Source organism: Collimonas silvisoli (assembly GCF_018305005.1).
GTDB classification, from domain to species: domain Bacteria; phylum Pseudomonadota; class Gammaproteobacteria; order Burkholderiales; family Burkholderiaceae_D; genus Collimonas; species Collimonas silvisoli.
In genome coordinates, this window is sequence record NZ_JAGQEG010000015.1 from 1 (window position 1) to 55,892 (window position 55,892).

Sequence of the window (55,892 nt, forward strand, 5' to 3'; positions counted from 1 at the left end):
CGATATTCAAGTTTGGCATCGGTACCGCTTCGCCCTGGATATCCTTATCGATGCCGGCCATGATTTTCAACAGGGTCGATTTGCCGGAACCGTTCAAGCCCAGCACGCCGATTTTGGCGCCGGGGAAGAACGACAGCGAGATGTCTTTCAGGATTTGACGTTTCGGCGGCACGATCTTGCCGACCTTGTTCATTGTGTAGACGTATTGGGCCATGAGGAGCAGTGATAATTAAGTGAATAAAGAAGCAATAAGCAGTTATCTGGACTGCCAAGAATAACCGATGTCCGCCAAGTTGACGAATCCTTAAGCCGCTGCGCCAGGGCGGGTTGTGAATGTGCGCCACAAACCTTCGGCCGAATACAGCGCCAAAGCGCACCAGATGACGATGAAGCCCGTCAGCCTGGCGCCGTCCAGTTGCTCGTTATACAGCCAGACGCCCAGCAACAGCTGCAGCGAAGGCGTGATGTATTGCAACACGCCGACCAGCGACAGCGGGATGCGGCGGGCGCCGGCGGCAAACATCAGCAGCGGGATCGAGGTGATAGGACCGGCAGCGACCAGCAGCCACCTGGTGGAGGCCGAGGCGCTGACGAAGGTATTCTGATCCTGCACCGTCGTATAAGCCAGGAAGGCCAGCGCCAGCGGCAGCACCAGCGCCGTCTCCAGCGCCAGGCCAGGCAGGGCGCCAAGGCTGGCGGTCTTGCGCAGCAAACCGTAGCTGCCGAAAGTCACTGCCAACGTCAGCGCAATCCAGGGTGGGTGGCCGGTCTGCCAGGTCAGCCACAGCACGGCGGCGGCGGCCAGCGCAATCGCCAGCCATTGCAGCAGGCGCGGCCGTTCGCGCAAGAACACGCAACCGAGCGCAACGCTAACCATCGGGTTGATGAAATAGCCGAGGCTGGCTTCGACGATGTGATTGTTGTTGACGGCCCAGATATAGGTGGTCCAGTTGGCGGTCAGCAGCAGCGCGCTGGCGACAAAACCGCCGATCACGCGCGGCTGCCGCAGCACCGGCCCGACCCAGGCCCATTGCTTGCGCACGGTCAGCACGATCACCAGAAACAGGAACGACCACAGCACTCGATGCATGACGATATCGACCGGCGGAATCTCGGCTTCCAGCGCCTTGAAGTAAATCGGAAACAAGCCCCACAGGACGTAGGCGGCGATTGCATAAAACATTCCTGCTTGCATGGTGTGGGTCTATATAAAGTGAAAGAGTGGCGTAAACGTGCGTTGTGTTTCTGGTATTTATTTCGGACGCACTTGCATAACATCCAGCATTTTACGCATAAGCGGCCAATCTGAGATTGAGGATAGGCATATGGCCGATGGCGGCGCCGGTGTTGCGGGCATCGTGCAAGGCAGCGATGCATTTCTCTTCATGCTGCTGCCAGCTGGCGCTGATGTTCCGGCCGCGCGATAAAGCGATGCACCAGCAAGGAGCCGACACCGCAAATCGCCATCACCGTCATCAGCGGCAAGGCCGTGCTGTCATGCCACAAGCTCATGCTGACGCCGGACAGGATGCCGAGCCCGAATTGCAAAGTCCCCATCAGCGCCGACGCCGTGCCGGCCTGCCGCCCTTGCTGCGACAACGCGATGGCCGACGCATTCGGGCTGATAAAACCGTAACTGGCGAGGAAGCCGAAGAAGCCGAGCAGCAAAATCGCCAGGCTGTTGACGCCGGCAGCGACCAGCAGCGCCACCAGCAAACTCAAGCCGGCCGGCAGCCACAGGGCGCGGCCGAGGATGGTATCGAGCGTGTGCTTGCCGACCAGGCGGGCGTTGACTTGCGAAGCGGCGATCAAACCGAAGGCGTTGGTGCCGAACACGAAACCGAAATGCTCAGGCTTGATGCCATGCAGTTCGATCAAGACAAAAGAAGAGCCGGTAATGTAGGCAAACATGCCGCCCTGGATCAAGCCGCCGACCACCGTGTAGGCGACGAACTGGCGGTCCAGCAACAGCCGTCCATACTGTTTCAGCGTGCGGCCCAGATGCAGCGGTTCGGCTTTATGGCGGTCGAGCGTTTCTTGCATCGAGTAATGGATCGCGATCAGGCACAACAGGCCAAACGCCGCCAGGCCGCCGAAAATCACGCGCCAGCCCCACAGCTTGAGCACCGTGCCGCCGATCAGCGGCGCCAGGATCGGCGCCAGGCCCATCACCAGCATCAACAGCGAAAACGCCTTGGCGGCGCCGGTAGTGCCGAGCCGGTCGCGGATTACCGCACGGCCGATGACCATGCCGGCGCAACCGCCCAGGCCTTGCACGAAGCGGAAAACAATCAGGGCCGAGACGTCTTGCGCAAACATGCAGGCGAGCGAGCCCAGCACATACAGCGTCATGCCGACATACAGCGGCGGCTTGCGGCCGAAGCGGTCGCTGATCGGCCCGTAGAACATCTGGCCGACCGCCAGCCCGACCAGAAAGCTGGCCAGCGTCAGTTGTACCAGATTGCTGCCGACCGCCAGCTGTCGGGCGATGGTGGGGAAGCTTGGCAGGTACATGTCGATCGAAAGCGGACCGATGGCGGTGAGGGCGCCGAGTAATAGTAGCCAGCCCGGTAGCAGTTTCTCCGGGCCTGGGGTGTCAGGTGTGTTTGTCATGGGGTACTCGGAATTGCACAATTTGCTTGTGCTTCAGTCGTTATTTACAGCGGGTGGAATGCGCCGGCGGGGAGGCCGGGCGGTGCGCTAGATATGGATCTAGTCCAGGCGACCTGGAACAGCTGCACATGTTACACGAACATCGTGATATTTGCCGGCGGCGGGTCGGTGACGGAAATGGTAGTTTTGCTTTCATGGGATCCTCTCGTGAGCGTACTGTCCCCCCTATTTGAGATGTCCACAAATCGGGGCTACCTCACACGTTAGGCTTCAGTCCTTCACAAACCCTCTGCTATATCACCGAACCTCATAATTTCAACTGATGGTGGAATGCATCTTTATCCTCGGCGTCGCCACCGATTCGGGATCGTATCGCGATGCGTCATTTCGCCGAACGCTCAAGAACTTGTAAACACCCACGTAGTAATGACCTCTTTGGTCGAAAAGCTGTCTCTTTTACGCATTTTTCCTTAAAACCTAACTCCGGCGTTTGTTTTACCTTAATTTGATAGTAAACTTCATTAAAGTATTAGAATTAATCCTAAATCAAGGTCTGGTGCGGAAATCTACGTAACCAATACACGCACTTAGTGAGCGAAGCGGCGAAACGATGGATTACGCGGAGTTCAAGCGACAATTGGGAAAAGCCGGCATATCCATCAAAGACTTTGCGTCTTTGTTGAAACTGCAACCGACGTCTATCAGCAACTACGCACGTGCTGGGAAAGTCTCAGACCATCTAGCCGTCATCGCTTGCCTGATGGGGGAAATGGCTGAGAACGGTTTGGATTACCGCCTTGTGATTGAGCAGCTCGCGTTAGAGCCGAATAGGCCTCGGGGCGGTCGACAAACGGCTTTTCATATGCAGCAACAGTTGTTTGATCTAACCAATGCGCCGATCGGCGAGAAGAAGTGACCGACGTGGCAAAAGATAATTACCCTGACGTGTTACATACATTGGACGGTGCTCCGGGCCGGCTGGTGCGCGTCAGGGCGCCTACGCTGGATCATGCGTCGCGATTCGCGTACGCGGATCTACGCTCTCCCCGGCTAGTGGCAACTGGCGTTACCATCGATGCCATCTGGGAAATCGACGGCGTACCGGTACTGTATATCGTGCAAGGCAGTTTGTTGGATGCCCCTTCCGCACCTGTCGATACTGTCGCCCGGCTTCTCGCTGCGAGAGGCCATGCTGCATGTGTGGCTTACGTCAATGGAGGCTTACTCACAATGCATCCTTGTGTTTTGCAGAATGCATCGCAATCAAGAGCCGAGGTTTCACTCCCTGACTTATCGACCGTTCTTAGTGAGCTGGCGCAAGGCATCGAGCGGCAATCGCTTGCGGGCGTATTTGCTGCCGCAAGGAATGTTGCCGTTGGATCGCGGTTGCTTGAGCTGTTTCGGCAGGTTGCCACGACTGTGCATCGCGAGCTTTCATTTGATTCCGAAGTCGCAAAGCGACGTACATGTCTGGCATTGATTGGACGAGCTATCTTTGCACGGTTTTTATTTGATCGTGGAATTCTGTCTTTTGCGACTGCACCGCAACTGTTTCAAAAGCAATCGACAGACGGTTTGCCAGCATGGTTCGAAGACGATCAACAGACCGCAGAGTTGTTTGTGTGGCTCGACGAAACATTCAACGGCGAATTTCTACCAATATTTCCCAATCAGGCACGTAATTGCTCTGCCAACCAGTACGCGACGCTGATAAAGGCTTTGGGAACGCTTGCAAAAAGCGAAATTCGAAAAATTATTCTGAACGTCGACGCGCGTAGTCAGGCGCAGTTGCCGTTTGCCGATCCGGTAATGTGCTTGGATTATTCCCATATCCCGGTCGGCTTGCTTAGTGAGATCTACGAAGATTTCACGCATGCCTTTGACGAGGAGGCGGCTGCGCGCGATAGTCGTCATTACACTCCCCGCGTTATTGCATCCTTGATGGTCAGCCAAGTGTTTGATGCGTTGCCGGTTCATGAGCGTACGACAGCTTCTGTGTTGGATCCGGCCGCGGGAGCCGGCGTGTTCCTGGTGCTCACCCTGCAACGAATTGTGCTCGAACTCTGGCGCAGTACGAACCAACAGCCTACGGCAGCACAAATTCGTCAAATCCTTTATGGTCAACTACGTGGGTTCGACAAGGATGGGGATGCGCTTATGCTCGCGACGCTGAGCTTGTACCTTGCGGCCGTCGAACTTACTGCGGACCCAACTCCGCCGAAAACCTTGCTGTTTCCAAAACCTCTGTTGGGATCAGTTTTAATCCACGTCGACACAGACGAACTTGGAAGTCTCGGCGCATCAATCGACGTAGATTGGAACAAGAAATTCGACGTCGTTATTGGCAATCCACCGTGGACGTCGCAGACTGGAGGAACTCAACTTTCCAGCGCAGTGCGTCATATCGCAAGTCGCGTCATGAGCTCAGACGACGAGGCCAGCAAAGAAGTGTATCAACTTCGTGACTATCATGCTGACATCCCATTCGTTTGGCGAGCGATGGAGTGGGCCAAGCCTGGCGCTTGGATAGCGTTTGTTTTGCACGGACGTTTTCTGTTTCAGACCTCGATCCAGGCTCGCCGTCAGCGGGAGCCACTCTTGAATCATCTAGATGTCACCGGGATTTTGAATGCTGCTGATTTCGCTGATGATAAGTTTATTTGGCCAGGAATTGGTCAGCCGTTCTGTGTGCTTTTCGCAAAAAACCAGAAACCATCGCAAGATGCGGCGTTCTGGATGCAGCAAATGTATCGTGATCCTGCACTGAATGCGTTATCGCGTCTCCGATTGGACCCGACCAATGTTTGTGCGTTTACTCGGGAAGAATGGGAGACGCAGCCTTGGATAATGAAAACCGCTTATCGCGGTAACCAGTACGACATCGGTATTATTCGCAAAATGAAATCTTCTTCCGGCCGCCGTCAGAAAATAGAATTGGGCGTGCACTGGACGGAAGTTCTTAAAGGTAAGAGCGGTGAAGGTTTTAAGGTCGGCAACAAGAAGCGCTCCGGTGAGGCATTGCGCGCTTTGAATGGGCGTCACTTGGCGGCGACCAAGATCCTACCAGCTTATATTGACCCGGAGCGCTTGGAACCGTTTGCGGTGGAGAAACTGGAAGCAGCGCGCGATTTTGATATTTACCGTCCGCCACTGGTTGTTGTGAAGGAAGCTGGTTTTTCTTTAAAAGAGCGAAAGCTTCGGGCTGCGCTGGCTTTTTCTTCGACCCCTATCGTGTATTCAGAATCGTATTTTGGATATAGCGCTTATGGTTGCAAAGACGCCACTATGCATCTCAATTATCTTTTCTTGTTATCCAACAGTCGGCTGCTTACCTACTATCTGTTGATGACGGATGAGAAACTTGGCGCTGAGCGCCGGGCGATTAATAAAGCGACATTTGAATCATTCCCCATCGTGCCACTCGCTGGCCTGACTGATGCGGAACGCCTGCAAATCGATGATTTCTCCGAGCGATTTCGAACAGGCGTGCCGGACGATGAATTGTGGTTTGCGTTAGACCGCTGGGTGGAAGCGCTTTACGGTTTTACAGAAATTGAATGTGATGCCATTACCGATACGCTGGCCACCAATATGCCTTATGGCGATGTGCGCGACTCTAGCGTTAGCGCGCCCACTCTGCGCGAGATCGATGGATTTCAGGAGGTTATAAGCCGAAGCATTAACATACTGTTGTCACAAGATGGCGTCGAACTAAAATTTGCACGATTAAATTCAGTTTCAAACAACGCTTGGCTATTTCTCCAGGCTAGCCCGGCCCAGCAAGTAGCCAATGCACCTACCAAAGATGGGGCGCTTGCCAAACTTGCTGCGGCACTTGGCGAGAACATCGGATCGTCGCATGCCTTTATCAAGGAGAGTGACGGGAGCTATCTGATCGGTGTTCTGTTTCAAAAACGGTTCCTCACGCGTACGAAAGCGCGTGTGGTTGCGCAATTTTTCATCGAACAATGGGATCGCGAGCATGACGCAGTTGTGCATTAGACCTGACCCAACTCCCCAGGAAATACCGCGACGAAGTATGGCAATCGTTGCGAAGGCGATCTTATTGGCTTGGGATACATTGAATACGCCGGGTTACAGACCTAGTCCGAACGCCCCTATTTTCACTAGTTTTTCGGATGAAAACGATGTCACCGATCAATTGGTCACAATACTGAACACGATGGCCGACAATGGCGATGCAGTATTGGGATTCAGCAACGAGTATTTTCAAACAATTGAAATTGGAAGTCGGCAGCCGAATGCGGCGCATACAAATTTTGGGAACCAGCCAGATTTTGTGATCCGACCGCAGAAGCGACCTTCCGGGGTCCCGAGTGCGACATATGGTGTCTACGTCGAATGTAAGACGATCGACGAAACCAAAGGCATCAACCTGTACATAACAAAAGGGATTAAGCGTTTCGTCGACGAACGCTACGCCTGGTCAATGAAGCACGGTCTGATGCTCGGATATGTGTTTACAGATGAGCGGTTGCCAGCGGCTCTTGATACCGGGTTCACCGCATTGCGCAAAAAGGAATATAAATTTCTGAAATCTGTATCGCCGACTGCACAAAGTGCTTTGTTTCCAGGATGTGAGGTCCACGAAACAACACACCCACGTACAAGTATATCGACGCCTATTCGGCTGGACCATATGTGGTTGCCACGTGATTTTTCTTATTAGCCTTTGAGTAAATGGTGTCTGATTGACTATGACTCCCTGTCTTTGTGTAAGGCGGGTATATGGCGACTGTTCTCGGAATTAGAACAAATGGAAGAGTAGACCATCCTACTTGAACGTCCGCAAGCAACAAAATCGGGATGTATTTTTTCGTCCTTCCTGCTTGCGGCATGCACTTACGTTTGTTGCAGATGACATGCAGATAGATAAGTGTTGATGTAGTGGTCATTTCGCATTAGCGCCTGCCAACAAAACCGGGACATCTGTTACCTACGTCTCCGGTCTATACACTTCGCTAAAGAAAGTAAGCAAAGGAAGGGGCGGAGCACTGCTACTACCAAAGCTGTCGCCTCCACAGGAGGTCCCCAAATGCGGAATTCACGTCAACAGCAACTTCAACAGCCTTGTTGTTAAGCCGTTGGTTTTTACGCCAATATTACGCTGCTAAGAAATCCAGCAAAGTCATGGCGATTACCTTGGTCGCTTTGCGTAGGTCATCTAACGCCAAATTTTCATCGGCTTGCTTGGCGTTGGATTCCATCAGGGTGCGGGGGCCGGCGCCGTATAGGACTACGGGGATGCCGTGTTCGCCGTAGAGACGGGCGTCGGTGTATAGCGCTGAGCCGTTGGCTGGGATGGCTTCGCCTAGGACTGTCTGGGCGTTTTTCTGTATGCTGGCCAGCAGCTTTTCATGGCCTGGCAATGGGCGCAGGGCGCGTGCCAGCAGCAGGCGTTTGATCTCGACGCGGATGCCTGGCAAGCCGGCTACTGCGGCTTCGATCATGGCGCGGACTTCGGCTTCGACAGTTGCCGGGTCTTCTTCCGGAATCATGCGGCGGTCCATCTTCAGCACGACTTTGCCCGGCACTACATTGGTGTTGGTGCCGCCGTCGATGCGGCCTACGATCATGGTCGGATGGGTAATGCCGGGAATTCCTGAACTGATTTTTTTCAGGTCTGGCAGCTTGGCGTAGATGGCTTGCAGGATTTTGATTGCGGCTTGCAGGGCGTCGTGACCGGTTTCCGGCATCGAGCCGTGAGTGGCTTTACCGTGCACTGTCACTTCAAACTGCAAACAGGCGTTGTGCGCGGTGACCACGTTGTAGCTGAAACCCGGGCCGATCACCAGATCCGGTTTGGTCAATTGGTTTTCCAGCAGCCAGGCCGGTCCTAGCAAGCCGCCGAATTCTTCGTCGTAGGTGAAGTGCAGTTCGAGCGCGCCTTTGAGCGGTACGCCGAGTGCTTCCAGCGCGCGCACGGCGAAAATATAGGTGGCGAAATCGCCTTTTGAAACCGTGGTGGCGCGGCCGTAGATGCGGCCGTTTTCGATCTCGCCGCCATACGGCTGGTTGGTCCAGCCTTCGCCTGGAGGCACTACGTCGCCATGCGCATTGAGCGCCAGCGTCGGGCCTGCTCCTGCGTACCGGCGGCGGACGATCAGGTTGGTGATGCTTTCCATGCCATAGTCTTTGACGGTGGCGGCCGGTACGGGATGTTTTTCTGCCTGCCAGCCCCATCCGGTCATCAGCTCGGCGACCGCATCGGCATGCGGCGCGTTGTTGCCGGGTGGGGTGTCGGTCGGGATGCGGACGATCTTTTGCAGGAAACCGACTTCTTCGTCAAAGTGGCTGTCGATCCAGTTGCTGAGCTGTTCGGATAACTTTGTGGTAGACATGATGGCCAATAGGGAGGTGTAAAAAGTAATTGATTTTACGACTTTGGCATGCAAGCGGGTAAGTCTGCCAGCATTCACCTCAAAGCGGCGGGCGGCTAACTTTCGATGTATTCCCGATAGTAGCGATTGCCCAGACTGGTCAGAATTTCATAGCCGATGGTGCCGGCCGAATGCGCCACTTCATCGACCGCACGGTGCGGGCCGATCAGCTCGACCAGAGCGCCGGCCTGCAGGCGCTGGGCAGCGATACCGGTGGCGTCGATGGTGATCGAATCCATCGAGATGGTGCCGACCATCGGCGCTGCATGGTCGTCGATGAACACCACGCCGCGATTGCTCATGCTGCGCAGCCAGCCGTCGGCGTAACCGACGCCGACGGTGGCGATCTGGCGTGGTTCGGTGGCGCTGTAACTGATGCCGTAACCGACATGGTCGCCGCGCTGTATGGTCCTGGTCTGCAGGATGCGTCCGTGCAGCGCAACCACCGGCTGCAGCGGATTGGCGGCGCCGGCCACCGGTGCGATGCCATATAGCGCCGCGCCGGGGCGGACCAGGTCGAACTGATAATCGGGACCGAGAAAAATACCGGAAGAATTGGCCAGGCTGGCGGCCACCTGCGGCAGGCGCTGCCGCAGCGTTTTGAAACGCGCCAACTGGCTGGCGTTCATCGGATGATTCTGGTGTTCGGCACAAGCCAGGTGACTCATCAGGAACAGCGGCGGGATGCTTTGCAGGAAGCGCGGATCAGCCAGCCAGGCCTCGGCTTCGGCCGCCGGCAATCCCATCCGCGACATGCCGCTATCGACCTGGATAATGGCCGGCAGCGGCCGTTGCAGCGACTCCGCCAGCATGTGCCAAGCCTGGATTTGTTGCAGGCTGTTGAGCACCGGGATCAAGCCGTGGGCGATGAATTCCTGCTCGGCGCCGACTGGCGGGCCATGCAGCACAAACACCTGCGCCGTTGCCGGCAGATGCGGACGCAGCGCAATGCCTTCATCCAGATGAGCGACAAAGAAATGCCGGCAGCCTTCCGCCGCCAGCGCCGGTCCGACCCGCTCTGCGCCGAGCCCATAGGCATCGGCCTTGACGGCTGCGCCGCAGATGGCCGATCCGGCTTGCTGGCGTAGAAAGCGATAGTTGCTGCGCAGGGCGTCGAGGTCGACTGTCAGGATGGCGCCGGCGTGTGCCGCTTGTGGATGCATGGTTTGTGTGGTTCAAAAAATGTGATGTCTGCCGCGGCCGGAACCGGCTCAGGCATAAGCCGGATGCGCCGCCTGCGCACCGTGCTTGCTGTAGCGTCCGACCGCCAGATCATCCGAAGCAATCGCCGGCCGCTTGCCGGAAATCAGGTCCGCGAGCAGTTGCGCCGAGCCGCAAGACATGGTCCAGCCTAGCGTGCCGTGGCCGGTATTCAAGAACAAGTTGCGGATATGGGTGGCGCCGACGATCGGCGTACCGTCCGGCGTCATCGGCCGCAAGCCGGTCCAGAAACTGGCGGCGGCGGTGTTGCCGGCGCCCGGGAACAGGTCGTTGACCACCATCTCCAGGGTGGCGCGGCGTTTCGGTTTGAGCGTCTTGTTGAAGCCGACGATCTCCGCCATGCCGCCGACCCGGATGCGGTCGTCGAAGCGGGTGATGGCGATCTTGTAGGTTTCGTCGAGGATGGTCGAGACCGGCGCCGCTTCGACATCGACAATCGGCACCGTGATCGAATAACCCTTCAGCGGGTACACAGGAATCTGCAGCAGCGAACCGAGGAAGCCGGTTGAATAAGCGCCCAGCGCCACCACGTAGCGATCGGCTTGCAGATGTTCCGGGCCGCACTGGACGCCGGCGATTTCGCCGTTGGCCAAGGTCAGCGCATCGATCTGCAGGTTGTAGCGGAAGCGCACGCCCAGATCCTCGGCCATCTTGGCCAGGCGAGTGGTGAACATCTGGCAGTCGCCGGTTTCATCGTTCGGCAGGCGCAAGGCGCCGCTCAATTTGTGCTTGACCGCTTCCAGCGCCGGTTCCGCCAGCGCCAGCTGGTCCGGCGTCAGCAATTCGAACGGCACGCCCGTCTCTTGCAGCACCTGGATATCCTTGGCGGCGTCGTCCAGCTGCTGCTGGCTGCGGAACACCTGCATGGTGCCGAGCTGGCGGCCTTCGTAAGCGATGCCGGTGTCGGCGCGCAAGACCTTGAAGCAGTCGCGGCTGTATTCGGCCAGGCGCACCATGCGTTCCTTGTTGACGGCGTAACGGGGGGCGCTGCAGTTGCGCAGCATCTGCCACATCCAGCGCAGCTGGAACAGGGTGCCGTCAGGGGTGATCGAGAGCGGTGCGTGTTTTTGCAACATCCACTTCAGCGCTTTGAGCGGGATGCCTGGAGCGGCCCAGGGCGACGCATAACCGGGGGAGATCTGGCCGGCGTTGGCAAAACTGGTGTCTTGCGCCGGCCCCGGCAGGCGGTCGATGACCGTCACCTCATGACCGGCACGCGCCAGATAATAGGCGCTGGTAACGCCGACTACACCGCTGCCAAGGATGAGCACTCGCATCTTTAATCCCCTAACGCCTGAATTGATTTTGATTTACAGTAATAAGCGCTATGCTAATAGCTATTTTCTAGCATTTGTTACTGTATAGATCGATATATTCAGGATTTAACACTAAAAACATCATCAAATTCGAGACATGAGAATCTACAAGGAATCGAGCCGCGCCCTGGACAAGCTAGACCGTCATATTTTGCGTTTGCTGCAACAGGACGGCCGCATGTCGATGAAGGATCTGGGCGAGCAAGTGGGTTTGTCGATCACGCCCTGCATCGAGCGCGTCAAACGGATGGAGCGCGACGGCGTCATCGACGGTTATTACGCCCGCATCAACCCGGCGGCGGTGGGCGCCAAGCTGCTGGTGTTCGTCGAGATTACGCTGAACCAGAAATCGGCGCATGCCTTCGAACAGTTCCGGCGCGAGGTGTTGCGGATTCCAGAAGTGCTCGAATGCCATCTGGTGTCCGGTGATTTCGATTACCTGATCAAAGCCCGCATCCGCGAGATGGCAGAGTATCGGAAACTGCTGGGCGACATGCTGCTGCAACTGCCGGGCGCGGCGCAGTCCAAGAGCTATGTTGTAATGGAGGAAATCAAGGAGACGCTGGCATTGTCGATGGATACTAAATAGCGGCGGCTGATGTGGCCGGGTTCAAGTTGCGGAGTTCAAGCTGATTTCGATGCGCTCCTTGCCCTTGCCGATGTTCTTGCGTTTCAGCTTGAGCGCGCCGACTTCTGCTGTCGAGCGCGGATGGGTGCCGCCGCAAGCCATTTTGGCGAATCCCGCGACTTCCCAATAGCGCCGTTGCGCCGCTTCGTCGCTGAAGGCGGTGACGATAGGCAGGTCGGCCTGCAGCAGTGCGGCCACTTCGGTTTCTATTCGCGGAAACAACGCCGCGATACTGCCTTCATAGGCAAAATCGATACGCGCTTTGTCGGCCGAAATATGGGAGCCGATACGTTCTATCCCGGGCCGCAGCCGGCACACCAGTTGCAGCACCATCTCGGCGGCAAAGTGCAGCCGCATCAGGCGATGGCGGCGTTCCCAGTCGATCGCGATCTCGACCTCGCTGCCCGCCTGAAGGCCATGTCCCGGAGCAAGCGTGTAGAGAATATCCAGCCCATCTTTTTCTGCGGACAGCACAGGATGGCCGCCCAATGTGCCGTAGTCGCTTTCCTGGCCGCCGGAAAAGGCAAAGAAAATAGTCTCCGCGAGACGGATACGGTCGTTGTCGACGGCGACGACCCGGGTGTTAAGCGTTGTGCGATAGGGATCTTGCCAGAAGAGCTTGTGTGTCATGGCCGGTCGACATGAATAGAAGGTTCGATAAGGATAAAGGATAGAGAATAATAAAGGGGCGAGTCCGTCACTCGCCCCTTTCTCTTTGTTAAACCTTAGAACTTGCCATCCCGGAAATCCTGGATCGCCTGCTCTACCTGTTCGCGAGTATTCATCACGAACGGTCCCCACTGCGCAATCGGCTCATTCAGCGGCCGCCCGGCAATCAGCAGGAAGCGGCTGTCGCCCTGCGCTTGCAGGCTGACGCCGGCGGCGTCGGCGGTGTTGCTCAAGATCGCCATGCGGCCTGCCGGTGCGCTACGGCTGTCTTCACCGATGTGCAGTTCGCCTTCGAATACATACAGGAAAGCGTTGTGGCTTGCCGGTATCGGCAAATCGAGCTGCTGGCCGGCTGCCAGCTGCACGTCCAGATACAGCGGCTCGGTGTGCTGCCGCTGCACCGCGCCGGCGGCGCCGAAAGCTGAACCGGCAATCACCTTCACCTTGACGCCCGGCTGCGGCGACACTTGCGGGATCTCGCCGGCTTGCAGGTCGCGATAGCTGGGGGCGATCATCTTGTCGCCCGAGGCCAGGTTGAGCCACAGCTGGAAGCCGCTCATCAAGCCGTCTTCCTGTTCCGGCAGCTCCGAATGCACCAGCCCGCTGCCGGCGGTCATCCACTGTACGCCGCCGGCTTGCAGCAAGCCTTCGTTGCCGGCATTGTCGCGATGGCGCATGCGCCCGGCCAGCATGTAGGTGACGGTTTCGAAACCACGGTGCGGATGATCGGGGAAGCCGGCGAGGTAGTCTTCCGGCTTGTCCGAATGGAAATTATCGAGCATCAGGAAAGGATCGAGACGGCGTTGCAGATCGTGCGTCAAGACCCGCACCAGGCTCACGCCCGCGCCGTCCTGGGTGGCGACGCCGGTGACCAGGCGTTCGAGTTGGCGATTGAAGTTCATAACGTTCTCCGTTCCTTCATAAAAATAGTTTGTCTTACCCTTGTTTTTTCGAATCTGTATCGACCGCCGCCAGCATCAGCAAGGCGCCGATGATCGAGATGTTTTTCAGGAAGTTGATCAGCTGGTTTTGCGCATTGGCTGGATCTGCTGCCCAGAAGCGGTGGGCGGTCAGGGTCGCGGCTACCGTGAACAGCGCCACGACGATGGCTATCGGACGTGTGTTCCAGCCGGCCATGATCGCCAGCCCGCCGCCGACTTCAACCAGGATGGTAGCCAGCACCGCGAAAGTCGCGAGCGGCACGCCGAGGCTGGTCATATAACCGACCGTGCCGGAAAAGGCGGCGATCTTCATTACGCCGGAAATGACGAAAAGCGAAGCCAGCAGGACCCGGCCGATGCGATACAGGTTTGGTGAAATTTGCATGATGTTTCCAATCTTTAGATAAGTTGTAATGCGAAATTGCAATGCGTGGGTTGTGGCGCAAGTAAGTAGTTGCTTTCACGTCGCCGCACTGACTGATTGTTGCATCCCGATTGCAGCGAACAAGGTCATCTTAGTCTTCTTGTTCCTGGCAGGATATTGATTATCTTGCGATAATCAATATCTAATTATTAGATATTGTTGAGCCGCCATGAATATCGAAAGACTGTCGCTGGATCAATTACGGGTATTTGCCCAAGTCGCCGATAGCGGCAGTTTTCTGGCCGCAGCACGGGCGCTGACGCGGGCTCAGTCGGCGGTCAGCTATGCGATCAGCACGCTGGAAGGCCAACTCGGCCTGCCCTTGTTCGATCGCAGCAGCTATCGGCCGCAACTGACCGCGGCTGGCATCGAGCTATTGCGCGACGCCCGCCAGGTACTGGATCAGGTTGATGCGCTGCAGGCGCGCGCCGCCGCCTATGCGCAAGGGCAGGAGCTGGAGATCACGCTGGCGCTGGACGTGTTTTTCCCGACCTCGGCGCTAGTGGTGTTGTTAGGCGATTTCCGCCAGGCGTTTCCCGGCGTCACGGTGCGTTTGGAGATCGAAGCGCTAGGCGCCGTCGCCGAGCGCGTGATCGACGGCGAAGCAATGCTCGGCGTGCTCGGCACCTTGCCGATCATTCCGTCTAATCTGCTGCATGTCAGCTTGCCGACGGTACTGCTGGTCGGCGTGGTGGCGCCAAGCCACGCGCTGGCGCAGATCAGCGGCCGTATTCCCAGCCATGTGCTGGAGCAGCAGGTGCAACTGGTGCTGAGCGACCGCAGCGCGCTCACCGCCAATCAGGATTTCTCGGTGCATTCTTCGCTGGCCTGGCGCATGAGCGATCTCGGCACCAAGCACGCGTTGCTGCGCGCCGGCTTGGGTTGGGGTTATATGCCGCAGCACGTGGTGGCCGACGATCTCGCGAGCGGCCGGCTGGTGCGTATCCTGACGGCCGGCCATCCGCCCCAAGGCGCGGCGCTGCCGATGCAATGCGTGTACCGGCCCGATCGCGAAGTCGGCCCGGCGCTCAGCTGGTGGCTGGATGCGCTGGCGAAGCTGACTAGCCTGGGTTAACCAACACAGCGCCCCGAAGAGCGCTGCCGGTTGCGCCCGAAGGCGCTGTCCGGCACAATACCGCCAGCTTCGGAGATGGCATTCCTCCCTGAACCGCTGCGCTTGACCTTGAATCCGCACGGGTTCAATCGATAAAGCAGCTGATGATGCCTGCAAGTTCCTGGATGGGATTTGCAGGCGTGCGCGATTAGATCGTCCTGCCATCCAGGTTTGAGTTCTTCAAATCTAGTATCCATATTTATGAAAAAAACAAAATATCCTGAACAGTTCCTGATGCTGGCATACCTCGCGCGCTGGCTGCTGCTGGCGTCCGCGGTTGGCGCCTTGGCCGGCCTGGCGTCGGCGATTCTGTTGCTGTCGCTGGAGTGGGCCACGGATACGCGCAATGCTCATCGCTGGCTGTTGTGGCTGCTGCCGCTGGCGGGGTTTGCGGTCGGGCTGATTTATCACTTGCTGGGTAAATCGGTCGAGGGCGGCAACAACCTGCTGATCGATGAAATCCACGATCCCCAGCGCATCGTGCCGAAACGCATGGCGCCATTGATTCTGGCCGGTACCGTGATTACCCATTTGTTCGGCGGTTCCGCCGGCCGCGAGGGTACTGCGGTGCAGATGGGCGGCGCCCTGGCCGATGTGATTACCCGCATCACCCGGCTCGGTCCGGACCAGCGCCGCATCCTGCTGATGGCAGGCATCAGCGCCGGTTTCGCTTCAGTGTTCGGAACGCCGCTGGCCGGCGCCGTCTTCGGGCTGGAAGTGCTGGCCATCGGCCGCCTGCGTTACGACGCCATCCTGCCTTGCTTCATCGCGGCCATCATCGGCGATCAGATCCCGGCTTTGCTCGGAGCGCAGCATACTCACTATGCGATTCCCTTCGTGCCGCATTTCAGCATCGGGATTTTTGCTGCGACGCTGGCGGCCGGCATCGTGTTCGGCGTGGTCGGTATGGTCTTCGCGCAAGCAACCCACGGCTTGTCGCGCCTGGTCAAGCGTCTCGTCAAGTTCCCGCCGCTGCGGCCGTTTGCCGGCGGCGTGGCGGTATTGCTGCTGGCCTTGTTGCCAGGTACGGACAAGTATCTGGGGCTGGGGATTCCAACCATCGTCGAGGCCTTCGAGAAACCGCTGCCGGCCTACGACTTCGCCGGCAAAATCGTCTTCACGGTAGTCACCCTGGCGTCCGGTTTCAAAGGCGGCGAGGTGACGCCGTTGTTCTACATCGGCGCCACGCTGGGCAACGCCCTGGCGCAGTTGCTGGCGTTGCCGATCCCGGTGCTGGCCGGGCTGGGGTTCGTGGCGGTATTCGCCGGCGCCGCCAATACGCCGCTGGCGTCGACCATCATGGCGATCGAATTATTCGGGCCGGAGATCGGCGTGCTGGCCGGGATCGCCTGCGTTGTCAGTTACCTGTTTTCCGGCCACACCGGGATTTATCATGCGCAACGGATAGGCCACGCCAAGCGCCTGACGATCCCCGAGGGCATGCGCTTGTCGGAGATCGCCGGTTTTCGCAAACGCGGCAATGAGGACGATAAGCTTGATAAAGCCGACGGTCGGATCGAATAGGGCGAACCGAAGTTAAGCTGTAATTCAGCCGAACTTGCGTACCGCATCCAGCGCCAGGCCGGCGCCGATGCTGCCGAACAGATCGCCTTCCACCGCCTTCGCCGATGGCACCAGGGCGGCGATCTTGTGGCGCAACAGTTGCACGCCGCTGGAGCCGCCGGTGAAAAATACCGTATCCACCTGCGCCGGCGTCACACCCGCATCGCGCAGCAGATTGCTGACGGTGTCTTCCACCGTCCCCACCAGATGCGCAATGCTGGCGTTGAATTGCTGCCGCGTCAGGCTCAAGGCCTGGTTTGGCGCGATGCGATCCAGGCTGAGTTGCACCGTCTCCGCATCGGACAAACCGATCTTGCCCTGTTCCACCTGCAAAGCCAGCCAATGCCCGGCGCGCTGTTCGACCAGATCCAGCAAGCGCCCGAATTTTTCGCGCTCGACGGTTTCACGCTGCACATCCTTCAACTGTTGCCAGGCCTTGCGCGTATAAATCTGGTTGATAGTGTGCCAGGTCGCCAGGTTGAAGTAATAGCTGGACGGCACCTCGCTATTGTTCACCAGGCGGCTGCCCAGCCCCAGCATCGGCATCACGCTCGACAGGCTCAGGTACTTATCGAAATCGGTGCCGCCGATATGGACCCCGCCGGTCGCCAGGATATCGTCGCGCCGCTCGCTGTCGGCAGCGCGCTGCGGCGACAAGCGCACCAGCGAAAAGTCGGAAGTGCCGCCGCCGATGTCGACGATCAGCACCAGTTCCTCGCGCTGTATGCTGGATTCGTAATCGAAGGCGGCGGCGATAGGTTCGTACTGGAAAGCGATGTGCTGGAAACCGACCGAGCGGGCGATTTCCGCCAGCGTATCTTCGGCACGCTGGTCGGCGGCCGGATTATCGTCGACAAAAAACACCGGACGACCCAGCACCACGCTCTGGAAATCCCTGCCGGCGGCGCGTTCGGCGCGGGTTTTCAGTTCAGCGATGAAGTGGGTCAGCAAGGCGCGGAACGGCAGCGCCCGGCCTCCAACTTCAGTCTGGGCGTCGATCAGGCTGGAGCCCAGCAAGCTCTTCAAGGAACGCATCAAACGCCCCTCGTAACCGGCCAGATAGCCGCTGAGCGCGGCGCGGCCGAAGCTGAAGGCGTCGTCCTCGGCGTTAAAGAAAACCACCGAAGGCAAGGTGACTTTACCGTCTTCCAGCGGCAGCAAGGCATTCTGTCCAGGCCTGCTCCAGCCAACTGTGGAATTAGACGTGCCGAAATCCACGCCGCAAGCGCTAGTCATACGCAGACCTCACAAATAAAAAAGGGGCCGGCAATGGTATACCAAATGTGGGCTGGTTCCACAGGTAGTACACGGATAACAACAGCAAACTTTGATGAATAACGGTGTTTGGCAATAAGGTTGCGGGATTGATGGTGCTTGGAAGCAATATCGTATGCAATCAGCGGTCAGGGTAGCGTTGCTTGCAAGCTAGCGGCGCGCAACGGACGCTACCGGTAGATAGCCGAGCCTGGTCAGATAACAGTCTCCAGATGCTCACGAAGTCTCACAATATCATCTCCAACGTCGGCTTGTTTCATGACGTCGTGAGAGGAAAATGACGGCAGGATTTCTGCGCCGCAAAATTTGTAGTTGGCGGTATTGTTTACGAATACGTCATCGACCGATTTTCCTTGAAACAGAACCTGCTCCGCATCGCCGAATGCTTCTTCGGGGGCGTTCCATGTCAAGGAAAGCATGTACTTCTTGCCATGCATCTTCCCGCCAGTCCCATACTGCTTGCTCGGGTCTTGCCGGGTGCGCCCGTCATCGACCAGCAAACTCTGTTGAACGAGGCCGGCTGTGAACACCTCGTCGACGTATTTCTTGTATATCCACGGCATCCCGAACCAGTAAACCGGTGATTGCAGAATGATGATGTCTGCCCTGACATGCTTTTGAACTTCGGCGTCGACATCGTAGCCTTGCTCAATGTCTGTTTGCATGACTTCATAGTCCCGCTTCTCCATTTCCTCCTTGATGATTCCGGCCATGGTCTTGTTCAGCTTGCCTGTGGAAATGCCTTGATAGAACTGGTGGGCGTTGATTATCAGTGCTTTTTTCATCGTTGATCCTATGTGATTGTCCGAATAAATGCGGCGTTGAATCGTTATTTACTGGCTGCCATTGTGAGCCCGGTGATGACAAACAGGTTTGCCGGATTTGATCTTGTTATTGCCTAATTCGATGATTTCGAAACGAATCCGGAAAGAAGGCAAGTCGATGATGCTAGACTAGGCCTTGATGATTACTCCTGTGAAGACGATATGAAGTCAGGACACAGCATGCCTTTGGCGAATGCAAACGATCTTGCTCAATTGGTGGGAGGCATTGCCCAAACCGATGGAGACTACACTACGCAAATTCCGGCACTGATGATTTATCGTCGTAGTACAGTTACCGACCCGATGCCATGCATCTATGGTCTGGGGTTGGGTATAACGGTACAAGGCGGCAAGCGGGTCACGCTTGGCGATGAGATTTTTGACTATGGGCCAGGACAATCGCTCGTCACGTCGGTTGACCTGCCGGTGTCGTCCTATGTGACGCGCGCCAATCGCGTCGAACCTTATCTGGGCATGCGTCTTGAATTGGATGCCCGTGTCATTGCCCAGGTGGCTGCCGAGATGGATTTTTCGGCGCCACTCAAGGCAGCGCCCTCGCGCGCGATGTCCGTCGTGACCTTGGATGACGGCCTGCTGGGGGCGCTGACCCGGCTGATCCGGCTCTTGGACGAACCGCACCTGATTCCACTCATTGCGCCGCTGATCCAGCAGGAAATAGTTGTCCGGTTGCTGAACGGGGAGCATGGGCCGACGCTGCGCCATCTCGTCACAAGCGGCGCTCCTAGTCAGCAGATTGCCAAGGTAATCGCTTGGTTGAAGCAGCACTTTACGGACGATGTACCCATCGATGATTTGGCTGTCAAAGCTCACATGAGTCCGTCTACCTTCCGCCAGCACTTTCGTGCGGTAGCGGGTATGAGCCCCTTGCAGTATTTAAAGCATCTACGCCTGCAGGACGCCCGGCAACTGATGCTTAACGAAGACCTGGATGCGAGCAGTGCCGCGATACGCGTGGGGTACGAGAGTGCGTCCCAGTTCAGCCGGGAATACACCCGCTTGTTTGGGGCGCCTCCGCTAAGGGACATCAAGCGGTTGCGGGAATCTGCCTGAGAAAAGGCGGACCACATGTTGGAAGAAATGTTGGGAGCCTTTGACTCAGAGCGGTCAAGGTAAAAACCAGAGAGATTCTGATCAACTTGCTTTTTGACGATAAAACATAGAAATAGGCAAGATAAAAGTCAAAACAGGCAAGCGCATTCCACCGGCAAAGCCGCATACTTTTAGCGTCCATGTCCAACGCCATCAAAATTGCCGGCGCCCTGCCTGCACGCCGGGTTTTGAATGTCTGGCCAGGGAAAATTCGCCGTGCCCCGTCGCACCCACACTATGGAGAACCGCAACCCATGAGCACGCTCAACGTCAACGGCCGTCAGCACACGGTCGACGCCGACCCCGGCACCCCCATCCTCTGGGCTCTGCGCGACACGCTGGGCATGACCGGCACCAAGTTCGGTTGCGGCGCTGCGCTGTGCGGCGCCTGTACCGTGCACCTGGACGGCCAGGCTACCCGGTCGTGCATTACACCTATCTCTGCCGCAGAAGGCAGGAAGATCACCACCATCGAGGCCATGACCGACGGCAGCGATCCGGTCGGCGCCGCCGTGCATGCGGCATGGGTCAAGCACGACGTGGCGCAGTGCGGCTACTGCCAGAGCGGCCAGATCATGAGCGCCACGGGCTTTCTCAAGTCGCTGCCCCGCGGCAAGCAGCCGACCGCCGCCGAGATCGACTCGGCCATGGCCGGCAACATCTGCCGCTGTGGCACCTATGCCCGTATCCACGCTGCGGTGACCGATGCCGCCAAAACCCTCGCCTGAAGGAGTTGCCGTGTTACCTAATGTTGACTACAGCGAAATGCCGCGTGCTCTGCAGCACCTGTTGACCCGAGGACAAGCCGACGATGCTGTCGCGCTGCCGCGCCGCCAGTTCCTCAAGCTGGCCGGCTCCGTCGGCTTGGCGATCGGCGCCTTTCCCCATCTGGCCATGGGACAAGCCGCCAATAACGGCCAGGCTGGGAAGGCCCTCAAACCGACCGAACAACCGTCGGCCTTTGTACAGATCGCCCCTAATGGCGAGGTCACGGTAGCCGTCAATCGGCTTGAGTTTGGCCAAGGCGTACAGACGGCGTTGCCGATGATCCTGGCCGAGGAGCTGGACGCCGACTGGAGCCTGGTCCGCAGCAGGCACGGCTCGAACGACCCTGCCTACGTCGACCCGCTCTTCGGCATTCATCTCACCGGCGGCTCTCATTCGATCAAGAACAGCTTCACGCAGTATCGCGAGCTCGGCGCGCGCGCCCGGGCCATGCTGTTGAGCGCCGCTGCGGCGCGCTGGAAGGTGGACGTGGCTAGCCTGCGCACGCAGGCCGGCTCGGTGCTGGGTCCTGGGGGGCGCAAACTGGGTTACGGCGAACTGGCGGAAGCCGCGATGGCCTTTCCCGTGCCCGAGAAAGTCGCGCTGAAGGACCCCAAGGATTTCCGCATCATCGGTCGTCCCACCACGCGCCTGGACGCGCGCGCCAAGAGCAGCGGCCGGCAGCAGTTCGGGATTGACGTCCGCCTGCCTGGTCAGTTGACGGCCGTGGTGGCGCGCCCGCCGATGTTCGGTGCGCGTCTGGCATCGGTGGACGATAGCGCCGCGCGCGCTGTGAAAGGCGTGAAGGCCGTGCTGCGCGTGCAGCTGGATCGCGGCGCCGAAGGCGTGGCCGTGATCGCCGATGGCTACTGGCCGGCCAAGCAGGGGCGCGATGCGCTGAAGCTGCAGTGGAATACCGCCGCCGTCGAGAAAGTAGACAGCGAACAGCAGTTGGCACAGTACCGCGCGCTTGCCGGTCAGCCCGGCCCGCGCCGGTTCGACGCCGACATCGCGCCTTTAGCAACGGCGCCCCGGCAACTGGAAGCCGAGTTTGTATTCCCCTACCTGGCCCACGCGGCCATGGAACCCCTGAACTGCACCGTTGCGCTCACCGACGGGCGCGCCGAGATATGGACCGGCTCCCAATGCCCCGGCCTGGATGGCGCCGCAGTCGCACGCGTGCTCGGCATCAAGCCAGAGCAGGTGGAGGTGCATGTGCAAATGGCGGGCGGCGGCTTCGGCCGGCGCTTCTCAAGCGGCAGCGACTTCGTGGTCGAAGCCTGCGAGATCGCCAAGGCGGCCCGCGCTGCCGGCTTGAACGTGCCGGTGCGCACGCTCTGGAGCCGCGAGGACGACATGCGCGGCGGTTACTACCGTCCGATGCACCTGCATCGCGCACGCATCGGTTTCGACGAGCGCGGCAAGGTGCTGGCCTGGGATCATGTCATCGTCGGCCAGTCCATCACCACGGGTTCTGTCTTCGAGCAGTTCCAAGTGAAGAACGGCATCGACGCCACGGCAACCGAAGGCATGCGCGAGCCTTATGCGCTACCGATGCGTCTGACGGTGCATCACCCCAAGCTCAACGTGCCGGTACTGTGGTGGCGCAGCGTAGGCTCCACTCACACCGCCTTCGTGATGGAAACCTTGATCGACGAGATCGCCCGCAGTACGCAACAGGACCCGGTGGCCTACCGGATGCAGCTCTTCGGCGACAAGAACGCGCGCCACCGGGCTGCCCTGCAATTGGCGGTGGAGCAGAGTGGATATGGCAAACAGCAATTGCCGGCCGGACGCGCCTGGGGCGTGGCGGTGCACGAATCCTTCGACTCCGTGGTGGCCTACGTGGTGGAGGCCTCGGTGCAGGACGGCCGGCCGGTGCTGCACCGCGTGACCGCCGGCGTGCACTGCAATCTCGCGGTCAATCCGCGCACCTTGGAAGCGCAAGTGCAAGGCGCGGCGGTCATGGGCATGTCGATGTGCCTGCCAGGCTCAGCCATCACGCTCAAGGACGGCGTTGTCGAGCAGAGTAACTTCGGTGACTTCACGGTGGCGCGCATTACCGACATGCCGGTGTTCGGCGTCCACATCGTACCCAGCGCCGAGCCGCCGACCGGCATGGGTGAGCCGGGCCTGCCGCCGCTGGCCCCGGCTTTCGCCAATGCCATTACGCGGCTGACCGGCAAGCCGCTGCGGCAGCTGCCGTTCAACCTGGCGTAAGCCGGCGCCATGGATGATCTCGACGCACTGGTCTTGCGCACCGCGCTGGACTGGCAGGTTGCGGGCCTGCCCGTAGTGCTCGTCACCGTCGCGCGGACCTGGGGTTCCTCGCCTCGGCCGCCTGGCTCGCTCATGGCTATCAACGGGCGGGGTGAGACGGCCGGCTCGGTGTCGGGCGGTTGCATTGAGGACGATCTCATCCTCAGTATCCGGAAAGGCGGGGCACAGGCCGTCTGCGCAAGCGGCCTGCCTACCGTGCTGCGCTACGGCATCTCAGCTGACGAGGCGCACCGTTTCGGCTTGCCTTGCGGGGGCACTGTGGAACTGGTGCTGGAACCGGTGTCTGCGCACAGCCGGTTAGACGAACTTCTGCTGGCCTGCGAGCAGCGGCGCAGCACCGAGCGGGTGCTGGACCTGCACACCGGCCGCGTGGAACTGCGCGAAGGCAGGCGTGATGGCGTGCCCCGGCTGGACGACCAGCAGCTGACCACCTACCTGGGGCCACAGGGCCGCCTCATCGTTATCGGGGCTGGAGACCTCTCGCGCTATCTGTGCCAGATGGCGCTGAGTCTAGGCTTCGAGGTCGTCGTCTGTGACCCGCGGGAGGAATACCGCGCAAGCTGGCAGTTGAATGGCGTGGTGGTCAGCCGCGAAATGCCAGACGACTTGGTCTTGCGGCTGCGGCCCGATGCGCGCACCGCCGTGGTAGCCCTGACGCACGATCCCAAACTGGACGACCTGGCCCTGATCGATGCACTGCAGTCCAAGGCTTTCTATGTCGGCGCCATCGGCTCACGCCGCAACAGCGAGCAACGCCGCGAACGGTTACGCACGCACTTCGACATCGCGGAGCCCGCGCTGCGGGGCCTGCATGGGCCGGCGGGCCTCTACATCGGCAGCAAGACACCCGCCGAGATCGCGCTGTCTATCATGGCCGAGGTTGTGGCCGTGAAGAACGGGATCCGCTTGCCTTCACCCATGCCAATGGTGGCTGGCAAGTCATTGTATGAAAATCTCGGGCACCGGGCGCCAGCCGCCACTAGCAGCTGCAATGTCTAGAGCATGTTATCGGCGGGAATAGCGCCGTTTAGTAACGGCGATCGCGCTTGAACAGTGTGGCGGCCAGGATCACGGCCAGCACCGCAGACCACAACAGCGACCATTGCGGGATCGACAGGCCCAGGATCGGATCGTAAGGGGTGGTGCAGAGTGCGTAAGCGTCAACCTTGAACACGGACGGCAGCAATGCGGCAGGCGGCAGCGCGTTCATTGGCGCTTCCAGCGCATCCCGGCCGCATGAGGCCGATGGATGAGCGATGACCCACAGATGCCAGGTGGCGGTGCCGGCGCCGCCCAGTCCCGCCAGGACGCCGATCCCTGCGCCAGCTTTTTGGGCGCCGGCCGGCAAGCCGGCGCAAATCAGGCAAATCAACGCGATCGCCGCGAATGCATAACGCTGTATCACGCACAGCGGACAAGGCTGCATGTCCTGGTAGTGCTGCAAATACAATGCACCAGCCAGGATGGCGAGGGCGATGAAGGCGACTGCAAGCAAAACGGATCTGGTTGTTTTCATTTTGAAGCTATGAAGTGAGTCGTAATTGTAAAATGGACAGCTCGCACGTGAAGTCAGCCATAGACCGACTCTGGCGCGAGAGTGCCTGAGCTGCGGAGTGAGCGATGTGTGTAAAGCATTTTTTCAAGCGCTAACCATGCTGCAAGGCTGTCTTATTTTTCCTTTGGGGATTCGCCATCCGATGCCGCCACCATCAGCAAAGCGCCGATAATTGAAATATTTTTCAAGAAGTGGTTAAGCTGATTCTGCAAGCCGGCAGGTTCTGCTTGCCAGAACCGATGGGCGGTCAAAGTTGCTATTACCGTGAACAGGGCCACGATCACAGCGACAGGACGGATATGCCAACCGCTGAGAATCGCCAGGCCCCCTCCAGCCTCAACCAGAATCGCGACCAGCACGGCGATAGTAGCGAACGGCACGCCGATGCGGTCCATATAGCCAACCACGCTAGAAAAGGCGGTGATCTTGAGCACGCCGGAAATGACGAACAGCGAGGCAAGAAGGGTGCGGCCAATGCGATACAGTACAGGTGAAGTTTGCATGATTTTTCAATATTTAATAGATTGTGATGTCAGTTGAGATTTACTTTGAAGCCACTACTGCATCAACTGACCTAGCGGATGATCTGATGCTGAACCGGATAGCTAAGGAAAACGTAGTTCAATATTGTGGTGGCACGCATAGTGCACCACCACATCCTTCTATTCGCGTGGCCTGCCTATAAGCTATCTGTTCAATGGCCAGCGTTTATGCGGAGCACATCCAGCTCTCGATTCGCAACAGTTGCATCAGCGTTCAATTCCGCTTTGACTGCGGCGCGAGTCGTGGCCGGCGCGGCAGGCTGCAGGACCGGGTTGGTCGAGGCAGGAGAGTTCAGACCGCCCTCATCACTTTCCTGCTTCAATTCAGCGATAACCTCTGCACGAGTCTTGTTCGATGCAAAAGAAACTTCTGGCGGATAACTTGCTTCAGCAAAAACGGCGCCTGTGGCAGCCACAAGAGTCGCAGTAATCATTATTTTTGGCATGTGCATTTTGCGCTTTCAGTAGAAATATGCGCCGGGATGGCGACGGTGGCGGCAGACTGTGAAACTTGTTTTCCAGCATGTCTTACCGCGTGATCGATACTATGCGCAAAGAAAATGAAGATAAATTAGCTAAAATGCGATCCTCCGTTCTGTATATGGAACGATAAAGACAGGATTTTTGATGAACAAATTAACCATCGACCTCAATGACCTGTATTTCTTTGTACAGGTTGTCGACAGCAAGGGCTTCACGGCGGCGGCAGACGCGCTGGGCATACCGAAATCCAGATTGAGCCGGCGTACTGCAGAACTGGAAAAATTGCTGGGAGTCAGATTGCTGCACCGGACCTCGCGCCGGATCGCGCTTACCGACGTTGGCGCCGAGTTCTACCGGCATTGTGTTGCGATGATCGTCGAAGCCCATGCCGCCGAAGATGTCGTGCAACGCACCTTGGTCGAACCGGTGGGGGTGATACGCTTTAGCGCTCCAGAAGGAATGGTGGATTTGATCCTGAGTGACCTTCTGCCGCGCTTCATGGCCATGTATCCAAAAGTCCAGGTCATGACGCAGATTACCAATCGCAACGTAGACCTGATCGAAGAGAGGATAGATGTAGCCTTGCGGATTAATGCACAGGCACTGGAGAATTCCAGTTTAGTTCAAACCAATCTGTGCCCAACCCCGTGGGGGCTATATGCAAGCCCTTCTTTTATAGAGCGTGCCGGGCAGTTGCAATGCCCGGCCGATCTGGCCCCGCTGGACGCGCTGGTATTTGGCATGGAGGAAGAAGCACCGGCATGGCGATTGCTGAACCACGCAGGTGAACAGCAAGCGGTTGCCTTAAAGGCACGCATGAGAAGCGACAACATCCGGCTTCTTAAAAAGGCAGCGCTTGCGAATATGGGAGTGATAGCATTGCCGCGCCACGTATGTTCGGAGGATCTGGCACAAGGTTCTCTGCAACGTGTGCTACCCGATTGGCAGCCTCCGGCGGGACAGGTGCGGCTGGTATTCCCGACCCGCCGCGGCCTCGTTCCTGCCGTGCGGGCGTATATAGAATTTCTGAAAGCGGAGTTGCCGGCCAGAGTTGCACTGCTATCTGGGAACAATTGACTAAGGGGAGAGGCGTTCATTTCATTCCGATTTGACCGGTCGGTTCGGCTCGAATTGCGACCTCCATGTTTGGCATGTCCTGTCACGGCCCCCAACCCCTCGGGTCGTCACCAGCGCGAAAAATGCTCCTCGGTCACCCCCACCAGATGTTCCACCGGCCGTGGCGCGGCATTGGGTTCCGGCTTGACCCAGCCGCTGAAACTGCCTATCGGCTGGATATAGCGAGTGGTGGCGATCAGCAGGTTCTTGTTTTCACGGCGCGCACCTTCCGGCATGAATTGCAGGTCGAGCAAACCATCGTCGGTATAGATATGCCAGGGCGCCAGCGGCGCAGCAGGGTCGTACTCGAAACGCACATGGCCAAGCGCATGCAACTGGCCGTCTAGCCACAACGCATTCTCTTGCTTGCCGAAATATCCGGCTTGCAGATTGAAGCCGATATCCAGGCCGTGGGCCGAGGCCCAGCGCCATTCGGTACTGCGCGCCAGCAAGCCATTCGAGTAATCGAAGCTGGCGACGCCTCCTGCCAAGTCATAGCGCTGCTCGCCCACCCGCACTTCGCCATTGAGCGGCATGCCCGGCGATTTCTGGGTGGCATGCACCGAGCCGTGCACAATCGGCCCGACTGCCAGCAGCAAGGGGGCTGCGTCGCTGGCGTCGAATTCAGCTTCAAGCTCGAATTGCTCGCATTGCAAGCTGAGCTGGTATTTGCCGTCATGCGGATTGCCGGCGGCCGGCGGCTGATAGTCGATCCGGTTGCCGAAACAATGGAAACGGCTGGCGCCGCTCACCCGATCGCTGACTTTAGCGCTCAGGCCGGGTATGCCGCCTTGCGAGAAGCCGGCAATCTGCTTGCCTTGCTGACGATCGAAGACATAAGCGAAAGCGGTGTTGGTCCAGCCGATGTCGACAATCGCGATGCCGCACAACAGCTGCGGCGTCGACAGCGCCACGTATTGCCAGCGCTTGTGATGCAAGCGCCGCCACAGGCTGTTGCGCGCATACGGCGCGGCCAGGGTCGACCAGTCGATAGCGCCAGTCTGGCCGGCATAACGCCCCATGCGCGGCTGGCCGTCGGCATCGATGATATTGGCGGGAGCCGCTGGCAGGCTCGGTGACAATGGGGAAGTCATGCGCGGTGATAAAGCATCAGTGAGCTTCAATCAGTGAGTCTCAAGCAGTTGTTTCAAGGTAGCCAGGTCGCGCAGCACCCAGTTTGCATCCGCCTCGAATTTTTCATCCGACATGTGAGCAAGACGGAACAGGGTGAAATGCAACTCACAGCCATCGCCGTTGGCGATCAGCCGCATCGGGACATAAATCTCCGCGCCGGTCGCCGGTAGCACCCAGTGATCCAGCACGCCATAGGGGTTGCTTGGGCTAAAGCGGATCTTGACCTGGCCGTCCGGCGTATCGGCGATCCACTCGCCGTTCACCTGCGCCAGGTTTTTTCCCAGGCCGCTGGCCCATTGTGCAAAATTTTCGGGGCGTGAGACGAACGCATAGGCATCCCGCAGATCGCGCTGAATCGTAATGCTGAGATGACGGGTGGGGCAGCTTGATGGCACGGGCGTCTCCTGGCGATGGGCTGGGAATGTCTGATCCGATTCCAGAAATGCATGTTACGGATCGCTTGGCTTTCTGTCTACTGTCTAAGTTACCTGCTCGTGATCGCGGCCGCTACCCTTTACAATGCCGGGTTGCTCATTGATTTATACCGTTAAGTGGCCGAGGGCAGAGTTTCACGGCAATTCTCGATATATTTCCATTTTTGCAATGTATTTTCGTAACTTGTTTTTGTAACTATTGCAGGCAACCCGATTGTTTTTCGAACCAGACCGACTTAATTTTTTCAGGCCGCTTGCCGGCAAACACCGTGGCGTGGTGGTGGCTTGCGTGCGGGCGCTGTATGAGCGGTTGCATGGCCCCAGCGCCGACTATGGCCAGAACCTGACGCGCGACGGCTTGCGCGATCTGTTGCTGCCGGTGGTGCAGCAAGCGTTGCAGGAAGCGCGCCAGATCATGCTGATGCAGGAAGAGGCGGCCGGCACTGAATTGGCCGACGACGATTTCATTCCGCCCGGCGCCGACGATCAGCAAAGCAGCAGCGCGCTGTTGCGGACCCTGCTCAGGGACGGCTGGCTGGAAACCTTCGGCGACCGCGCCGGCCTGGTCACCGCCTACCGCTTTACCCGTGCCGGCAAATTGTTTGCCGAAGCGTTCTGGGCCATCGACCGGCGCAGCGCGCGCACCCGGCAGCGCAATGTGCGCAGTTGCCGCAATGCGCTCAACGCCGCGCTGCGCAATGTCGACGCCTACGATCTGATCGATGCCTACGACTACGCCGAAAAAGTCATCAGCGATTTATCGGAAGGCGTCGATTATTTCCAGGAGCTGGTGCGGCGCTTGATGCTGGAAGCATCGCAAACGCCGTGGGACGGTTTCATGGAATTTCTGGACCGCTTCGAAAAGGAATTCAAGAAGCAGTTGACCGCCGACAGCATTGAACGCCATCGGCAGGCGATCCGCGACGTGATCGCCCGTTTGCATAGCCTGGAGGAAGATAAGTCACGGGCGCTGGAAGAGCAGCTCAACGATATCGCCCGCTGGGCCAGCCAGGAACGGCAAGGGCCGTCGACGTTGGAGTGGATGCTGGACCGCATCGAAGAAATGGTGGAGGCGGCATGCACCACCAAACACCCGGAACTGATCAAGGCCATGAGCGTGTATATGCAGCGCGCCGCCAGCATCGTGCAGCAGGCGCTGATGCTGCGCGGCGGCCAGACCCGCCAGGCTTATAGCCTGGCCATCAGCAAGACCGCCAAGCTCAGCGGCGAAGCCCAGAATGCTTTTCTGGAGCGCATCGGCGCCGCCATCGCCCCGGCTGAAATCCGCCTGCTCGATCCGGCCGCTTTCAAGTTGCGCAGCGCCTCGCAACGGCGCAAGGCCTTGACCGTGACGGCGCAGCCGAAAGTGACGCGCGACGCCCGGCTGGCGGCCGCCATGTATCGCGCCGAAGCCGACGCCTTTGCCTTGTCCAACGACGACATCGTGCACCGGATCCGCGCCGAACTGCGCTTGCGCGACCGGCCGATCCGCCTGTCGACGCTGCCGGTGGCTACCACTACCGATGTCCTCAACAATATGCAAGTGGTGGAAGCCGTGCGCGGCGCGCGCGACGAACGGCTGACCGTGCAGAAATTGCCGAGCAAACTCTGGAACGAGTTTTATGCCGGCGACGATTATCAGATCGAGATGAAACATGACATTGAATGAAACACTGAACGAACAACTGGCCATCCACAATTTGTCGCTGGAGCGGTTTCGCGAAATCGTCGGACGCCTGTTTGCCGCCGGCATCGTGCTGCGCGAGGAAGACGGCGTCGAGCAACGCCTGTACGACGATGCGCGCCGCATCGAAACCTGTCTGGGCGAATACTTCCGGCTCGGCGGCTTTCGGCTTGAGCACAACCTGAAGGGCGAATTTTTCCGTCTATATGCGCCGGGCGCAGAAGTGCCCGGCATGCCGGAAGACGGGCTGGAACCGGTGCCGGGTTTGCGCGCCCGGCTGTCGCCGGATTTTGTGGCGGCGGCATTGGCGCTGCGCTTTCAGTATCAGCAAGGCTTGTCGGAAGGCGGCAACCGGCTGACTGATTCGGGCGAGGTATTGACGCGCTTTGAAGAATTGTCGGCCACCTTGCAGACCCAGTTGAAGCGCGCTCTGCCGCCGACCAGCATCGAGCGGCAGCGCTTGCTCAACGATCTGAAACGGCATCGCCTGATCCGGCTGGCCGCCAATTTTTCCATGGATGATGAAGACGCCTTGCTGGCGATCCGGCCGACCATTCTCTGCATCATCAGCGACGATATGCTGGAAGCTGCGCTGGAATCGGAACCGCAATCGGCGGAAGCCGGCGCTGACAGCGCAGCCGCAGCCGAAGTGGAGGCAGAACACGCCAGCCTGCAAGTCATGACGGAACAAGAAAGCATTGAAGGAAACATCGAATGAAGCTGGATAAACTGATCCTGGTGAACTGGGGCGCGCTGCGCTCGCAGGAATACCCGATGGGAAACATGACTTTGCTGACCGGCCCCACCGGCTCTGGCAAATCGACCATGCTGGACGCCTTGCAAACGGTGATGACGGCGGTATACCAGAATATTTTCAGCTATAACCCGGGGCAGGATGAAACCACCCAGGGCGCGCGCAACGGTAAAACCAAACGCACTTTGTGGTCTTACATCGTCGGCGCCGAGGATAATTTGTTTGCCCGTCCGAATGGCGCGCACGGCTATATCGCCGCAGTGTTCAAGCCGAGCGAGGGCGAGGAGGGGCGCGAGTTCACGGCGCTGGTGGCGGCTTCGGCCCGGGTCGATGGCGCCGGCGAACGGCGCCAGGCAGTATCGGAACGGCTGGCATTGCTGATCATCGACGGCGCCGCGCTGCAACTTGGCGATCTGACCTCGACCGAGATCGACGGCGGCATGGCGGTGGTTGCGGTCGAAAAGATCGAACATCACTTGTCTGGAAAATATCGCGGCATCACCAATTTCCGCGACAGCAAGCGCGAGTATCTGTGCCAGCTGTACGGTCGCTTCCGCGGTCAGAAAACAGTTGCCTTTGCCGAAGCCGAAAGCGCCGCCAGAGCCTGGAGCCAGTCGATAGCGCACAAACCTATCGGCAGTGTCGACGATCTGGTCAAGCATCAGATCCTGGAACTCGACACCACGCAACTGTCGCAGCGCATCGGCCAGATCAGCAAGCTGATGCGGCAGGTGAACGAATTGCGCAAGGAAGGCGAGCGCCTGAGCGACAACGTCAAGCGCCTGGAGCTACTTGGTAAAGCGGTCGGCGACACGGCGCGCGCGCATCAAGCGGCATGCCAGTCGCAGCTGCTGGTGTCGTCGCTGGCTTTGCGGGAAGACCAGCGCCAGCTGGAAGCGGCTACTTCCGCGATCGAGGGATTGCAGGCGCTGATCAGCGATGAAACCGAGAGCGCCGATAAGCTGGAGCAGGACCGTAGCGCCAAGAACCGCAGCCTGACGCAGATCCACGCGCAGATGATGGGCATTCCCGCGGCCGAACAAAAGACCCGGATTCAAAACCAGATCGAGCAAAACGACGGCAAGATCAGGGCCGTATTCAACTCTTTGCAGCAGAATGCGCTGCTGGCCCAGCAACTGGAAAGCGCGGCGCGCAGTGTGGCCGGCATGCAGATCCCGCCGCAGCAAAAAGAGATCGCCAACGCCGCCCGCCAGGTTGTGCTGGCGCTGTCGGCCGCTGGCACGCTCGATCTCACTACGCATCTGCGCAGCATCGCCGAACTGGCCAAGGCAGAACAAGTGGATGTGCTGAAATCGCTGATGCTGGTCAACGACTTTGAAGGTGTCGACGCTGCCTTGGGAAAATTGCACGGCGCGCTGGCCGGCACCGAACATAGTTTCGTCTCTGCCTTGCATACGCAGATTGCGCAATTGCGGGCCGCCGAGCACGACGCCTTGCGCCATGAAAAAGACGCCGCTTCGCGCAAAGCCAATCTGGCTGAAGGCGGCGCTGACTATCCACAGCATATCCGCCATGCGCTGAAGGAATTCCGTTCCGAGCTGGGGGCGGCGCGAGCCCAGGTCTTGTGCGATCTGGTGGAACCTCTGTCGGCGGAATGGCAGGCGGCGATCGAAGGTTATCTGGGCGGCGCCCGTTTCAACCTGGTGGTGGATCAGGAGTGGGAAAGCAAGGCTATCGCCTTCGTAAGGCAGAAAAAACTGCGGGCCAATGTGATCCAAGGCAGCTTCTGTCTGAAAAATCTGAAAGTGGAAAGAACGGCCAGCGATTCCATCGTGCATGAGCTCAGCACCGAGCATCCGATTGCGCATGCCTATCTGCACGATCAGTTCGGCCAGGTGGTCAAGGTGGCCGATACCGAAGCCTTGCGTCATACCTCGCGTGGTTTGACCAAGGACGGCAAGGGCAGCGGTTCGCGCACCATGTTCACCGCCGATACCGATCTGCTGGTATTCGGCCAGGAAGCAAAGCGCCTCGCCAAGCAGCGTGCCGAACAAGAGCATGCGCAAGCAGAACAAGAGTTGACGCAACTGCGCGCCCAGTTGCGCGAATTGCAGGGCGCGTTGGCCTTGATGGGGCAATTGCAATGCCCGTCGTTTGCCGCGATTGACGAACTGGAAAATCTGGTGCGCGAGCTGGATGCCGCACGCCAGGATCTGAGCCGGCTCGACCTGACCCAGGTCAGCAAGCTGGAAGATGAAGCCGAAGCATTGGGCGTCGAGATCGCTGCTTTGGAGGCGCGTAAGACCGCCTGCAGCAAAAACATCGGCGGCCATGAAAAAGCCATACAAGGCCATCAGGCCGTGATGACACGTTTGAGTTTTGGCCTGAGCGGCAAGCAAACGCGAGTCGATGGCGATACCGAAAAATTGCGCGACCTGTGCATCGTCAACGGCAGCCTGTCTTTCACCGCGCTGACAGACGAAGTCGCTGCGTGGGTGGGCGATGGCAGCTATTCGCAATCGCAGGCATCCAGCAATGTCGCCAGACAAACCGCGCTCAGCTGGCAGTTATACGGCGATGCGCGCAACGCGCTTGGCGAGTACCATGCCCATGCGCGTATCGACGAGCGTTTTGAAGTGGCTCAGGGCGAGGATTTGCGCGATGGCGATTTTACGCCGCTGTATGCGCTGATGGTGGGCTTGCAAGAGCGCACTCGCGGGCAATTGACGCGGCAGAAAGATATCGGCCTGATCAAGAACCTGGAGCAGTTGCGCACGGCCGAAGCGTCGTTCAACGATGTATTTACCAAGCAGTTCTGCTACGAGATCCGCAACGCAGTCGATACCGGCGTGCGGACCTTGAAAACACTGAATACCGAACTCGACAAGCTCAAGTTCGGCACCGATAAATTCCGCATCGACTGGTCGGAATGGATACCGGAATTCAAGGCTTATTACGATTTCTTTTGCGCTACCTCTGAGATGTCGGATACGCAGGAGGCCGGCAACCTGTTTGCCGATCCGGTGCTGAGCGCGGAGAATTGCCAGGTTCGCGGTCGCTTGGTGCAATTGCTGTTGTCGGACGACGAAGACAAGGCGGTCAAGGAGTTGCAGCGGGTTGCCGACTATCGCAACTACCGGCGCTACGAAATCTACAAGGAATCCGATACCGGTTCGCACGTCCGTTTATCGGAGTGGGGCACCGGCTCCGGCGGCCAGCTGGAGACGCCGGCCTACATCATTCACGCCGCAGTGGTCACCAACCGCCTCAAGCGTTTCGAGAAGGGCAACAGCCTGCATTTGCTGGTCAACGACGAATCGTTCGCCAAGATGGATGAAGGGCGCGCCCGCGATGTCTTGAAGTTCTTGCGCGATCATCTCGGCATGCAATTGATCTGCGCCATGCCGACCAAACACGCCGGTGCAATCAAACCGGAGTTCTCGCGCGAATGGAGTTTCAGCCGCACCGTCGCCGACGGCAACGGCGAAGTCGGTTTCGTCTCGGAATCGGACGAGCGCGAACTGCGCTCGGACAAGCTGCGCGAATTGTGGGAGTTGCGGCGTGTGCAGGTGCGCGAACAGGCGCAGATCAATTTTGAAGCGGCTGAGCAAGCGGCATGAATGCGCTCGCGAGCTCGCCTTGGATCTGCTTATGCATTGACTTTGGTTGGCCGCCGTTTGAAAAAATCCACCGCGTGCTGGCGTGTCTTGATGTTTGCCAGCGTGGTGGCAGGATCAAGGCCGAAGCGGCGCGCCGATCCGCTCACCAGGCTTTTCTGCAGATCATTCGGCGCGCTCGATAGCGCCGGTTGCACCATGGCCGCGCCTGGCGCCGTAATATCGGGCAGATCGGTGCGTGGCGTGTTCAGCGTCAATACCTGAGAGAGCGTCGGCGCCACCGCGATGCGCTCGCTCGGCAGCATGTCCGACGGCGCGATGCCGATCCAGTCGCGCAAGGTCGCGAGTATCGAGGTATGGTCGTAAGGGACCGTCGTATCGGAGCGGAATACCGTGCCCGCGGCGATGTAAGGCGAGACTACCACGGTCGGTACGCGCACCCCGAAACGGTCAAACAAAAAACCGTCGTCGCCGGGTGTGCTCGCTACATCCGGCGGCATGGCGTGGGCCGGCGGAAGTACATGATCGTAGCAGCCGCCGTGTTCATCGTAGGTGATGATGAGCAGGGTCTTGGCCCAGCCTGGGGAGCTGCTGACGGCGCTCCAGATTTCGTGGAGAAAGGCTTCGCCCGCCTGTACATCGTGCGGCGGGTGCTGGTCGTTCGGCTGCAGCAGGAAACACGGTTCGATGAAAGAGTAGCGCGGCAGGGTATCGCTGGCGCAGGCGTCGACGAATTCGGTAAAGCGGCCGAAGTGGCCGTTGAGCATCGGATCCCACAGTTTTGGAAACATGGTGCGCGTGAGCGATGGCGTCAACAGGGTATCGCTGTATACCGCCCAGCTGGCGCCGCATGCCTGGAGCACGTTGTAGATGGTCGGCACGTCCCAATCCAGCGGGTCGGGCGGGCTGCCGTTGTTGATGCGTCCGTTGGACGTGCCGGCGTGGACAAAAGCGCGATTCGGCCAGGTCTGGCTGGGTACCGAACAGAACCAGGCGTCCGATACCGCGTATTGTTGCGCCAGTGTCGCCAGCACCGGCAATTGGGTGCGGCTGTGGCATTGCATGATCTCGGTGGCGTCGGCGGTCGCTGTCGTCGCGTAGTTGAGAACGAAGCCTTGCATCGGCCAGCGCGGATTGGCGACAACCCCTTCCGGTCCGTACAGCTGATACGTCACGTTGTCGAAGGTTTCCGCCGGATCGGGATCGGGTATGGTGGCGGAGCTGGTCACCGGTTTGACCTCGACCTGCTGCGGCGGATCGCCGCTGAAATAGCCTGAGTTCGCCGGATTCCAGAGGCCGGGCCGCAAACCGTCGTATTGCGCAGCGCTCCCCTTTGGCAAGACCACGGCTGGCATGGCGCCGTCTGGGTAGAGTCCGCCGAGCATATTGTCGAGCGAGCGGTTTTCCAGCATGACGACCACGATGTGTTCTATCTGGGGCAGGATCTGGGACATGTGCGCCTCCTTGTTTTGGAGTGTAGTCACGCAGTCCGGGAAGTCAAGAAGGCTCAGGTCCGCCATGCAGCATGGCGCTGTCGCCGGTGCTCTCGATCAAATCCTGGCGTGATCCCGGAGCCTGAAAAGCAAGATCACCTGTCAAAAGTGACAGCTCCTGGTTGGGTGTCGTAATACAAGACCTGCCCCTTTTGTTCTCATATAGCTTGTAGAGCAAAGGCCAAACAACTCCCCGCTTACCAGCTTTCTTCTGAACTCTGCGGCGAGTCGCTCACTGCATTCGCCCTGGATTCCGCAAGGCGCTTCGACAGTAGCAAGACGTGCTGCGGCGGTGCCGATTCGGTGTAGGCGATGGCCCGGTTGATCATGGTCATCCGCTTGAGTTCGATGGATTTGTTGAATCTGATTTGTTTGAATCTCTTGTTCGGATCAGCGTCTTGGGTATCGATATGGCGTGTAACGAGATGGCGTGTGGTTCTGTCCGTCAGCGTTTCGTTCCGCTTGTTCACCACTGCCTGAGCCTGCTCGGGATGAGCCTGCAGATACTGCTTGACGGAGCTGCCTGCATGGCTGTGTTTCATCATGCCGGCATCGACCAGCGGCGCAGCATCCAGAACCAGCAGGGTGCCCAGCTCCTCCGTTCGCCTGGACTGCGATACCTGCGATCCTGGCTCTGCCCCGGTGCGCAGGGTGTCGTGGAATGCAGTGAAGGTCTCTTTTCGCGAATGCATCTTGAGTGCGAGCGATATGGAAAATATCCGGCAGCCGAAAGACGATTTCTGCAAATCCAGCGGAATGAAAGCGCACTTTGTCCGTTCGCCGAATTCTTCGTTGAAAAAGGTGGCGTAGTCCTCGTAATCGCTCTCGTTTTTCTCCTTCCGCAATGGGTCCGTCACGATGACGCTGGCGCCGGATGCATCCTTGCGGATGTCGGCCGCTCTGGTATGGGCGCCGTCATCGATGATGGCGCGGTATCGACCAGGCGGCGCGGATGCCATGAATTTGCCCACGTTGATCGACCCAGCCGGCGGGGATTGGTGTTCGGCGGTATCGGTGTGTAGCGAGACCAAGTTCAAGCCGCGATTGCGCCAGTTTTCCGAGGCGACCAATAGCGGCGCGATGGTCCGGTCAAGGTCCGTGATGACGAAGTCGGCCGCGACGGGATCGATGTTTTTTTCGTCCAGGTGCTTGAGCTTGGCGAGCGCATCTTTCAGCACGTCTTTCACTTCCGTGCGTGCTTGCCGAACTGCAGGCGGCTCGGCGGGGGCGGGTTGCGCTTGAACATTGGCCGTTCTGGCGGGGCCGGCGTTGCTGCGCCGGACTATTTCGCCAGCCGGCGTCGGGCGATTTCCGCCTTGGAGCGGCGCAACGGGTGTGTTGTTATCCCAGGATCGATTCAATAGGGGATGCTCAACCCCCATTCTTTGCATTGCCGCCCGGTTGTCGATCAGCACTTCATGTGCGGAGGTCGTGGTCGATGTCGCTCTGCCTGGCGAATCCGCCCGTTGTTTGCGTGACGGCGGCATGCCGAGTGGGTTTTCTGTCGCCGGGCGACGGCGTTTGGGCGTTGCAGGCGCGGCGACTTCCAGCGTCGATTGCGCAGCAGCGCTTGCGGCGATGCCATTGGATGGGGGGTGATCGCCGATGCGCATTTTTGCCTCCTGTATTTGCTGGCCTGCCAGCCACTCTCGCCATGCAAGCGTCTCGTTTCTATCGCCAAACCGCGCCGCTAGTCCGATGAGTCTACGGGTAGGCGCAGCGGCCCTTGCGATGCAAACGAAGGAGGGGAGCGGAATGCGAAGCAGGCAGCGGAGCGGCTGGGATGGCTCGGCTTTCATCTGCGGAGGGGGGGCCTGCGCTAAGGGCGGGTGTTGCTCTCGTCTGGCCGCCCTGCAGCCGATTCAGAATATTTTGAGCCATGCTGCATTATGAAAAAATATCAGCCTTAATGCTGGCGCTATGATAACTATATTTAATAATTTTTCCATCCATTCAAGTCGTGCGCCAACAAGGACTGGGTATGCGGGGTCAGCTGCCTATCCCACAGGGTTTGCAAGGCCGGCAGCGCCTCGGGTTGCAGCGCAGTTATTTGTGGCGTCATGTCAGTAATAATAGTTATCGCTCATGCCAGTTAAATTTCAGTCGGCAAAGAAACCCCGCCTGACTCCTGCGGTTTCCCATTTGCCGGCTGTTATGCGCTACATTATCCGGATTATTTGCGCTGTGTCTTTGACAACCGTGTAGCAATTGCCTAAGCAATTAAATGAAAGGAATCCCTTGTTTGCTCACATGCCTGTATTGAAAATGCTGCGCCGGACTGCTTGCGCTTTGCTGGCTGGCGCGGCCTTGATGTCGACTGCCGCTGCAGCGCCGGCTGCAAACCGTGATTGCCTGACTGAGTGCAAACCGCGCATCGGTATCGTTTCGGCGTTCGGTGCCGAGGCCGATATCTTGTTGGAGCAGACGCAGAAAAAACGCGACTGGAAAATCAACGGCAACCGGTTTACTACTGGTGAACTGCGCGGCAATCCGGTGGTGATTGTGCTCAGCGGCGTCAGCGTGGTGAACGCCACCATGGTGACGCAGCTGATGATGAATCATTTCCATGTCGAGCGTTTGCTGATGAGCGGGATTGCCGGCGGCATCAATCCGGCTAATCATGTCGGCGACGTGATCGTGGCGGAGAGTTGGGCCATGCCGATGGAAGTCTACTGGAACGGCGATGGCAGTTTGCCGTCGCCTTGCGGTGCGGCTGGCGATGTCAGCTGCCTGGGCGTCAAACTGGCGACGGCTAACGGCAAGCCGCGCCCGGATTTCAAATTCGATACAGCCAGCGGTGCGGTCAGTAGCGGCCTGTTCATGCGCGACAATTTCGTGATGAATGCGAGCAATGCGCCGCAAGGGGAATTCCGTTTCGAGTTCCAAGCCGATCCGGAGATGCTGGCGCTGGCCCGTACTTTGAAACCGGCATTGGCGAAGTGCGGGCCGAAGAATCCATCTTTGTGTGTCAGCGTCCAGCCTGAGTTGCGGGTTGGCGGCCGTGGCGTTTCCGTCGGCGCTTTCATGGCCAATCCAGGTTACAGGGCTTATCTCTACGATAATTTGCAGGCGCAGGTGCTGGATATGGAGACGGGTGCTTTTGCCCAGGTAGCGTACGCCAATCGCGTGCCTTTCATCGCGTTCCGCAGCTTGTCCGATCTGGCTGGAGGCAATGATTTCAAGGATGTCGGCGCCTTTTTTTGCAGCGGCCTGGCGGAGACTAATGAGGCGAGCGTGACGCTGGCTTTTCTGGAAGCGTGGAGCCGTCGCAAGCAGCGCTGACCTGCGCTGGCCCACGCTTCCAGTAAGCCAAGCGCAATTACTTTAAGGAAGCCAGTTTCTGCTCCAGAGCCTTGGCGTCGAGCGCGCTGCCGGTTCGGCTGCCGTCAACGAAATACACGGTGGGCGTGCCGACGATGCGCAGCTTCCTGCCCAATGCCAGCACCTTGTCATTCGGCGTCGGGCAGGTCGGCGCGGCTGCTGCTGCGGGTTTGCCGTTCGTCATCCAGTCGCTCCAGGCTTTGCTGCGATCTGCCGCGCACCAGATATCGCGCGACTTCACCACCGAATCGTCAGACAGGATATTGAGCAGGAAAGTATAGACCGTGACGTTGTCGATTTCCTGCAGGGTCTTGTGCAGATTCTTGCAGTAAGGGCAGTTCGGATCTTCGAATATCGCCAGCACCCGCTTGCCATTGCCCTTGACCGTCTTGACCGCTGCATCGAGCGGCAGATCGGCGAAATTGATCACTGCCAGCTGATCCACTCTTTCTTTCGTCAAGTCCTTGTAGGTATGGGTGTCGATGACTTTGCCGACCACGATGTAGTCCGCATTTTCATCGGTATAGAAGATGTCGCCGTTGGTGCGCACTTCATACAATCCAGCATACGGCGTCTTGCTCACTGCATCGACCTTGATGCCGACGCCCATGCGCGGTTCGATCAGTTTCTTGACGCGGGCTTCTTGCGCGGTTTCGGCGCCGGCGGTGGCCGCCGCCAGGGTAAGCAGCAGGAGCAAGGTTTTTGTTAACCGGGTCATGGCGTTTCCATCGGTAAGAAAGGGGGCAGGGGGCAGGTTTCAGCGTCAGATTTTTTTCTTGGCGTCGATGCCAGACAGATCGACCCCCGGCACCTTCTTGTGTTGCGCATCGGCCGGCGCCGCGTAACGGGTCGCCAGTTTCCAGTCGCCGTCGACCTGTTTCCAGGTATCGACGACAAATATGTTCTTTGCCAACGGACTGGAGGCGGCAACATCCAGCGACCAGAGGAAGCTGACGACCATCACGGCGCCATACTCATGCACCGCCATCTGTTGTACCTGCGATGCAAACGGCGTCTGCTTCAGGGCGCTGGCGATAGATTCCGCGCGCGGCGTCGGCCGGCCGGGAGCGGCAGCGCTGCGCAGTTCGTAGTCGTCGGCAAGACGTTTGTCGATGACGCCGCTATTGCGCTGTTGAACGGCGTCATTCAATTCGTTTTCCAGCGTGCTGAAAATCTGCACCGTGCGGGTCACGGTCGGGATGTTTCTCTGGGCCGGGGCGGCCGCCTGCTGGGCGAAACACGATATTGGGTTTGCCAGCAGCAGCGCCAGCAGAAGGGGAATTTTTTTCATGGCATGGACTCGGGCGATTGAATAGGAAAGACCATCAACTGAAACCCCGCCGCAGAGCGCTCTGCGGCGGAATCCCATGTTACATCACGACCGCCTTGCTATCAGGGATAGTGCTGGGCGCAAGCCTGGCTCGGCAGCAGAGTCCAGTTTTGCTGGATCAGATACTTCATCGTACCGATAGTCTGGTTGTACGCGGCGCCGTTGGAGGCAGTTGACGTAGCACCGAAATTCCATGCGCATTTGTCGCCGTTTTCCATGCCGTTGGACAGCGCGTACCAGGCGTTGCCGTCCGGATCGGTGGCGGTTTCTTCAAGTTCATGCGAAACAATGCTGGCCATCGCATCCGCGCCGGGCGTGTTGTTCGGGCTTGGCGTATTGGCGCCGCACGAGCTTGCGCACTGGGTTTCAGGATTGCCGATGAAGGCGTATTTGATGTTTTGACCGTTGATCGTGGCGTTGGTATGCCAGCCGCAATACTGGGTGCAGAAACCCGAGGTTGCAGTGGTGTTCTTGTCGGTCAATACGAAATAGATGCCGTTCGCATCCAGCGGCAGCGCACCGGCGTTGATCTTGTTGGCAACGATGGTCTGGATGTTCGCATCGGACAATTTGGTGCCGAGCGAACCGGTGTCGGTGGTAGTACCGGCGTAGTTGACGACATTCTGCACATGGGTGCCGGCCTTATCGTAGTAAGTCGTATTGATGTTGAAATAAGGTGAACCGCCGATATTGGTGCCGAGGTTGGTCAACACGTTTTGCGAGGCCGTATCCCAAGTACCGTACCAGATGTAATAGACGTTTTTCGTTCCGGTCATCACCGGGCCGCCTTGATAGGTCAGGTTGGCGGTGCGCTGAGCTCTCAGGGTTGCAGCTTTTTGCGCATGGGTCTGCACGTCCAGATCCAGTTCGCCCCAGCCTTTGCCGGTCGGTTTGTAGACCGCGTCGCTGGAGCTCTTGACGGCACCTGCAAGCGCAACGCTGGCGTAGGTAAGGGACAACGCTAGTACAACTAATTTGCGATTCAATTTCATTGCATCTCTCCGTAGTGGATGTGAATTGACATAGCCGGGCGTCCGATCAGGAGCGTCCGGTTACCGCATCTGGAGCGGGATTGCGTCTCGCTTCAGAGTCGACGCACGGCCGGGCCGCCACCTGCCATGGCAGAACCATAGGTGCGTCTAAGACAACCCGGGCATTCGTGCAGAACGCCAGGATTGAAATTCGGTAAAGCGAAGGAAATGAGAAGCTAGAAACGAAGGGGCGGGGCGAGAGGTCTTGAGGCAGCTTGGCGGGCGTACGGCTGAAAACGAATGAGGCTGAGCATCATGTTATTCCTCCTGTTGTACTGCCATGTGCCGGCGCCGCATGGTGGTGCGCGCCGCATCATTTTTATTGTGGTCAGGGTTGACCATGGGAAAGGAGTGTACCCCTCGATTTTCCTCAGCGGCAATGTATTTAATTGTTACCAGGAAACAAAATTGTAACGAGATGCTACAGAGTGATACAGTTGTCCAGCCATTGCATGCGAATGATTCTTGTAAAAAATGACAGCCGCAGCTGTAATGCCGTTCAGTTAAGATGCGCATAACTTCCGCGGCATCATTCCGGCGCATCACTACCCGCCGTACCCCGCATCGATCACCAGCTCGCTACCGCTGACAAAGCGGCTCGCATCCGACACCAGATACAAGATCCCCGCCGCCACGTCCGTGGCCGAACCTTTGCCCGCCAACATCCGCAATTCGGCGATGTCGGTCAGCGCCTGCGTCAAATCGCCCTGCTTGCGCTTGGCCGCCGCCAATGCAGGCGGCCGCACGACACCGGGATAAATCGAATTGATGCGAATGTTATGCGCAGCGTAGCGGATCGCATTCATATTCGCCACCCGCACCGCTGCCGTCGCCACGTGGTCGGCGGCTTCCTGCCGTTCACCATCCATGCTGCACAGCGACAGCACATTGACGATGGCGCCGCCGCCGGCCCGCTCCATTGCGGGGATCACGTGTTTGCTGCACAAGATGCTGCCATTCACATTGGCCTGCATCGCTTTTTCCCATTGCTTTATCGAGAGCCCCTGCGCCGACGGATTGTCGGCATCGATGCCGGCGCTGTTGATCAGGATATCGATGCGGCCGAAATGCGCCTCGACCGCTGCCATCACTCGCTGCACCGCGTTGCTGTTGCTGACGTCGAGTTGCCAAAACCTGGCCTTGTCCTGTTTGCTGCTGAGCAGCCTGGTGATGATGCGCCCCTCCGACTCGCGCTCATCCAGAATCGCCAAACGCGCACCGGCTGCAGACAGCGCGCAGGCGATTTGCAGGGCGATGCCGCTTGCAGCACCGGTGATCACCGCCACCTTGTTTTTGAGGGGAAAGTAAGCGTTGAGTGGATTCATGTCCGCTCAACCATGTCGAGGTTTCCGGCCTGTGCCGCTAGCGTGCCGATCAGGTCGACGAAGACCCTCTGTTCCAACACGCCGGCGGCGCACACCATCTCACCGGCGCGGATCACCAACGCCATTGGCGCGATGGAGTTGTCGATCACCTGCGCCCGGGTCTCTGCCGAGAGAGGCTGATCGCACAACACATCCAGGCGATCGGCAATGATGTCGGCGAGATCCTGCGGATCTGGTAAGGCAAACAGAGGCATTTCGTGCTCCTTATCGCTTTGTGTGTTCAGGCCACGGCGGAAGCCACCAGTAGTACGGTTGCAGTTAAAGCAGTGCTTATTTTCATTGGTGCTTCTTATTGGATAGCTGGCTTTGCGAACTTATCGAGATCAAATTTGGTGAGTCACGTGAAATGTCGTCAATGAAAACGACTTTATTGTAACGTATAACATCACAACGAGACTTTAAACATACTACTAAAGAAATCGATGTGAGTGAACCATTACGTATGTACGTAAAAGGTCACATATGGACGAAAAGCAACGAAAGCAACTAACGAAGGCCGTGGGACGGGCAATTGCCGTAAAGCGCGGCGAAGTGGGTTTATCTCAAGAAAAAGTTGCTGAGATACTAGGAATTAGCCGAGAAGCCGTTTCGAGATTGGAAACGGGTGTGGCTGTGCCGTCAGTTGTTCGGTTAGCTGAGCTGGCGGAAATTTTCGACTGCGGGATAGAAGAATTATTAACTGATGCGTCAAACCGAAAATTGGATCAGGCCCGGAAAATCTTTGAACTGATTGGTGACGTGTCCGATGAGCATAGAGAGATGCTTATGAATGTATTCAAGCAATTGACCCAAAGCCTTGTGGGGAAAAATAGTCATAAAGGGAAGGAAACGGATTGATATCAAATATCAATCCAAGTCATTGCTTGAAAGAGATTCCCAGAACCGTTCAAGGAAAACTGCCATCGTTGCTGCAACGACTTCGCCAGCGCTTGGTATCACTGCTCAATGAAGAACGGCCCGGCCGAAAATTCGGCCGGGCCGTGAAGGCTTTACCTCAACGTTATACCGTCAGAGTTCTGAAAAGAGACCTTAACTGAACGGCATGACAGCCGCAGCTGTCATTTTTTTCATCTGAATTTTCACCTGAACCGGATCAGGATCGCCGCATTTATTTAAACAGCAAGCGGATCGAATCCCAGGCGCGGCCGAAGATGGTGGCCTGGTTCACGCCTTCCAGCGCCACCACCGGGAATTCGGCGATGGTCTTGCCATCGGCGTTCACCTTGACCGTGCCGACCTTGGCGTTTTGCTGGATCGGCGCGATCAGCGGGTCGGTGCGCTCCAGCACCGGCTTGATCTTGTCGGCGATACCCTTCGGCACCGTTACGTAGACGTCATGCGTGAAGCCGATCTTGATCTGGCTCTTGGCGCCTTTCCAGACTTGCGGCGTATCCACTGCCTGGCCCTTGGCGTAGAGCTTGACGGCATCGAAATTCTGGAAACCCCAGTTCAACAGTTTTTGCGCTTCCTGGGTACGGGTGCCATCGGAGTTGGTGCCGATTACCACGGCCAGCAAACGGCGATCGCCGCCGGCGTTCGGACGCTTGGCGCTGGCGATGATGGAGTAGCCGGCGCTGCTGGTGTGGCCGGTCTTCATGCCGTCGACGGTCGGGTCCAGCCACAGCAGGCGGTTGCGGTTAGGCTGGGTGATTTTGTTGTAGGTGTATTTCTTGGTCGAATCGATCTTGTAGAACTCGGGGAAATCGACGATCACATGGGCTGCCAGTGTCGCCAGATCGCGCGCGGTGGAATACGTGTCGGCGCTTGGCAGGCCATGCGGATTGCCGAAGTGGGTCGATTTCATGCCCATCCGTTCTGCTTCGTGGTTCATCAGCGCGACGAAGGAGTCTTCGGTGCCTGCCACCGCTTCTGCCAACGCTACGGCAGCGTCGTTGCCCGATACCACCATCAAACCGTACAGCAGGTCGTTGATCGATACCGGCGTGGCTGGATCGATAAACATTTTCGAGCTGCTTGGGTCGACCTTCCAGGCGCGCACCGAGACGTTGACCATCTGGTCGAGGCTGATCTTCTTGTCCTTGAGCGCGTCAAAGACGACGTAGGCGGTCATGATCTTGGCCAGCGAAGCCGGTTCGACGCGCATGTCAGGATCTTGCGAGGCGACTACCTGGTTGCTGGTGGTATCCAGTAACAGCCATGATTTGGCAGCCACTGTCGGCGCCGGCAATGTCTGGGCAAAAGCAACAGATATGGAAAGGACAGTTGCAGCGAGCGCCGCGAGTATTTTTTTCATGGAGTATCGAGTAATGAAATCAGTAGCAATAAACCTGCGCCATCGACAACGATGAGCGTAGACGACGAGCAATTTTATTTGCGTAATGGGTTGAAAAATGCGTAAGCGGAGGCGGTTAGCGGACTGTAACAGCCGATTCGAAAGCGCCTGTCACGTACCCAGCGAGCATTTGCGCCTTGCCCTGCGCACCGGGTACGCGCCCTTCACTCTCGAATCGGCTGTTACAGTCCACTTGCAAACAACCGCATACAACCATGCCGACAGAATTATAGCGCTACCGCCTCTCCGACCGGCTTAAACACGCTGCAAGCACGCTTGCAATGTGCTCAAAGCGTGGTGTTCTAGCGGCGCCACATTTCGACCATGAGATTCTTGATATGTTGCAGCCGGCGATGAAAAAAATGATCGGCGCCGGGAATCACGATCACTGGAATGTCTTGCGGGCGCGCCCATTCGAACACGGCGGTGAGCGGAATCGTCTCGTCCAGCTCGCCGTGAATCAGGATGCTGTTGGCCGGCACGGTCGGCATCGGCCACTTGCCGGCGGCGGTGCCGACCAGCACCAGCCGTTCGGCCGCTGTCCCAGTCTCAGTCAGGCGCTGCTGCAATTGCGCCTGCACGAAAGTGCCGAACGAGAATCCGCTCAGCGCCAGCGGCAGATCGGGATATTGCTGGCGCATGTGGGCCAGCAACAGCGCCATGTCGTCGGTCTCGCCGCGGCCTTCGTCGTGGACCCCGGCGGATTTGCCGACGCCGCGGAAATTCATGCGTACCGTCGCATAACCCAGCGCCAGGAAGCCGCGTGCCAGCGTATGCACTACCTTGTTGTCCATGGTGCCGCCGAACAGCGGATGTGGATGGGCCACCAGCGCCAGACCGCGCGGTACGGCAAATGTTTCAGGGTCAGGCAGGTCTAGTGCACATTCGAGCTGGCCGACAGCGCCGGCGATGAAGAAGGGGAGCGTTTGGGCGTTCATTGAATTAATTCGGGGGTGATGAAGATTGAATGCGTATTGCCAGTGCAATGGTTTTGCTTAGATTTTCAGGCGTTCGACAATTTTCCCGCCGACTATATGGACATCGATGATTTCGTCGATATCTTGCGTGTCGACGTAGGTGTACCAGACGCCTTCCGGATAAATCACCAGCGCCGGCCCTTGTTCGCAGCGTTCCATGCAGCCGGCCTTGTTGATCCGCACCTTGCCTTCGCCGGCCAGGCCGAGTTGCTTGACGCGGCGCTTGGCGTGTTCCTGCGCGGCCTGCGCGCCGGCGTTGGCGCAGCAGACCCGTTCGCCCGGCTCGCGCTGGTTCAGGCAAAAAAATACATGGTGTTCGTAATACGGTTTGTCGCTCATTGCAATATTCTTGGATGGTTGGCTATAGCAGGGATCATACACCGGCGGCATGTTCGTTTCAGGAGGCGGCCTGCCTTGATGCTATCTTGACTCGCGCAACGCCAGCTTGCGGCGCCGCTGGTGCATTGGATGGAACAGGAACCAGAGTGTACAAAACGGCCACAGCAAGGCCAGGAACTGGGCGACGCCGTTAAAGTTGAGGAACTTCCCCTGTGACCAGGTTTGCAGGGTTTCGGTGTAATAGGGATTGTCCGGCATGATATTCACCAGCAATAAAGCCATGATCAAGGTCAGCCCGGCCAGGCGGCGTTGCGCCAGTTGCGGCGCGTAAGCCAGGCCGCCCAGCATGAGGCCGCCGATCAGCAAACCGCCGAACGAGCCCGGAGTCAGCCAGACGAAGGCATTGTCCGGCGCGAACAATAGCGCTGTCGCCAGGGTCTTGGCCATCAGCGTGGCAAACACCAGCAGCAAGGTCAGCGGCAGTTTCGGCGCCTGCTGGCGCAGCAGGATCAGGAAGGTCAGCGCGGCGCCGGTCAGGCCGCAGGCGGTAATGATGGTTTCGGTCAGCCAGTATTGGTCGGCGCTGAATTGAATATCGTTGGTCAGCCAGCCTTGCAGATCGACCGGCTGTTCCAGCAGGTCGGACAACCAGGTGGATAGCATGGAGGTGAACTGGCCAAAGCCGAACAGGTGGCTGAGCGGATAAATTTGCGCCAGCGGCCATAACGCCACTACCACCATGCCCTGGCTGGCTTCACGGTTGAACCAGCGCTCGCGCAGCTGCAGCAGACGGCTGTCGGGGCCAAAGCGCGGCCGCAGGATGGCGCCCAGCACCGCGCCGAGCAGGGCGCCGGCGCTATTCGTCATCAGATCGAGGTTGGAGGCGACGCGTGTCGGCAGAAAGGTTTGTACCGCTTCCATGCAGCCGGAGATCAGAATCCCGGCCAGGGTCGCCAGCAATACCGCCCAATACGGCGACCAGCGGCGCCAGCGCGGCAACGACAGCACCATCAGCATGCCTAGCGGCAGGTAGCCGGCGACATTGGTCCAGACATCGAACACGGTCCAGTAGTGCGGCAGTGGTGCGCTCAGATAGGCAAAGGCGGTCAGGCCGAGATCGCGCCAGCCGGCAAACGGATACCAGCTGGCGTAGACGATCAGCAGCAGATAAATCAGCAGGCTGACGCGGGCAAACGACGGCGCGGCAGAGGATGTCGAGGTTGTCTTTTGCTCGGTCATTATTTTTTCGGCGCTACTGTCGCCAGCCAGCTCATCAGATCGTCAATCACACCATCGTTGGCGGCCACAAAGGCGCTGGCGGCGCCGGCGGCGTCGGCGCTGGGAGCCGTGGCCTGGCGGCTGAAACTCTTTTGCGCCAGCAGCACCCGGCCATTGAACAGCGAAGCCCGCACCTGCAGCGTGGCCAGGCTGTGCGAGGGTGTATCGAAGGTCTGCGTGAAGTCATCCATATCGATTCGCAGCAAGGGAATGTTGAGTGCCGCATCCGACATTGCCAGCACGGTGCCGCCGGCCTGGGCCAGGCGCGATTTCAGGCGTTGCTGGAACAGCTGCGCCGGCGGCATGGTCCAGCGGCTGCTGGCGTAGGGCCGCGGTTGCAGTTGGTTGGCGTAGGCCAGGCGGAAAAACATCATGTTGTTGTCCAGCCAGGCCGGCGAATTGACATCGGCCAGGCTGATGGCTGGCAAGGCGGCTGCAGCGGCAGCAGTGGCCGGCAACTGCCCCAGATCGTATTGGGTGGGCGCCTCGATCCTGCTGGCGCAGCCGGCAACCAGGGTAATCGCGACTAAAGCCGACAGGGTTCTCAAGATAGCAGTCATTGCATGCCTTTAATCAGTTGGGGATGGGGGCGCGATGCCGTGGCGCTCGCTCCGTCACGTTGTGTGCTTTATTTTCCGGGAGCGACAAATCCCGCTTCCCCAGGTCCCGGAGGCAGGGCTTTACTGCCAAACAGAATGCTTTGCGGCTGCTGGTTGAACTGGTCCAGGGTCTGGTTCAGGGTCCGCATCGACGACCGTGTTTCCGTCGCCAGGGTATTGAAACGCGGCAGCGTGTCGTATTCGACACCGTTGGCGACCGAGCCGATATTTTGCACCGCACCGGCCAGATTGGCGACAGCGCCGTCCGGTCCTTGCAGGCCGGCGGTCAAGGTATTCAGGTTCTTGCTGAGCACAGTCATGTTGTTGGAGAGCGTCGTGACCGAGGTCAGCGCCTGATTCAGCTCGCTGGTCAAGACCGGCAGCTGGCGCAAGGTCGGCTGCAACTGCTGCGGAATGGGCCGGTATTCGTCGACGGTCTTGCTGACATCGCTGAACGCTTTAATCATGGTTTTCTGATTCTCCGGATCCAGCAGGCCGTTGAGTTTTTCCACCATCTCGCTGGCCCGCGCCAACATTACCGCGCCCTTGCTCTGCAGGTTGTCGAACAAGCTGGGGCGCAACTCTACGCGCGCCAGATGCTGTTTGCTGCTGGCGAGCCTGAGCGGCTTGCTGCCATCGTCGTCCAGCTGGATATAGGCAATCCCGGTCACACCTTGATAACCGAGGGTAGCAAAGGTGGATTGCGTCATTGGCGTATCCGGATTGATCTTGATCCTGATCAGGATCTGCCCCGGCGATTTGGGATCGAAGCTGATCGTATCGACTTTGCCGGCGTCCAGGCCGCGATAGCGGACATCGGCTTGCGGATTGAGCCCCGGCACCGAGAGTTTGGTGGCGATCTCGTAAGGAATCCGTTCCACCCGGTCGCTGTTGAACCACATGACGCCGAGCAGCGCCGCAATCAGCAGGGCCACCGTGAACAGCCCGGCGATCAGGGCGTGCGCTTTATTTTCCATAAGACTTCCTATTTACGCTTTCCGGCAAGCGCTTGCATGTTATCCGCACGTCTCGTGCTCAAAACGGTTAGCAGTAAGAAAAAATGATGCAATAAAAGGATGGCGCACCTGCATTACACGCTCTGGCGTGTCGTAGGCGATCACATGTTTGTCCGCCAGCACCGCAATCTTGGTCGACAAAGCCAGCAGCGGTTCCAGATCGTGGGTGATCATCACCACGGTCAGACGCATGTCCTTGTGCAGCGAGCGGATCAGCCCGATAAAAGCGGCTGACGACGCCGGATCGAGCCCGGCCGTCGGTTCATCCAGAAACAGCAATTCCGGTTCCAGCGCCAGGGCCCGTGCCAGCGCCACCCGCTTGACCATGCCGCCCGACAGATCGGACGGCATTTTCAACGCATGTTCAGGGCCGATGCCGGCCATCTGCAGCTTGAGCAGCGCCGCATCCCTGATCAGCCGATCCGGCAAGGCGCGCAACTCGCGCATCGGCAATGCCACATTGTCGAGCACCGTCAAGGCCGAAAACAAGGCGCCTTGCTGAAACAGCATGCCCCAGCGATTTTGCAGCGTATACATTTGCTTGACATCGGCCTGGTTGATATCGGTGCCGAACACCGTTACCTTGCCTTTGGCGGGCCGGTTCAGGCCCAGTATCTGCCGCACCAAGGTAGTCTTGCCGGAGCCGGAGCCGCCCACCAGGCCGACGATCTCGCCGGCGTCGATCCGCAGATCCAGATCCTGATGGATCACCGCCGCGCCGAACTGGGTCCAGAGCTGGTCGATTTCGATGATCGGCGTTGGTTCGGCCATCAGAATCCCACGCCGCTGAAAATAATCGCAAATATCGCATCGGCGACGATGACGATAGTGATGGCGCTGACTACAGAGGTGGTGGTGCCATGCCCCAGGCTTTCGGTATTCGGTTCGATGCGCAGGCCGAAATAGCAAGCCACCATCGCAATCAAGCCGCCGAACACCGCGCCTTTGCCGAGGCCGATCAGATAATTGGGCAACGGCACCGCGTTCGGCAGCTGTTGCAGGAAATAGGTGGGCGATAAGCCCAGTTGCAATTGCGCTGCCGTCATCCCGCCCAAGAGCGCAATCGCATCGGTCCAGATCACCAGCAAAGGCATCGCCACCAGCAAGGCCAGCACGCGCGGCAAAATCAGCCGGAAGCCGTGCGGCAGGCCCATCACCAGCATCGCATCGAGTTCTTCCGTGACGCGCATCACGCCCAGCTGCGCGGTGATCGCCGAACCGGAGCGGCCGGCCACCAGGATCGCCGCCAACAGCGGGCCGAGTTCGCGGATGATGCTCATGCCAAGAATATTCACCAGGTAGACATCGCCGCCAAAGGTATGCAATTGCTGTGCCGACAAAAACGACAGCACCACGCCGATCAGGAAACCGACCAGCGCGGTAATCCCCAGAGCCTGGTAGCCGACATGGTAGATATTGGCGGAAATCTCTTTCCACGGCGCCCGCTGCGGTACTTGCAGCATGCGCAGGAAATCCAGCATCAGTTGCCCGAGCAGAGTGATAAAGCCGGCTAGGTGCGCCAGGATATCGACGCCCACGTCGTAGACCGCATTGAACAGGCGGCGGCGCGGCGGTTTGGGCGGCGACGCCAGGCTGCCGGCGTTAGCCAGGCGCTGAAAGAAATCGCGGTGCTGCGGCGCCAGGGTCAATTGCCGGGGCCGGGTTTTACCCCATGCATTCCATAAGAATTGGGCGCCGATATGATCCAGCGTGCCGATATCCGATAAATCCCAGCGCAATGCATCGCTTTGCCTGGCCAGGATTTTCAATTTGACTTGCAGCGCCTTGATCACTCCCGGTTGCGTCAAGGCATGCACCTGCCAGTCGCCGCGCGCAGCAACCAGGCTGCCATCTTTGAGATCGAGAACGGGAAGTGTGGAATCTGGATTCGGCATCGCATCAGTTTAAGGGAGAATTGCCGTTAGCACTATTGCAGTAATGACAAAAGCAGGCCAGGCGCGGCGATCGGATCAGCGAATCGGCGATTTCCAGAGGAATATGCCACAGGGATGGCTAGTTTCGCTGTTTTGTGTGTGTTTTCACAGGTAATCGCCTGCATCGCCAGCCGCATTCCGCCATAACTCCCGCTACAATGCGCGGCATGACTGCACAATCCACTGCACTTCCTGTTGCCCCAATTTCGCCCGCGAGCGCATTGTCCGCCGCCCGTATCGCCGCATTTGCCGGCCATCACGCCGAGCAATGCCAGATCGAAGTGGTGGCCGAGACCGGTTCTACCAATGCCGATCTGCTGGCGCGCGTCGCCGGCGGCGCGCAGCCGGTGCTGAACGCCCCGACCCTGCTGGTGGCGCAGACGCAAACCGCCGGCCGCGGGCGCGCTGGCCGTGCCTGGCTGACGGCGCCGTCGGCGGCGCTGACGTTTTCGCTGGCTTGGCCGTTTGCCGCACCGTTGCAGGCGCTGGTCGGCTTGCCGCTGGCGGTGGGTGTGACGATTGCCGAGACCCTGGCCGATTTCGGCGTCGACGTACAGTTGAAATGGCCGAACGACGTTTTGCAAAACGGCCGCAAGCTGGCCGGCGTCCTGATCGAAACCGCGCCCGCGCCCGATCAGCGGGGCCAGCAAGACCAGCGGGTTTGGGCGGTGATCGGCATCGGCATCAATCTCGCCATGCCGGAACAATTGCAAGAACAAATCGGCCGCCGTATCGCCAATCTGCCGGCACCGGCGGCGCAGGATCGCGAGCTGTTGCTGGGATCGTTACTGAGCGGGCTTGCGCAAAGCATGCGGCAATTCGAAAGTCAGGGCCTGGCGGCTTTTGTCGAGCGCTGGAACCGGCTGCATGCATTTGCCGGCCAGCAGGTGCTGATCCTGGACCAGGGCGAGACCCTGCACGAAGGCCGGGCGCTGGGCATCGACCGGATCGGGCGCTTGCTGTTGCAGACGGACGGCGGCAGCAGCCCGATCGCCATCATGGCCGGCGATATTTCATTGCGCCCGAAGGAAGGCTGACCCATGACCATGCTGTTGATCGATGTCGGCAATACCCGCATCAAATGGGCGCTTGCGGCGTTGCCGGAGCCGGGCGGCTTGCCGGGCGAGTGGCTGGAAAGCGGCTCGGCGGCGCTCAGCGCACTGGTGGCGCTGAGTGAGCGCTGGCGCAAGCTGACGGTGACGCGCATACTGATTTCCAATGTTGCTGGCGAGCATACACGGGGGCGCTTGCAGACGCTGCTGGAGACGGTTTTCGGCGCTGGCATGCGGCCGCACTGGTTTGTCTCGCTGCCGCAACTGGCCGGCCTGCGCAACGCCTATCGCGATCCGGCGCAACTGGGCTGCGACCGGTTTGCCGCGGCGCTGGGTGCGCAACAGTTGTTTCCGCAGCAGGCGCTGATCGTTGCTACTTGCGGCACCGCCACCACGATCGACGCGGTCAGCGCTGACGGCGTCTTCACTGGCGGCATGATCCTGCCGGGCTTGGGCTTGATGGCGACTTCGCTGGCGCGCAGCACCGCGCAATTGCCGCACATTACGGATCACGTGCAAGTGAACACGTTGTTTGCCGACAATACCGACGACGCTATCGTCAGCGGCTGCATCAACGCTCAGGTCGGCGCCATCGAGCGCGCGGTTGCGCTGCACCGGCAGCAATCCGGCGACACGCGCATACGTTGTATCGTGGCGGGCGGTTCGGCGGCGTTGATTGCGCCGTATCTGTCCATAGCGCATGAAACAGTTGATAATCTGGTGCTGATTGGTTTACAAACTGCAGCAGTAACTCTCTAAAGACATGTTGAAAATAATTTTCTGGCTGCTGTTACTGGCGAACGCCGCCCTGTTCGCCATGCAAAAAGGCTATCTCGGCGCGCTCTACAGCAACGGCCGCGAGCCGACCCGCATCGGCAAGCAGTTGCAGGCGGATAAAATCAAGATGACGCCAGCCGACGCTGCTCCTGTTCCTGCCGCTGCGGCTGCGGTGACCAGTGCCGCCCCGGCAGCCGCAGCCGCCGATCTGACGCCGGTGGCCTGTACCGAAGTCGGCAATTTCAATGCGGCCGAAGCGCGCCGGTTTTCGAGCCAGCTGGCGGAGCGCACGCCCGCCGTCAAATTTGTCCGCCGTGAAATCCAGGAAGTGGCCAGCCATATGGTGTACCTGCCGTCGCTGGGCAGCAAGGAAGCGGCCGACAAAAAGGCTGAGGAGGTGCGCCGGCTTGGGATCACTGATTTTTTCGTGATCCAGGATTCCAGCGCGCTGCGCTATGGCATTTCCCTGGGTATTTTCAAAACCGACGAAGCTGCACAAAAGCAAGTGGCCAGCCTGGCCAAGCGCGGCCTGAGCGGCGCCAAGGTCGGCACGCGCAGCGTCAGTTCCAGCAAGGTGGCGTTCCAGTTGCGCGATCTGGGTGGCGATGCGAAGCTTGCCTTCGATAAGATCAAGGCGGATTTTCCTAGCCAGGAAGTGCGCAGCTGTCCTTAGATTTTTAAACTGCCGGCTTTTGCTGCTGCGTGGCGCTGTTCCGTTCTTGTTGCAGCAGGCGTTGCAAACAAGCCGGGCAGTAGCATTGCGCCGCCGCCAGACTGGCGCCGGCCAGCGGCGGCAGCAGGCTGCACCAGCAGGGCTGATCGGCATGCTGGCCGGCGCCGCAAGAAAACTGCTGGTGGCAGGCGGGACATTGCGCCATGGTGCTTTTCCTTTGCGTGGTATTACGTAGTGGTCAGGGGCACCCGCGATCCTGATGGCGATTCAGGCAAATTCGCATGCTCAAAACGACGGGCTTGCGACGCCATGATAACGATCTTGCCGGCCTGTGCAACCAGCGCCACACTTGAGGCGCTTGTCACAGCTTGTCACACCTAAGCAATCACATTTCAATGTAAAATCGCGCTGATCCATCGCGCAGCGATTTTTAACTCCCCCCGAGTTGCAGTCTTTGCACCTTTTACTTTCTTCTGACAAGCTCAGAACCTCTCTTGTAGGACTGTTCATGGCCGATTTGACCAACGATCTTGCCAACGTTGCACCAGGAATCAAAGCTGAAATTCTGGCCGAGGCGTTACCGTACATCCGTCAATTCCACGGTAAAACCATTGTCGTCAAATACGGCGGCAATGCAATGACCGAAGAGCGCCTGAAGCACGGCTTCGCGCGCGACGTGATTTTGCTGAAACTGGTCGGCATGAACCCGGTGGTGGTGCACGGCGGCGGCCCGCAAATCGACAACGCGCTGAAGAAAATCGGCAAGCAGGGCACTTTCGTGCAAGGCATGCGTATCACCGACGAAGAAACCATGGAAGTGGTGGAGTGGGTGCTGGGCGGCGAAGTGCAGCAGGATATCGTGATGCTGATCAACCACTACGGCGGCCAGGCAGTCGGCCTGACCGGCAAGGATGGCGGCCTGATCCGCGCCCGCAAATATCGCATGCCGGACCGCGAAAAGCCGGGCGAATTCCTCGACATCGGTTTTGTCGGCGAAATCGAAGCCATCAATCCGGCGGTGGTCAAAGCCTTGCAGGATGACGCTTTCATTCCGATCATTTCGCCTATCGGCTTTGGCGCCGACGGCCAGGCTTACAACATCAATGCCGACGTCGTGGCTGGCAAGATCGCTGAGATCCTGCATGCGGAAAAACTGATCATGATGACTAATATTGCCGGTGTGCAAGACAAGCAGGGCAATCTGGTGACTGATTTGTCGGCGCGTGAGATCGATGAAATGTTCAAGGACGGCACCATCTCCGGCGGCATGCTGCCGAAGATTTCATCGGCGCTGGATGCAGCCAAGTCGGGCGTCAACACGGTCCACATCATCGATGGCCGGATCGAGCACTCGCTGCTGCTGGAAGTGTTGACCGAACAGGCGTTCGGCACCATGATCCGCTCGCACTAAGCTCCCGCGAGAGCCGGAAACAGAAAAGCGCGAGGCTTCAGCCCCGCGCTTTTTTTAATGCATTAGGCAGGGACTAACAAGGCCAGGTGCTCCGGCTCCAGATAGCACCATTCCCCCAGTTCCAGTTCCAGCGCGTCCAGCGTTAGGCCGCCGATAGCGGTGCGGCGCAAGGCGGTGCAATGGTTGCCGGCGGCGACCAGCATGCGCTTGACCTGATGGTATTTACCCTGTTCCAGCACGATCTCGATTTCATGTTCGCCCAGCTTGCGGCAGCTGACCGCCGCCAGGGTTTGCGGCTCATCATGCAATTTGACGCCAGCCAGCAGGCTTTGCACCAGTTCCTCGGTCACCGGTTCATGGGTGGTGGCAACATACAGCTTGGGCACATGGCGCTTGGGCGAAGACTGGGCGTGAATGAAGCTGCCGTCGTCCGACATCAGCAGCAAGCCGGTGGTGTCGTGATCGAGCCGTCCGACCGGCTGCACATCGCGCCAGCTGAATTGTTCCGGCAGGATGCTCAGCACACCGGGGTGATGGCTGGGTTTGCGCGAGCACTCGA

At 58.8% G+C, this 55,892-nt stretch carries 54 protein-coding genes and 1 riboswitch (1 of these 55 running past the window's edge); of the genes, 20 read left to right on the plus strand and 34 right to left on the minus strand.

Annotated features, from left to right (window positions below):
• The 3 genes from KHU33_RS05565 to KHU33_RS05575 all read right to left on the minus strand — a co-directional run.
• On the minus strand, positions 1 to 193 hold a 193-nt coding region (locus KHU33_RS05565; protein ID WP_407928248.1), incomplete at its 3' end, for an ATP-binding cassette domain-containing protein.
• Between the two features lie 111 nt (positions 194 to 304).
• Entirely contained in the window at positions 305 to 1,195 is an 891-nt protein-coding gene (gene rarD, locus KHU33_RS05570; protein ID WP_211461521.1) for an EamA family transporter RarD, read from the minus strand.
• Positions 1,196 to 1,383: 188 nt separating this feature from the next.
• Complete coding sequence (locus KHU33_RS05575) at positions 1,384 to 2,613, minus strand: Bcr/CflA family multidrug efflux MFS transporter (protein ID WP_211461522.1); 1,230 nt, start codon at positions 2,611 to 2,613, stop codon at positions 1,384 to 1,386.
• A 610-nt stretch (positions 2,614 to 3,223) separates the two neighbouring features.
• On the opposite strand from KHU33_RS05575, the gene KHU33_RS05580 reads away from it, so the two are divergent.
• From KHU33_RS05580 to KHU33_RS05590, 3 genes are read left to right on the plus strand one after another with little or no spacing between them, the layout of a single operon-like run.
• Positions 3,224 to 3,529 (plus strand): XRE family transcriptional regulator, encoded by a 306-nt coding sequence (locus KHU33_RS05580; RefSeq protein ID WP_211461523.1) that lies wholly within the window; start codon positions 3,224 to 3,226, stop codon positions 3,527 to 3,529.
• Entirely contained in the window at positions 3,526 to 6,615 is a 3,090-nt protein-coding gene (locus KHU33_RS05585) for an HsdM family class I SAM-dependent methyltransferase (RefSeq protein ID WP_211461524.1), read from the plus strand. Before KHU33_RS05580 ends, KHU33_RS05585 begins: the two co-directional genes overlap by 4 nt.
• A gap of 37 nt (positions 6,616 to 6,652) precedes the next feature.
• Positions 6,653 to 7,303, plus strand: a complete 651-nt coding sequence (locus KHU33_RS05590; protein ID WP_211461525.1) for a hypothetical protein — start codon at positions 6,653 to 6,655, stop codon at positions 7,301 to 7,303.
• Between the two features lie 433 nt (positions 7,304 to 7,736).
• Here KHU33_RS05590 and KHU33_RS05595 read toward each other — a convergent pair whose 3' ends face one another.
• The 3 genes from KHU33_RS05595 to KHU33_RS05605 all read right to left on the minus strand — a co-directional run bounded on the left by KHU33_RS05595 (position 7,737) and on the right by KHU33_RS05605 (position 11,512).
• Complete coding sequence (locus KHU33_RS05595) at positions 7,737 to 8,975, minus strand: ArgE/DapE family deacylase (RefSeq protein WP_211461526.1); 1,239 nt, start codon at positions 8,973 to 8,975, stop codon at positions 7,737 to 7,739.
• Positions 8,976 to 9,070: 95 nt separating this feature from the next.
• The gene (gene alr, locus KHU33_RS05600) at positions 9,071 to 10,177 is read right to left on the minus strand and encodes an alanine racemase (protein WP_211461527.1); all 1,107 of its coding nucleotides are present in this window, start codon (positions 10,175 to 10,177) and stop codon (positions 9,071 to 9,073) included.
• Between the two features lie 48 nt (positions 10,178 to 10,225).
• Positions 10,226 to 11,512 (minus strand): D-amino acid dehydrogenase, encoded by a 1,287-nt coding sequence (locus tag KHU33_RS05605; RefSeq protein ID WP_211461528.1) that lies wholly within the window; start codon positions 11,510 to 11,512, stop codon positions 10,226 to 10,228.
• A 136-nt stretch (positions 11,513 to 11,648) separates the two neighbouring features.
• On the opposite strand from KHU33_RS05605, the gene KHU33_RS05610 reads away from it, so the two are divergent.
• Positions 11,649 to 12,140: an Lrp/AsnC ligand binding domain-containing protein gene (locus KHU33_RS05610; protein ID WP_211461529.1), complete on the plus strand. Its 492-nt coding sequence runs from the start codon at positions 11,649 to 11,651 to the stop codon at positions 12,138 to 12,140.
• A 21-nt stretch (positions 12,141 to 12,161) separates the two neighbouring features.
• Here the strand turns inward: KHU33_RS05610 and KHU33_RS05615 are convergent, their stop codons facing one another.
• From KHU33_RS05615 to KHU33_RS05625, 3 genes are all read right to left on the minus strand, one after another.
• Positions 12,162 to 12,809 (minus strand): alanyl-tRNA editing protein, encoded by a 648-nt coding sequence (locus tag KHU33_RS05615; protein WP_211461530.1) that lies wholly within the window; start codon positions 12,807 to 12,809, stop codon positions 12,162 to 12,164.
• Positions 12,810 to 12,904: 95 nt separating this feature from the next.
• Complete coding sequence (locus KHU33_RS05620) at positions 12,905 to 13,750, minus strand: pirin family protein (protein WP_211461531.1); 846 nt, start codon at positions 13,748 to 13,750, stop codon at positions 12,905 to 12,907.
• A gap of 34 nt (positions 13,751 to 13,784) precedes the next feature.
• On the minus strand, positions 13,785 to 14,174 hold the full coding sequence (locus KHU33_RS05625; protein WP_211461532.1) for a DoxX family protein: 390 nt from the start codon (positions 14,172 to 14,174) through the stop codon (positions 13,785 to 13,787).
• A gap of 208 nt (positions 14,175 to 14,382) precedes the next feature.
• Here KHU33_RS05625 and KHU33_RS05630 point away from each other — a divergent pair, with 208 nt between their 5' ends.
• Together KHU33_RS05630 and KHU33_RS05635 are read left to right on the plus strand one after the other, a co-directional pair.
• Complete coding sequence (locus tag KHU33_RS05630) at positions 14,383 to 15,288, plus strand: LysR family transcriptional regulator (RefSeq protein WP_211461533.1); 906 nt, start codon at positions 14,383 to 14,385, stop codon at positions 15,286 to 15,288.
• A gap of 62 nt (positions 15,289 to 15,350) precedes the next feature.
• Positions 15,351 to 15,448: riboswitch (Fluoride riboswitch) on the plus strand.
• Positions 15,449 to 15,528: 80 nt separating this feature from the next.
• Positions 15,529 to 16,851 carry a voltage-gated chloride channel family protein gene (locus KHU33_RS05635; RefSeq protein WP_211461534.1) on the plus strand — a complete coding sequence of 441 codons (1,323 nt, stop codon included), beginning with the start codon at positions 15,529 to 15,531 and terminating at the stop codon, positions 16,849 to 16,851.
• 24 nt (positions 16,852 to 16,875) lie between these two features.
• Here KHU33_RS05635 and KHU33_RS05640 read toward each other — a convergent pair whose 3' ends face one another.
• Positions 16,876 to 18,126 (minus strand): Hsp70 family protein, encoded by a 1,251-nt coding sequence (locus KHU33_RS05640; protein ID WP_211461535.1) that lies wholly within the window; start codon positions 18,124 to 18,126, stop codon positions 16,876 to 16,878.
• Between the two features lie 233 nt (positions 18,127 to 18,359).
• On the minus strand, positions 18,360 to 18,950 hold the full coding sequence (locus KHU33_RS05645) for an NAD(P)H-dependent oxidoreductase (RefSeq protein ID WP_211461536.1): 591 nt from the start codon (positions 18,948 to 18,950) through the stop codon (positions 18,360 to 18,362).
• 201 nt (positions 18,951 to 19,151) lie between these two features.
• On the opposite strand from KHU33_RS05645, the gene KHU33_RS05650 reads away from it, so the two are divergent.
• The 4 genes from KHU33_RS05650 to KHU33_RS05665 all read left to right on the plus strand — a co-directional run bounded on the left by KHU33_RS05650 (position 19,152) and on the right by KHU33_RS05665 (position 24,143).
• Positions 19,152 to 20,060, plus strand: a complete 909-nt coding sequence (locus tag KHU33_RS05650; protein ID WP_230414071.1) for an AraC family transcriptional regulator — start codon at positions 19,152 to 19,154, stop codon at positions 20,058 to 20,060.
• Positions 20,061 to 20,353: 293 nt separating this feature from the next.
• On the plus strand, positions 20,354 to 20,827 hold the full coding sequence (locus KHU33_RS05655) for a (2Fe-2S)-binding protein (protein ID WP_211461537.1): 474 nt from the start codon (positions 20,354 to 20,356) through the stop codon (positions 20,825 to 20,827).
• Between the two features lie 37 nt (positions 20,828 to 20,864).
• Entirely contained in the window at positions 20,865 to 23,084 is a 2,220-nt protein-coding gene (locus tag KHU33_RS05660) for a xanthine dehydrogenase family protein molybdopterin-binding subunit (RefSeq protein WP_407928249.1), read from the plus strand.
• A 9-nt stretch (positions 23,085 to 23,093) separates the two neighbouring features.
• Positions 23,094 to 24,143: an XdhC family protein gene (locus KHU33_RS05665; RefSeq protein ID WP_211461539.1), complete on the plus strand. Its 1,050-nt coding sequence runs from the start codon at positions 23,094 to 23,096 to the stop codon at positions 24,141 to 24,143.
• Positions 24,144 to 24,171: 28 nt separating this feature from the next.
• Here KHU33_RS05665 and KHU33_RS05670 read toward each other — a convergent pair whose 3' ends face one another.
• The 3 genes from KHU33_RS05670 to KHU33_RS05680 form a co-directional block, all read right to left on the minus strand.
• The gene (locus KHU33_RS05670) at positions 24,172 to 24,660 is read right to left on the minus strand and encodes a disulfide bond formation protein B (protein WP_211461540.1); all 489 of its coding nucleotides are present in this window, start codon (positions 24,658 to 24,660) and stop codon (positions 24,172 to 24,174) included.
• Positions 24,661 to 24,812: 152 nt separating this feature from the next.
• Complete coding sequence (locus tag KHU33_RS05675; RefSeq protein ID WP_211461541.1) at positions 24,813 to 25,202, minus strand: DoxX family protein; 390 nt, start codon at positions 25,200 to 25,202, stop codon at positions 24,813 to 24,815.
• A gap of 191 nt (positions 25,203 to 25,393) precedes the next feature.
• Entirely contained in the window at positions 25,394 to 25,687 is a 294-nt protein-coding gene (locus tag KHU33_RS05680; RefSeq protein WP_230414073.1) for a DUF4148 domain-containing protein, read from the minus strand.
• A gap of 181 nt (positions 25,688 to 25,868) precedes the next feature.
• On the opposite strand from KHU33_RS05680, the gene KHU33_RS05685 reads away from it, so the two are divergent.
• Positions 25,869 to 26,801, plus strand: a complete 933-nt coding sequence (locus KHU33_RS05685) for a LysR substrate-binding domain-containing protein (RefSeq protein WP_211461543.1) — start codon at positions 25,869 to 25,871, stop codon at positions 26,799 to 26,801.
• 107 nt (positions 26,802 to 26,908) lie between these two features.
• On the opposite strand, the gene KHU33_RS05690 is transcribed toward KHU33_RS05685, so the two are convergent.
• Both KHU33_RS05690 and KHU33_RS05695 read right to left on the minus strand, forming a co-directional pair.
• Positions 26,909 to 27,934: a DUF2804 domain-containing protein gene (locus KHU33_RS05690; protein WP_211461544.1), complete on the minus strand. Its 1,026-nt coding sequence runs from the start codon at positions 27,932 to 27,934 to the stop codon at positions 26,909 to 26,911.
• Positions 27,935 to 27,964: 30 nt separating this feature from the next.
• A complete protein-coding gene (locus KHU33_RS05695) occupies positions 27,965 to 28,369 on the minus strand; it encodes an SRPBCC family protein (RefSeq protein ID WP_211461545.1) in 405 nt (134 codons plus the stop codon).
• Between the two features lie 253 nt (positions 28,370 to 28,622).
• Here KHU33_RS05695 and KHU33_RS05700 point away from each other — a divergent pair, with 253 nt between their 5' ends.
• The 3 genes from KHU33_RS05700 to KHU33_RS05710 are packed head-to-tail and all read left to right on the plus strand — an operon-like array spanning position 28,623 to position 34,427.
• Complete coding sequence (locus KHU33_RS05700; protein WP_211461546.1) at positions 28,623 to 30,077, plus strand: Wadjet anti-phage system protein JetA family protein; 1,455 nt, start codon at positions 28,623 to 28,625, stop codon at positions 30,075 to 30,077.
• Complete coding sequence (locus KHU33_RS05705; protein WP_211461547.1) at positions 30,064 to 30,810, plus strand: DUF4194 domain-containing protein; 747 nt, start codon at positions 30,064 to 30,066, stop codon at positions 30,808 to 30,810. The genes KHU33_RS05700 and KHU33_RS05705 overlap by 14 nt, the downstream gene beginning before the upstream one ends.
• Positions 30,807 to 34,427: an ATP-binding protein gene (locus KHU33_RS05710; protein ID WP_211461548.1), complete on the plus strand. Its 3,621-nt coding sequence runs from the start codon at positions 30,807 to 30,809 to the stop codon at positions 34,425 to 34,427. Before KHU33_RS05705 ends, KHU33_RS05710 begins: the two co-directional genes overlap by 4 nt.
• 29 nt (positions 34,428 to 34,456) lie before the next feature.
• On the opposite strand, the gene KHU33_RS05715 is transcribed toward KHU33_RS05710, so the two are convergent.
• The 3 genes from KHU33_RS05715 to KHU33_RS26660 all read right to left on the minus strand — a co-directional run bounded on the left by KHU33_RS05715 (position 34,457) and on the right by KHU33_RS26660 (position 37,979).
• Positions 34,457 to 35,878, minus strand: coding sequence for an alkaline phosphatase family protein (locus KHU33_RS05715; RefSeq protein WP_211461549.1), 1,422 nt, complete (start codon positions 35,876 to 35,878; stop codon positions 34,457 to 34,459).
• Positions 35,879 to 36,114: 236 nt separating this feature from the next.
• Entirely contained in the window at positions 36,115 to 37,530 is a 1,416-nt protein-coding gene (locus tag KHU33_RS05720; protein WP_211461550.1) for a YopJ family acetyltransferase, read from the minus strand.
• A gap of 320 nt (positions 37,531 to 37,850) precedes the next feature.
• A complete protein-coding gene (locus tag KHU33_RS26660) occupies positions 37,851 to 37,979 on the minus strand; it encodes a hypothetical protein (protein WP_268907112.1) in 129 nt (42 codons plus the stop codon).
• Positions 37,980 to 38,155: 176 nt separating this feature from the next.
• Here KHU33_RS26660 and KHU33_RS05725 point away from each other — a divergent pair, with 176 nt between their 5' ends.
• Positions 38,156 to 39,199: a 5'-methylthioadenosine/S-adenosylhomocysteine nucleosidase family protein gene (locus tag KHU33_RS05725; protein WP_230414074.1), complete on the plus strand. Its 1,044-nt coding sequence runs from the start codon at positions 38,156 to 38,158 to the stop codon at positions 39,197 to 39,199.
• Positions 39,200 to 39,236: 37 nt separating this feature from the next.
• On the opposite strand, the gene KHU33_RS05730 is transcribed toward KHU33_RS05725, so the two are convergent.
• The 5 genes from KHU33_RS05730 to KHU33_RS05750 form a co-directional block, all read right to left on the minus strand.
• Positions 39,237 to 39,956 carry a DsbC family protein gene (locus KHU33_RS05730; RefSeq protein WP_211461551.1) on the minus strand — a complete coding sequence of 240 codons (720 nt, stop codon included), beginning with the start codon at positions 39,954 to 39,956 and terminating at the stop codon, positions 39,237 to 39,239.
• Positions 39,957 to 40,001: 45 nt separating this feature from the next.
• Positions 40,002 to 40,529 (minus strand): nuclear transport factor 2 family protein, encoded by a 528-nt coding sequence (locus KHU33_RS05735; RefSeq protein ID WP_211461552.1) that lies wholly within the window; start codon positions 40,527 to 40,529, stop codon positions 40,002 to 40,004.
• A 101-nt stretch (positions 40,530 to 40,630) separates the two neighbouring features.
• Entirely contained in the window at positions 40,631 to 41,560 is a 930-nt protein-coding gene (locus tag KHU33_RS05740; protein ID WP_211461553.1) for a hypothetical protein, read from the minus strand.
• A 584-nt stretch (positions 41,561 to 42,144) separates the two neighbouring features.
• Positions 42,145 to 42,924, minus strand: a complete 780-nt coding sequence (locus tag KHU33_RS05745; RefSeq protein ID WP_211461554.1) for an SDR family NAD(P)-dependent oxidoreductase — start codon at positions 42,922 to 42,924, stop codon at positions 42,145 to 42,147.
• Positions 42,921 to 43,178: a hypothetical protein gene (locus KHU33_RS05750; RefSeq protein WP_211461555.1), complete on the minus strand. Its 258-nt coding sequence runs from the start codon at positions 43,176 to 43,178 to the stop codon at positions 42,921 to 42,923. The genes KHU33_RS05745 and KHU33_RS05750 overlap by 4 nt, the downstream gene beginning before the upstream one ends.
• A gap of 268 nt (positions 43,179 to 43,446) precedes the next feature.
• Here KHU33_RS05750 and KHU33_RS05755 point away from each other — a divergent pair, with 268 nt between their 5' ends.
• On the plus strand, positions 43,447 to 43,821 hold the full coding sequence (locus tag KHU33_RS05755) for a helix-turn-helix domain-containing protein (RefSeq protein ID WP_211461556.1): 375 nt from the start codon (positions 43,447 to 43,449) through the stop codon (positions 43,819 to 43,821).
• Positions 43,822 to 44,092: 271 nt separating this feature from the next.
• Here the strand turns inward: KHU33_RS05755 and KHU33_RS05760 are convergent, their stop codons facing one another.
• From KHU33_RS05760 to KHU33_RS05795, 8 genes are all read right to left on the minus strand, one after another.
• Complete coding sequence (locus tag KHU33_RS05760) at positions 44,093 to 45,238, minus strand: D-alanyl-D-alanine carboxypeptidase family protein (protein ID WP_211461557.1); 1,146 nt, start codon at positions 45,236 to 45,238, stop codon at positions 44,093 to 44,095.
• A 341-nt stretch (positions 45,239 to 45,579) separates the two neighbouring features.
• Positions 45,580 to 46,215, minus strand: coding sequence for an alpha/beta hydrolase (locus KHU33_RS05765; RefSeq protein ID WP_211461558.1), 636 nt, complete (start codon positions 46,213 to 46,215; stop codon positions 45,580 to 45,582).
• Positions 46,216 to 46,272: 57 nt separating this feature from the next.
• On the minus strand, positions 46,273 to 46,593 hold the full coding sequence (locus KHU33_RS05770; protein WP_211461559.1) for a (2Fe-2S) ferredoxin domain-containing protein: 321 nt from the start codon (positions 46,591 to 46,593) through the stop codon (positions 46,273 to 46,275).
• Between the two features lie 81 nt (positions 46,594 to 46,674).
• Positions 46,675 to 47,832 (minus strand): VanZ family protein, encoded by a 1,158-nt coding sequence (locus KHU33_RS05775; RefSeq protein WP_211461560.1) that lies wholly within the window; start codon positions 47,830 to 47,832, stop codon positions 46,675 to 46,677.
• Positions 47,832 to 48,431 (minus strand): ABC-type transport auxiliary lipoprotein family protein, encoded by a 600-nt coding sequence (locus tag KHU33_RS05780; RefSeq protein ID WP_211461561.1) that lies wholly within the window; start codon positions 48,429 to 48,431, stop codon positions 47,832 to 47,834. The genes KHU33_RS05775 and KHU33_RS05780 overlap by 1 nt, the downstream gene beginning before the upstream one ends.
• Before the next feature lie 68 nt (positions 48,432 to 48,499).
• A complete protein-coding gene (locus tag KHU33_RS05785) occupies positions 48,500 to 49,447 on the minus strand; it encodes an MlaD family protein (RefSeq protein WP_211461562.1) in 948 nt (315 codons plus the stop codon).
• A 39-nt stretch (positions 49,448 to 49,486) separates the two neighbouring features.
• The gene (locus KHU33_RS05790; RefSeq protein WP_211461563.1) at positions 49,487 to 50,257 is read right to left on the minus strand and encodes an ABC transporter ATP-binding protein; all 771 of its coding nucleotides are present in this window, start codon (positions 50,255 to 50,257) and stop codon (positions 49,487 to 49,489) included.
• Positions 50,257 to 51,381 carry an MlaE family ABC transporter permease gene (locus KHU33_RS05795; RefSeq protein WP_211461564.1) on the minus strand — a complete coding sequence of 375 codons (1,125 nt, stop codon included), beginning with the start codon at positions 51,379 to 51,381 and terminating at the stop codon, positions 50,257 to 50,259. Before KHU33_RS05795 ends, KHU33_RS05790 begins: the two co-directional genes overlap by 1 nt.
• A gap of 206 nt (positions 51,382 to 51,587) precedes the next feature.
• Between KHU33_RS05795 and KHU33_RS05800 the strand changes: the two genes are divergently transcribed.
• The 3 genes from KHU33_RS05800 to KHU33_RS05810 are packed head-to-tail and all read left to right on the plus strand — an operon-like array spanning position 51,588 to position 53,922.
• Positions 51,588 to 52,457: a biotin--[acetyl-CoA-carboxylase] ligase gene (locus KHU33_RS05800; RefSeq protein ID WP_211461565.1), complete on the plus strand. Its 870-nt coding sequence runs from the start codon at positions 51,588 to 51,590 to the stop codon at positions 52,455 to 52,457.
• A 3-nt stretch (positions 52,458 to 52,460) separates the two neighbouring features.
• Entirely contained in the window at positions 52,461 to 53,231 is a 771-nt protein-coding gene (locus tag KHU33_RS05805) for a type III pantothenate kinase (protein WP_211461566.1), read from the plus strand.
• A gap of 4 nt (positions 53,232 to 53,235) precedes the next feature.
• Positions 53,236 to 53,922 carry an SPOR domain-containing protein gene (locus KHU33_RS05810; RefSeq protein WP_211461567.1) on the plus strand — a complete coding sequence of 229 codons (687 nt, stop codon included), beginning with the start codon at positions 53,236 to 53,238 and terminating at the stop codon, positions 53,920 to 53,922.
• 4 nt (positions 53,923 to 53,926) lie between these two features.
• On the opposite strand, the gene KHU33_RS05815 is transcribed toward KHU33_RS05810, so the two are convergent.
• A complete protein-coding gene (locus KHU33_RS05815; RefSeq protein ID WP_211461568.1) occupies positions 53,927 to 54,127 on the minus strand; it encodes a cysteine-rich CWC family protein in 201 nt (66 codons plus the stop codon).
• 303 nt (positions 54,128 to 54,430) lie between these two features.
• Here KHU33_RS05815 and argB point away from each other — a divergent pair, with 303 nt between their 5' ends.
• Positions 54,431 to 55,333 carry an acetylglutamate kinase gene (gene argB, locus KHU33_RS05820; protein ID WP_014008176.1) on the plus strand — a complete coding sequence of 301 codons (903 nt, stop codon included), beginning with the start codon at positions 54,431 to 54,433 and terminating at the stop codon, positions 55,331 to 55,333.
• A 62-nt stretch (positions 55,334 to 55,395) separates the two neighbouring features.
• On the opposite strand, the gene KHU33_RS05825 is transcribed toward argB, so the two are convergent.
• Positions 55,396 to 55,892, minus strand: partial view of a pseudouridine synthase gene (locus KHU33_RS05825; protein WP_211461569.1) — the 3' portion only. 220 nt of this gene lie beyond the right edge of the window; the window shows 497 of its 717 coding nt (coding positions 221-717); its start codon lies beyond the right edge, outside the window; it ends in the stop codon at positions 55,396 to 55,398.

Excerpts from the sequence above, each read along its gene's own strand:
- rarD (WP_211461521.1), bottom strand. The coding sequence starts at position 1,195 with ATGCAAGCAGGAATGTTTTATGCAATCGCCGCCTACGTCCTGTGGGGC.
- KHU33_RS05575 (WP_211461522.1), bottom strand. The coding sequence starts at position 2,613 with ATGACAAACACACCTGACACCCCAGGCCCGGAGAAACTGCTACCGGGC.
- KHU33_RS05580 (WP_211461523.1), top strand. The coding sequence starts at position 3,224 with ATGGATTACGCGGAGTTCAAGCGACAATTGGGAAAAGCCGGCATATCC.
- KHU33_RS05590 (WP_211461525.1), top strand. The coding sequence starts at position 6,653 with ATGGCAATCGTTGCGAAGGCGATCTTATTGGCTTGGGATACATTGAAT.
- KHU33_RS05595 (WP_211461526.1), bottom strand. The coding sequence starts at position 8,975 with ATGTCTACCACAAAGTTATCCGAACAGCTCAGCAACTGGATCGACAGC.
- alr (WP_211461527.1), bottom strand. The coding sequence starts at position 10,177 with ATGCATCCACAAGCGGCACACGCCGGCGCCATCCTGACAGTCGACCTC.
- KHU33_RS05605 (WP_211461528.1), bottom strand. The coding sequence starts at position 11,512 with ATGCGAGTGCTCATCCTTGGCAGCGGTGTAGTCGGCGTTACCAGCGCC.
- KHU33_RS05610 (WP_211461529.1), top strand. The coding sequence starts at position 11,649 with ATGAGAATCTACAAGGAATCGAGCCGCGCCCTGGACAAGCTAGACCGT.
- KHU33_RS05615 (WP_211461530.1), bottom strand. The coding sequence starts at position 12,809 with ATGACACACAAGCTCTTCTGGCAAGATCCCTATCGCACAACGCTTAAC.
- KHU33_RS05620 (WP_211461531.1), bottom strand. The coding sequence starts at position 13,750 with ATGAACTTCAATCGCCAACTCGAACGCCTGGTCACCGGCGTCGCCACC.
- KHU33_RS05625 (WP_211461532.1), bottom strand. The coding sequence starts at position 14,174 with ATGCAAATTTCACCAAACCTGTATCGCATCGGCCGGGTCCTGCTGGCT.
- KHU33_RS05630 (WP_211461533.1), top strand. The coding sequence starts at position 14,383 with ATGAATATCGAAAGACTGTCGCTGGATCAATTACGGGTATTTGCCCAA.
- KHU33_RS05635 (WP_211461534.1), top strand. The coding sequence starts at position 15,529 with ATGAAAAAAACAAAATATCCTGAACAGTTCCTGATGCTGGCATACCTC.
- KHU33_RS05640 (WP_211461535.1), bottom strand. The coding sequence starts at position 18,126 with ATGACTAGCGCTTGCGGCGTGGATTTCGGCACGTCTAATTCCACAGTT.
- KHU33_RS05645 (WP_211461536.1), bottom strand. The coding sequence starts at position 18,950 with ATGAAAAAAGCACTGATAATCAACGCCCACCAGTTCTATCAAGGCATT.
- KHU33_RS05650 (WP_230414071.1), top strand. The coding sequence starts at position 19,152 with ATGAAGTCAGGACACAGCATGCCTTTGGCGAATGCAAACGATCTTGCT.
- KHU33_RS05655 (WP_211461537.1), top strand. The coding sequence starts at position 20,354 with ATGAGCACGCTCAACGTCAACGGCCGTCAGCACACGGTCGACGCCGAC.
- KHU33_RS05660 (WP_407928249.1), top strand. The coding sequence starts at position 20,865 with ATGCCGCGTGCTCTGCAGCACCTGTTGACCCGAGGACAAGCCGACGAT.
- KHU33_RS05665 (WP_211461539.1), top strand. The coding sequence starts at position 23,094 with ATGGATGATCTCGACGCACTGGTCTTGCGCACCGCGCTGGACTGGCAG.
- KHU33_RS05670 (WP_211461540.1), bottom strand. The coding sequence starts at position 24,660 with ATGAAAACAACCAGATCCGTTTTGCTTGCAGTCGCCTTCATCGCCCTC.
- KHU33_RS05675 (WP_211461541.1), bottom strand. The coding sequence starts at position 25,202 with ATGCAAACTTCACCTGTACTGTATCGCATTGGCCGCACCCTTCTTGCC.
- KHU33_RS05680 (WP_230414073.1), bottom strand. The coding sequence starts at position 25,687 with ATGCCAAAAATAATGATTACTGCGACTCTTGTGGCTGCCACAGGCGCC.
- KHU33_RS05685 (WP_211461543.1), top strand. The coding sequence starts at position 25,869 with ATGAACAAATTAACCATCGACCTCAATGACCTGTATTTCTTTGTACAG.
- KHU33_RS05690 (WP_211461544.1), bottom strand. The coding sequence starts at position 27,934 with ATGACTTCCCCATTGTCACCGAGCCTGCCAGCGGCTCCCGCCAATATC.
- KHU33_RS05705 (WP_211461547.1), top strand. The coding sequence starts at position 30,064 with ATGACATTGAATGAAACACTGAACGAACAACTGGCCATCCACAATTTG.
- KHU33_RS05710 (WP_211461548.1), top strand. The coding sequence starts at position 30,807 with ATGAAGCTGGATAAACTGATCCTGGTGAACTGGGGCGCGCTGCGCTCG.
- KHU33_RS05715 (WP_211461549.1), bottom strand. The coding sequence starts at position 35,878 with ATGTCCCAGATCCTGCCCCAGATAGAACACATCGTGGTCGTCATGCTG.
- KHU33_RS05720 (WP_211461550.1), bottom strand. The coding sequence starts at position 37,530 with ATGCGCATCGGCGATCACCCCCCATCCAATGGCATCGCCGCAAGCGCT.
- KHU33_RS26660 (WP_268907112.1), bottom strand. The coding sequence starts at position 37,979 with ATGACGCCACAAATAACTGCGCTGCAACCCGAGGCGCTGCCGGCCTTG.
- KHU33_RS05730 (WP_211461551.1), bottom strand. The coding sequence starts at position 39,956 with ATGACCCGGTTAACAAAAACCTTGCTCCTGCTGCTTACCCTGGCGGCG.
- KHU33_RS05735 (WP_211461552.1), bottom strand. The coding sequence starts at position 40,529 with ATGAAAAAAATTCCCCTTCTGCTGGCGCTGCTGCTGGCAAACCCAATA.
- KHU33_RS05740 (WP_211461553.1), bottom strand. The coding sequence starts at position 41,560 with ATGAAATTGAATCGCAAATTAGTTGTACTAGCGTTGTCCCTTACCTAC.
- KHU33_RS05745 (WP_211461554.1), bottom strand. The coding sequence starts at position 42,924 with ATGAATCCACTCAACGCTTACTTTCCCCTCAAAAACAAGGTGGCGGTG.
- KHU33_RS05750 (WP_211461555.1), bottom strand. The coding sequence starts at position 43,178 with ATGCCTCTGTTTGCCTTACCAGATCCGCAGGATCTCGCCGACATCATT.
- KHU33_RS05755 (WP_211461556.1), top strand. The coding sequence starts at position 43,447 with ATGGACGAAAAGCAACGAAAGCAACTAACGAAGGCCGTGGGACGGGCA.
- KHU33_RS05760 (WP_211461557.1), bottom strand. The coding sequence starts at position 45,238 with ATGAAAAAAATACTCGCGGCGCTCGCTGCAACTGTCCTTTCCATATCT.
- KHU33_RS05765 (WP_211461558.1), bottom strand. The coding sequence starts at position 46,215 with ATGAACGCCCAAACGCTCCCCTTCTTCATCGCCGGCGCTGTCGGCCAG.
- KHU33_RS05770 (WP_211461559.1), bottom strand. The coding sequence starts at position 46,593 with ATGAGCGACAAACCGTATTACGAACACCATGTATTTTTTTGCCTGAAC.
- KHU33_RS05775 (WP_211461560.1), bottom strand. The coding sequence starts at position 47,832 with ATGACCGAGCAAAAGACAACCTCGACATCCTCTGCCGCGCCGTCGTTT.
- KHU33_RS05780 (WP_211461561.1), bottom strand. The coding sequence starts at position 48,431 with ATGACTGCTATCTTGAGAACCCTGTCGGCTTTAGTCGCGATTACCCTG.
- KHU33_RS05785 (WP_211461562.1), bottom strand. The coding sequence starts at position 49,447 with ATGGAAAATAAAGCGCACGCCCTGATCGCCGGGCTGTTCACGGTGGCC.
- KHU33_RS05790 (WP_211461563.1), bottom strand. The coding sequence starts at position 50,257 with ATGGCCGAACCAACGCCGATCATCGAAATCGACCAGCTCTGGACCCAG.
- KHU33_RS05795 (WP_211461564.1), bottom strand. The coding sequence starts at position 51,381 with ATGCCGAATCCAGATTCCACACTTCCCGTTCTCGATCTCAAAGATGGC.
- KHU33_RS05800 (WP_211461565.1), top strand. The coding sequence starts at position 51,588 with ATGACTGCACAATCCACTGCACTTCCTGTTGCCCCAATTTCGCCCGCG.
- KHU33_RS05805 (WP_211461566.1), top strand. The coding sequence starts at position 52,461 with ATGACCATGCTGTTGATCGATGTCGGCAATACCCGCATCAAATGGGCG.
- KHU33_RS05810 (WP_211461567.1), top strand. The coding sequence starts at position 53,236 with ATGTTGAAAATAATTTTCTGGCTGCTGTTACTGGCGAACGCCGCCCTG.
- KHU33_RS05815 (WP_211461568.1), bottom strand. The coding sequence starts at position 54,127 with ATGGCGCAATGTCCCGCCTGCCACCAGCAGTTTTCTTGCGGCGCCGGC.
- argB (WP_014008176.1), top strand. The coding sequence starts at position 54,431 with ATGGCCGATTTGACCAACGATCTTGCCAACGTTGCACCAGGAATCAAA.